50 protein-coding genes and 3 pseudogenes are annotated in these 57671 nt (G+C 64.6%); 29 read left to right on the forward strand and 24 right to left on the reverse strand.

All coding sequences use genetic code 11. From position 1 onward, the window contains the following. Positions 1 to 100 precede the first annotated feature (100 nt). Positions 101 to 1012: a ParA family protein gene (locus tag NKJ07_RS20145; protein WP_318570711.1), complete on the forward strand. Its 912-nt coding sequence runs from the start codon at positions 101 to 103 to the stop codon at positions 1010 to 1012. A gap of 14 nt (positions 1013 to 1026) precedes the next feature. Next, on the forward strand, positions 1027 to 1467 hold the full coding sequence (locus NKJ07_RS20150; protein WP_318570901.1) for a DUF8160 family protein: 441 nt from the start codon (positions 1027 to 1029) through the stop codon (positions 1465 to 1467). 278 nt (positions 1468 to 1745) lie between these two features. On the opposite strand, the gene NKJ07_RS20155 is transcribed toward NKJ07_RS20150, so the two are convergent. Beyond that, positions 1746 to 2900: a tyrosine-type recombinase/integrase gene (locus NKJ07_RS20155; RefSeq protein WP_318570712.1), complete on the reverse strand. Its 1155-nt coding sequence runs from the start codon at positions 2898 to 2900 to the stop codon at positions 1746 to 1748. A 674-nt stretch (positions 2901 to 3574) separates the two neighbouring features. Here NKJ07_RS20155 and NKJ07_RS20160 point away from each other — a divergent pair. After that, positions 3575 to 4471, forward strand: a complete 897-nt coding sequence (locus NKJ07_RS20160; protein WP_318570713.1) for an HpcH/HpaI aldolase/citrate lyase family protein — start codon at positions 3575 to 3577, stop codon at positions 4469 to 4471. Positions 4472 to 4726: 255 nt separating this feature from the next. Then, positions 4727 to 5485 (forward strand): helix-turn-helix domain-containing protein, encoded by a 759-nt coding sequence (locus tag NKJ07_RS20165; protein ID WP_318570714.1) that lies wholly within the window; start codon positions 4727 to 4729, stop codon positions 5483 to 5485. Positions 5486 to 5683: 198 nt separating this feature from the next. Here NKJ07_RS20165 and NKJ07_RS20170 read toward each other — a convergent pair whose 3' ends face one another. Continuing rightward, positions 5684 to 6955 (reverse strand): OFA family MFS transporter, encoded by a 1272-nt coding sequence (locus NKJ07_RS20170; protein ID WP_318570715.1) that lies wholly within the window; start codon positions 6953 to 6955, stop codon positions 5684 to 5686. Positions 6956 to 7407: 452 nt separating this feature from the next. Between NKJ07_RS20170 and ggt the strand changes: the two genes are divergently transcribed. Then, the gene (gene ggt, locus NKJ07_RS20175; protein ID WP_318570716.1) at positions 7408 to 8988 is read left to right on the forward strand and encodes a gamma-glutamyltransferase; all 1581 of its coding nucleotides are present in this window, start codon (positions 7408 to 7410) and stop codon (positions 8986 to 8988) included. Positions 8989 to 9214: 226 nt separating this feature from the next. Here the strand turns inward: ggt and NKJ07_RS20180 are convergent, their stop codons facing one another. Both NKJ07_RS20180 and NKJ07_RS20185 read right to left on the reverse strand, forming a co-directional pair. After that, on the reverse strand, positions 9215 to 10750 hold the full coding sequence (locus NKJ07_RS20180; protein ID WP_318570717.1) for an amidase: 1536 nt from the start codon (positions 10748 to 10750) through the stop codon (positions 9215 to 9217). Between the two features lie 139 nt (positions 10751 to 10889). Then, on the reverse strand, positions 10890 to 12047 hold the full coding sequence (locus tag NKJ07_RS20185) for a M24 family metallopeptidase (protein ID WP_318570718.1): 1158 nt from the start codon (positions 12045 to 12047) through the stop codon (positions 10890 to 10892). Between the two features lie 433 nt (positions 12048 to 12480). Here NKJ07_RS20185 and NKJ07_RS20190 point away from each other — a divergent pair, with 433 nt between their 5' ends. From NKJ07_RS20190 to NKJ07_RS20225, 8 genes and pseudogenes are all read left to right on the forward strand, one after another. After that, on the forward strand, positions 12481 to 14130 hold the full coding sequence (locus tag NKJ07_RS20190; protein ID WP_318570719.1) for an ABC transporter substrate-binding protein: 1650 nt from the start codon (positions 12481 to 12483) through the stop codon (positions 14128 to 14130). Positions 14131 to 14141: 11 nt separating this feature from the next. After that, positions 14142 to 15104, forward strand: coding sequence for an ABC transporter permease (locus tag NKJ07_RS20195; RefSeq protein WP_318570720.1), 963 nt, complete (start codon positions 14142 to 14144; stop codon positions 15102 to 15104). Between the two features lie 2 nt (positions 15105 to 15106). After that, positions 15107 to 16024 (forward strand): ABC transporter permease, encoded by a 918-nt coding sequence (locus NKJ07_RS20200; protein WP_318570721.1) that lies wholly within the window; start codon positions 15107 to 15109, stop codon positions 16022 to 16024. Between the two features lie 10 nt (positions 16025 to 16034). Next, on the forward strand, positions 16035 to 18113 hold the full coding sequence (locus NKJ07_RS20205; RefSeq protein ID WP_318570888.1) for an ABC transporter ATP-binding protein: 2079 nt from the start codon (positions 16035 to 16037) through the stop codon (positions 18111 to 18113). 130 nt (positions 18114 to 18243) lie between these two features. Then, complete coding sequence (locus tag NKJ07_RS20210) at positions 18244 to 18399, forward strand: hypothetical protein (RefSeq protein WP_318570722.1); 156 nt, start codon at positions 18244 to 18246, stop codon at positions 18397 to 18399. Positions 18400 to 18565: 166 nt separating this feature from the next. After that, positions 18566 to 19356: pseudogene (locus tag NKJ07_RS20215) on the forward strand (ISH3 family transposase); the annotation flags it as partial. A 398-nt stretch (positions 19357 to 19754) separates the two neighbouring features. After that, a complete protein-coding gene (locus NKJ07_RS20220) occupies positions 19755 to 20576 on the forward strand; it encodes an IS5 family transposase (protein WP_318570723.1) in 822 nt (273 codons plus the stop codon). Then, positions 20567 to 21380: pseudogene (locus NKJ07_RS20225) on the forward strand (IS5 family transposase). The gene NKJ07_RS20220 and the pseudogene NKJ07_RS20225 overlap by 10 nt, the downstream one beginning before the upstream one ends. 185 nt (positions 21381 to 21565) lie before the next feature. Here the strand turns inward: NKJ07_RS20225 and thrC are convergent. After that, positions 21566 to 22810, reverse strand: coding sequence for a threonine synthase (thrC, locus tag NKJ07_RS20230; protein WP_318570724.1), 1245 nt, complete (start codon positions 22808 to 22810; stop codon positions 21566 to 21568). Between the two features lie 160 nt (positions 22811 to 22970). Next, entirely contained in the window at positions 22971 to 23261 is a 291-nt protein-coding gene (locus tag NKJ07_RS20235) for a zinc-binding dehydrogenase (RefSeq protein WP_318570725.1), read from the reverse strand. A 159-nt stretch (positions 23262 to 23420) separates the two neighbouring features. On the opposite strand from NKJ07_RS20235, the pseudogene NKJ07_RS20240 reads away from it, so the two are divergent. From NKJ07_RS20240 to NKJ07_RS20255, 4 genes and pseudogenes are all read left to right on the forward strand, one after another. Beyond that, positions 23421 to 23567, forward strand: a pseudogene (locus NKJ07_RS20240) (ATP-binding cassette domain-containing protein); the annotation flags it as partial. After that, positions 23559 to 24050, forward strand: coding sequence for an oligopeptide/dipeptide ABC transporter ATP-binding protein (locus NKJ07_RS20245; RefSeq protein ID WP_343230490.1), 492 nt, complete (start codon positions 23559 to 23561; stop codon positions 24048 to 24050). The pseudogene NKJ07_RS20240 and the gene NKJ07_RS20245, both read left to right, overlap by 9 nt. Continuing rightward, a complete protein-coding gene (locus tag NKJ07_RS20250; protein WP_318570726.1) occupies positions 24047 to 25174 on the forward strand; it encodes an ABC transporter ATP-binding protein in 1128 nt (375 codons plus the stop codon). The genes NKJ07_RS20245 and NKJ07_RS20250 overlap by 4 nt, the downstream gene beginning before the upstream one ends. 183 nt (positions 25175 to 25357) lie before the next feature. Beyond that, on the forward strand, positions 25358 to 26284 hold the full coding sequence (locus NKJ07_RS20255) for an acetamidase/formamidase family protein (RefSeq protein ID WP_318570727.1): 927 nt from the start codon (positions 25358 to 25360) through the stop codon (positions 26282 to 26284). A gap of 734 nt (positions 26285 to 27018) precedes the next feature. Here NKJ07_RS20255 and NKJ07_RS20260 read toward each other — a convergent pair. From NKJ07_RS20260 to NKJ07_RS20305, 10 genes are all read right to left on the reverse strand, one after another. Further along, positions 27019 to 27219, reverse strand: a complete 201-nt coding sequence (locus tag NKJ07_RS20260; RefSeq protein WP_318570728.1) for a hypothetical protein — start codon at positions 27217 to 27219, stop codon at positions 27019 to 27021. Between the two features lie 100 nt (positions 27220 to 27319). Further along, entirely contained in the window at positions 27320 to 27748 is a 429-nt protein-coding gene (gene nikR / locus NKJ07_RS20265) for a nickel-responsive transcriptional regulator NikR (RefSeq protein WP_318570729.1), read from the reverse strand. A gap of 80 nt (positions 27749 to 27828) precedes the next feature. Beyond that, entirely contained in the window at positions 27829 to 28173 is a 345-nt protein-coding gene (locus NKJ07_RS20270) for a cupin domain-containing protein (RefSeq protein ID WP_318570730.1), read from the reverse strand. After that, positions 28170 to 28955: an SDR family oxidoreductase gene (locus NKJ07_RS20275; protein WP_318570731.1), complete on the reverse strand. Its 786-nt coding sequence runs from the start codon at positions 28953 to 28955 to the stop codon at positions 28170 to 28172. Before NKJ07_RS20275 ends, NKJ07_RS20270 begins: the two co-directional genes overlap by 4 nt. Before the next feature lie 162 nt (positions 28956 to 29117). Further along, on the reverse strand, positions 29118 to 30431 hold the full coding sequence (locus tag NKJ07_RS20280; protein WP_318570732.1) for a nickel pincer cofactor-dependent isomerase, group 22: 1314 nt from the start codon (positions 30429 to 30431) through the stop codon (positions 29118 to 29120). Between the two features lie 54 nt (positions 30432 to 30485). Continuing rightward, the gene (locus NKJ07_RS20285) at positions 30486 to 30986 is read right to left on the reverse strand and encodes a hypothetical protein (protein WP_318570733.1); all 501 of its coding nucleotides are present in this window, start codon (positions 30984 to 30986) and stop codon (positions 30486 to 30488) included. A gap of 219 nt (positions 30987 to 31205) precedes the next feature. Continuing rightward, entirely contained in the window at positions 31206 to 31778 is a 573-nt protein-coding gene (locus NKJ07_RS20290; protein ID WP_318570734.1) for a TetR/AcrR family transcriptional regulator, read from the reverse strand. Positions 31779 to 32080: 302 nt separating this feature from the next. Then, on the reverse strand, positions 32081 to 34588 hold the full coding sequence (locus NKJ07_RS20295; RefSeq protein WP_318570735.1) for an efflux RND transporter permease subunit: 2508 nt from the start codon (positions 34586 to 34588) through the stop codon (positions 32081 to 32083). 9 nt (positions 34589 to 34597) lie between these two features. Continuing rightward, complete coding sequence (locus NKJ07_RS20300; protein WP_318570736.1) at positions 34598 to 36217, reverse strand: COG1361 S-layer family protein; 1620 nt, start codon at positions 36215 to 36217, stop codon at positions 34598 to 34600. Between the two features lie 146 nt (positions 36218 to 36363). Beyond that, entirely contained in the window at positions 36364 to 36894 is a 531-nt protein-coding gene (locus NKJ07_RS20305; RefSeq protein WP_318570737.1) for a phosphopantetheine adenylyltransferase, read from the reverse strand. A gap of 187 nt (positions 36895 to 37081) precedes the next feature. Between NKJ07_RS20305 and NKJ07_RS20310 the strand changes: the two genes are divergently transcribed. From NKJ07_RS20310 to NKJ07_RS20320, 3 genes are all read left to right on the forward strand, one after another. Continuing rightward, entirely contained in the window at positions 37082 to 37657 is a 576-nt protein-coding gene (locus NKJ07_RS20310) for a DUF2238 domain-containing protein (RefSeq protein WP_318570738.1), read from the forward strand. A gap of 187 nt (positions 37658 to 37844) precedes the next feature. Continuing rightward, on the forward strand, positions 37845 to 40568 hold the full coding sequence (locus NKJ07_RS20315) for a cation-translocating P-type ATPase (protein ID WP_318570739.1): 2724 nt from the start codon (positions 37845 to 37847) through the stop codon (positions 40566 to 40568). A 193-nt stretch (positions 40569 to 40761) separates the two neighbouring features. After that, complete coding sequence (locus tag NKJ07_RS20320) at positions 40762 to 41532, forward strand: hypothetical protein (RefSeq protein WP_318570740.1); 771 nt, start codon at positions 40762 to 40764, stop codon at positions 41530 to 41532. Positions 41533 to 41550: 18 nt separating this feature from the next. Here the strand turns inward: NKJ07_RS20320 and NKJ07_RS20325 are convergent, their stop codons facing one another. Further along, complete coding sequence (locus NKJ07_RS20325) at positions 41551 to 44343, reverse strand: vWA domain-containing protein (protein ID WP_318570741.1); 2793 nt, start codon at positions 44341 to 44343, stop codon at positions 41551 to 41553. A gap of 118 nt (positions 44344 to 44461) precedes the next feature. Here NKJ07_RS20325 and NKJ07_RS20330 point away from each other — a divergent pair, with 118 nt between their 5' ends. Both NKJ07_RS20330 and NKJ07_RS20335 read left to right on the forward strand, forming a co-directional pair. Continuing rightward, positions 44462 to 45100, forward strand: a complete 639-nt coding sequence (locus NKJ07_RS20330; RefSeq protein ID WP_318570742.1) for a hypothetical protein — start codon at positions 44462 to 44464, stop codon at positions 45098 to 45100. Next, positions 45097 to 46419, forward strand: a complete 1323-nt coding sequence (locus NKJ07_RS20335) for a PGF-pre-PGF domain-containing protein (protein WP_318570743.1) — start codon at positions 45097 to 45099, stop codon at positions 46417 to 46419. The genes NKJ07_RS20330 and NKJ07_RS20335 overlap by 4 nt, the downstream gene beginning before the upstream one ends. 65 nt (positions 46420 to 46484) lie before the next feature. Here NKJ07_RS20335 and NKJ07_RS20340 read toward each other — a convergent pair whose 3' ends face one another. From NKJ07_RS20340 to NKJ07_RS20350, 3 genes are all read right to left on the reverse strand, one after another. Then, positions 46485 to 47327, reverse strand: coding sequence for a CDP-alcohol phosphatidyltransferase family protein (locus NKJ07_RS20340; protein ID WP_318570744.1), 843 nt, complete (start codon positions 47325 to 47327; stop codon positions 46485 to 46487). Beyond that, on the reverse strand, positions 47324 to 49285 hold the full coding sequence (locus NKJ07_RS20345; RefSeq protein ID WP_318570745.1) for an aldo/keto reductase: 1962 nt from the start codon (positions 49283 to 49285) through the stop codon (positions 47324 to 47326). The genes NKJ07_RS20340 and NKJ07_RS20345 overlap by 4 nt, the downstream gene beginning before the upstream one ends. Positions 49286 to 49352: 67 nt before the next feature. Beyond that, on the reverse strand, positions 49353 to 49496 hold the full coding sequence (locus tag NKJ07_RS20350) for a hypothetical protein (protein ID WP_318570746.1): 144 nt from the start codon (positions 49494 to 49496) through the stop codon (positions 49353 to 49355). A gap of 96 nt (positions 49497 to 49592) precedes the next feature. On the opposite strand from NKJ07_RS20350, the gene NKJ07_RS20355 reads away from it, so the two are divergent. From NKJ07_RS20355 to NKJ07_RS20370, 4 genes are all read left to right on the forward strand, one after another. Then, the gene (locus tag NKJ07_RS20355; RefSeq protein ID WP_318570747.1) at positions 49593 to 50315 is read left to right on the forward strand and encodes a helix-turn-helix domain-containing protein; all 723 of its coding nucleotides are present in this window, start codon (positions 49593 to 49595) and stop codon (positions 50313 to 50315) included. A 102-nt stretch (positions 50316 to 50417) separates the two neighbouring features. Beyond that, positions 50418 to 50810: a DUF7475 family protein gene (locus NKJ07_RS20360; RefSeq protein WP_318570748.1), complete on the forward strand. Its 393-nt coding sequence runs from the start codon at positions 50418 to 50420 to the stop codon at positions 50808 to 50810. Positions 50811 to 50888: 78 nt separating this feature from the next. Continuing rightward, positions 50889 to 51701, forward strand: coding sequence for an alpha/beta hydrolase (locus tag NKJ07_RS20365; protein ID WP_318570749.1), 813 nt, complete (start codon positions 50889 to 50891; stop codon positions 51699 to 51701). A 481-nt stretch (positions 51702 to 52182) separates the two neighbouring features. Further along, positions 52183 to 52755 (forward strand): SprT-like domain-containing protein, encoded by a 573-nt coding sequence (locus tag NKJ07_RS20370; protein WP_318570750.1) that lies wholly within the window; start codon positions 52183 to 52185, stop codon positions 52753 to 52755. A gap of 36 nt (positions 52756 to 52791) precedes the next feature. Here the strand turns inward: NKJ07_RS20370 and NKJ07_RS20375 are convergent, their stop codons facing one another. Then, a complete protein-coding gene (locus tag NKJ07_RS20375) occupies positions 52792 to 52998 on the reverse strand; it encodes a DUF8149 family protein (RefSeq protein ID WP_318570751.1) in 207 nt (68 codons plus the stop codon). A 241-nt stretch (positions 52999 to 53239) separates the two neighbouring features. Between NKJ07_RS20375 and NKJ07_RS20380 the strand changes: the two genes are divergently transcribed. Continuing rightward, entirely contained in the window at positions 53240 to 53518 is a 279-nt protein-coding gene (locus NKJ07_RS20380; RefSeq protein WP_318570752.1) for a PadR family transcriptional regulator, read from the forward strand. 209 nt (positions 53519 to 53727) lie between these two features. Further along, positions 53728 to 54558, forward strand: a complete 831-nt coding sequence (gene ppk2 / locus NKJ07_RS20385) for a polyphosphate kinase 2 (protein WP_318570753.1) — start codon at positions 53728 to 53730, stop codon at positions 54556 to 54558. A gap of 25 nt (positions 54559 to 54583) precedes the next feature. Here the strand turns inward: ppk2 and NKJ07_RS20390 are convergent, their stop codons facing one another. Further along, positions 54584 to 55603, reverse strand: a complete 1020-nt coding sequence (locus NKJ07_RS20390; protein ID WP_318570754.1) for a sensor histidine kinase — start codon at positions 55601 to 55603, stop codon at positions 54584 to 54586. 135 nt (positions 55604 to 55738) lie between these two features. Beyond that, complete coding sequence (locus NKJ07_RS20395) at positions 55739 to 56710, reverse strand: hypothetical protein (protein ID WP_318570755.1); 972 nt, start codon at positions 56708 to 56710, stop codon at positions 55739 to 55741. A 296-nt stretch (positions 56711 to 57006) separates the two neighbouring features. Here NKJ07_RS20395 and NKJ07_RS20400 point away from each other — a divergent pair, with 296 nt between their 5' ends. Next, on the forward strand, positions 57007 to 57243 hold the full coding sequence (locus tag NKJ07_RS20400; RefSeq protein ID WP_318570756.1) for a TrmB family transcriptional regulator: 237 nt from the start codon (positions 57007 to 57009) through the stop codon (positions 57241 to 57243). A gap of 110 nt (positions 57244 to 57353) precedes the next feature. Here NKJ07_RS20400 and NKJ07_RS20405 read toward each other — a convergent pair whose 3' ends face one another. Then, positions 57354 to 57578, reverse strand: a complete 225-nt coding sequence (locus NKJ07_RS20405) for a hypothetical protein (protein WP_318570757.1) — start codon at positions 57576 to 57578, stop codon at positions 57354 to 57356. Between the last annotated feature and the right edge of the window lie 93 nt (positions 57579 to 57671).

The raw sequence follows: 57671 nt of genomic DNA on the forward strand, positions 1-57671 counted from the left end.
TCAGCCCGTCAAATGCCCAAATTCAGTATTTTCAGGGTTGAGCGAACCGCAACTGAGTGTCTGACGTAGATTTATGACTCAGTGATTCAATGATCGATTCATGGCAAGGTCACCTCATGGATGGGGCGTCACATCATCGACTGGCATCCCCACGGTCGCCTTCGGGAATCAGAAAGGCGGGACTGGAAAGACAACGGCGACGATCAACAGTGCCGCGGCGCTGGCCACTCGGGGCCACGATGTGCTTGCGATCGACATCGACCCACAAGCCGACATGACGAAGGGGCTCGGATTGGGCCCGGGCGACGACAACGACCCGTCAAGCCCGAAGAACGACCTCCCAAACACACTTGTCACCGATGACGCGAACCTCCTCGACGTTCTCGTCGACAACCCGCGCACGCACGACACCAGACTTTCAGAGATCGTGATTGAAGCCGACGAGTACGATCACCTGCGTTTCGACCTGATTCCCAGTCACAAGGACATGGGCCTCGCGCGGGATTGGATGGACGATGCGAAAGCACGTCTCTCGCTGAAACTCGCGCTCGAGGAGATGGTCGACGATGGATACGACTACGATTTCGTCTTGATCGACTGCCCTCCGGACCTCTCTGTCCTGACGGACGCGGCGTTCATCGCAGCTCAGAACGTCTTCCTGGCTGCGCAGACCCAGGCAACTTCACGAGATGCGCTTGACGATCTGTGGGATCAGCTGGAGTCCATCGAGGACAACCAGCAGATCGAGATCGCGATCGTCGGGCTGCTGGCAAACATGTACCGGGACGACGGTCAGTCTCAAAAGTTCCTCAACGTCTTCAACGAGTCCTTCGCGTCGATGGCTCCGATTTTCAAGCTCCCGATGCGGGTGGCAATTCAGCGCGCGTGGGATAACGGAAGGGACGTTTTCGAGTGGGGGGATCCGAACGACCAACAGGTAGAGCGCGACCTCTTCCTGGAAGTTGCAGAGACGATGGAACGGGCGTTTGACGAAGCGCAGGTGGAGGTGTAAGGATGCCCCGAGGAATGGATGAGCGGTTCGATGATCCTTCAGACGAAGGGGAAGGCGAGGACGGTAGCACCGAGGGGGAGACCACGGAGATGGCGGCAGAATCTAAAGTGGAAGGTCGCGATGCTGGGGCGACCATTGATGAACAGTCGAGTCAGCAGCGGACCAAATCTACGAAGTCCACCAGATCGTCTACGAGTGAAGCCGAAGAGTCAGACGACGAACCGCTGAACATCCGTGAGGACTGGGATTCAGCCACGATATACGTGGAACCGGAACAGAGCGAGGACATCGAGATCACGTTTACTCGTCTGAAAAAGCAGTTGAAACGGGAGGACGTCACACTGGAGAAGAACAAACACTTCTACCGCGGTATCTTCGAGGTGGCGTTCAGCGAGTACCGCGAGGAGACAAAGGAGAAAATCCGGGAACTCGCAGAACAAGACGCAGATCAGTGAATCACTGAGTCATAGAATCTCGAATCAGGCGTTCCTCGAAACGGACGGTTTTCGCCAGGACGGGTATTTACACCTCGTATACACTACGTAGTTTTCACAATTTGTGAAAGTTGTGCACACTGTGAACGTTGTTCGAGGCGTGGATGATCGGACAACCACACTGGGTAACGTGTTTGCACAGCTTACAACGTTGGGACACTCTACAGTTTGTAAAATTTCTCGGATTTGCAAGCACTGTCGCAGGCGTGAACACTCCAGAAAGCGCAGCCCGTGACCGTTCACTCGGTGTCGGTTCCCTCCCGCGTGCCGTAGAGGAGTTCATCGACGGTTTCGGAGAGCTGACCCGCCCGCGCGTCCTGATACGACTCGTGCGTCGTCTCGATCGAGGCGTGGCGGAGCACAGACTGGGCTGCCTCGGCGGAGACCTCCCAGTAGAGCTTGTGGCCTAGGGCTCGCCGTCCGCCGTGCGGCTTCAGATACTCGCCGTCGACGTCGACGCCGGCGGCGTCGGAGAGCGCTTTCATCCGCCGTCGAGCCCCCTCGGTGGTCAGCGCCGGCGGGGCGATCCCGTGTTCGCGGAGCACCGCATCGACGAAATCGGCGGCGTCGAGGGTCCGTTCGACCCGTTCGGCATCCCACCCTCGCCGTCCGAGAACCGTCCGGACGCGGCGGTACTTCGTCGACGCGTCCATCGTAGGCACGACCGGCCAGTCGGCCGGTGCGTCGAGGAGTCGACGGTACCGCGAGAGCTTCTCGGCGGTCGTCTTCGGGAGCTGGACGGGCTGTCGGCTCCGATTCTTCCCGAGAACGGTCATCGTGCCGCGTTCGAGGTCGACGTCGCGCCAGGTGATCCCACTCCGGCGGTCGTCTCCGCTGACGGCGAACAGTTCGGCCCCACGGGCGGCGGTGTCGGCGAGCAGATAGGCGACGACGCGATCGCGAAACGCCCGTTCGACGCCCTCGTCGTTGGCCAGCGCCCGCTTTGCGTCCCGGTCGACGTGGTCTAGAAGCCGTCGCCGGGCCGCGTCCGGCCAGAACTGCCGGTCGGGCTCCACCGTGTCCTCCGGGAGCTCTTCGGCGACGCGCGCGGAGTCCATCGGGTTCGACGCGAGCCGGTCGTCGCGAACGCACCACGTGAAAAACGCACGGACGACGTCGTGGTACGTCCGTGCGCTGGCCGCCGAGAACCGGTCGTCGGGGTCGCGAACGCGGACACGCAAGCACTGCTGCACCCACCGGCGGCAGTCGGTCGTCGTGACGCTCGTCACGTCCGACACGCCCCGGTGTTCGGTGAGCCACTCCTCAAAGCCCTCCAAGACGTGTGCAGCGTTCTGTCGGTAGCGGTCCGAGTCGAGGCTCTCGAGTCTGGCGTCGATTGCGACCCGGAGCGCGTCCGCGTGCGGCTCGGAACCCGGGTCTGGCGGCTGGGACATCGGTCGCTTCGGTCGACGGCGGTGACCCACTTAAATTTGGTTTGTCTTACGCGACTAAGACAAACCAACGTCGAGAGACCGGATTTGCCGGTGTGAGATCGCCTACCGGTCGACATGTGAGGAATAACGATTTTATATACTGTATAGCGCTATACGTATTCCGGGGACGATCCTCCCACCCCACGGTTCCGGCGTTCGACCGTAGTGCGTGCCTTCTTCGACGCCGAGTCCGACAGAGTATCCTCCTCATACGGACCTCCGAACCGCCGTTGGAAACACGACGCAAAAGAACTCTCCGGTGACTGGAACGCGACCCCGCCAGACGTCGTCTACATCACAGCGATCTCGCGAGAACGGGAGCCCGCATCAGCTCGGTCTCGCTTCCGAGGTCGTGACGAGACCGTGCCCGTTCCATCTTCTCACCTCGATCGGTGGCGAGTCGGCACGAGAGAGGGTTAAATTAGCGCCTCGACGATCACGGATCTTGATCGTTCGAACTCGAAGACGACAACGAGACCATTACAAACATACGCTCGTAATTTCTTCGGGAGAGAGGCGTCGGGGCAGGGGGCGCGTTCGGCGGTCTCGCTCCCTTGTTCCTCGTACGCACGAGGAGAACGCTGACCGACAGCAGCAGTGACACCATTTATTAAAACGCCCACACGATACCGAGTATGACAAACGAAATCGTGTTACGTCGGTCGTTGCTCGGTATCCCGGGGAACGAACACCAACTCGTCGCCGACGCCATCGGCAGCGATCCTGATCACGTGTTCTTCGACCTCGAAGACTCGTTGGCACCGAGTGAGAAAATACCGGCACGAGCGCGGCTCGTCGAAACCGTCACCGGCCACGACTGGAGGGAAGTGAACCTCAGTTACCGCATCAATGGCACTGCGACCAAATGGTGGTATGGAGATATCCTCGAGGTGATCTCCGAGGTCGGACACGAGATCGAGTCGATCATCGTCCCGAAAGTGAGGGATCCGGGCGACGTACGAACGGTCGACACTCTCGTGAGGAGCGTCGAGATGAACGCCGATCTCGAACCCGGTTCGATCGGTATCAGCGCTCAGATCGAGACCGCACGCGCGATGAACAGCGTGGCCGAGATCGCACACGCCACCGACCGACTCGACGCCGTCATCTTCGGGCCGGCGGATTACGCCGCGTCCATCGGTGCCGCACGGGGGGCTGTGGATTACCCGGGGCACTATTGGCACTACCCTCTCTCACGGATCTCTCACGCCGCCGCGAGCGCGGGCCTTCACGCGATCAGTGGTCCATACACCCCTCCAGACGATTCACAGGGGTTCTACCGAGCCTGTCGGTTCGAGCGTGCACTCGGATACGACGGGAAAGTCGTCATCCACCCGGAACAAGTCGAAACCGCGAACGAGACGTTCGCGCCGGGTGCGGACGAAATCAGTCGTGCTCGGCGAATCGTCGACGAGTACGACGACGCAACATCCAATGCGGTCGCCGCGATCGACGGGAAGGTCATCGACCGGGAGATGTACTTGATGGCCAAGCGGATCCTCTCGAAGGCCGAAAAGGCGGGCCTGAACTAGCCGGTCGTCTCGGCGCGTCCGTTCCACTCTCGCAAACGATTTGGATCCTGATCACGGACACACACTGTACTCCCACACTGTTGTTGAACAACACACACACAAATCCGGAGGAAAATCGTCGTCCAGAACATCTATGGCCGCATCGGGGACCAACGCTCCGGAATCGTCCACAGAACTGCGTTCTATTCTCTAGAACGTGTTCAATACTGCCGATTCAGCCACGTACTTGTTTCCGCAGCCTTGTGGAATGATAACGTGGAATACAAAGCGAACCGGCGGGTCGAAGCGAGCGCACGGACGTTTGCGATAGTAGAACACTTGAGTACGGTCGATTCTGTGGGAGTGTCGACACTCGCGAGCGAACTCGAGATGAGCAAAGGGATCATGCACAACCACCTGAGCACACTCCGAGAACTCGGCTACGTGACCAAGGTCGGCGACGAGTATCAGCTGTCGCCGAAGTTTCTTGCCGTTGGATTACGGGCCCGTTCGCGGTCGAAGCTGTACCATCTCGCGGACGGACTCCTCAACGAGTTTGCGGAACGACACGAGGTCGGCACGGTGTTACTCCAAGCAGCGGGAAACGAGTGCTGTGTCGTGGCTGCCAATGGGGTGAGTTCGACGGTTGGCGTCACGGTCGGAACGTCCCTCTCGCTCACGGACTCACTCTTGGGTCTGGTAATCCTGGTAGAACGCGCTGCGGACGAGACGACGCCCATCGAAACGGCGTACGACCTCGACGAGATCAGGATGTCGCTGGACGAATCTCGGTACGCTGTCGGGTCGGTTTCCACGGACACGGCCCTCGAGTGTATCGCTCTCCCCATCACGGACGACACCGACGAGTGTCGAGGAAGTGTCGGCATCCTGCTCCCGAGCGGCCACCACCAACAGCGACTCGAACAGCTCCTCGAAGGGGCGACCTCACTACAGGAACGAATCGAAACGCGGTTCAGCTCCGGGTGGACGACCGAACGATCGTTTGCGACCGAGAAACACTCGTGGGCGGAGTGATCCGCCCTCGGCTCATCGTCGACACATCGCTGACTCGACGAACGGCTGTCGACACGCCGTGTTCGGCACCCGAGCAGGCCCGTGCCGACCGCTGTCTCCTGCGGACGAGAATCCCTGCGCTCGTGCGCTGATCCGGTGTCCTCGTTCGATCACAAGCGTATCCGACTTCGCCGTCGATCCGGTCTCTCACCGGGCGCCTCAGTCACCCGGCTCGGGATCGACGACCGACCCCTCAGCGGTCGGCCGAGCAGGTGCGTGGAGCGCGAGCGCACCGACGCCGGCGGCGATCGCCAGCCCTCCTCCGGTCAGGAAGGCAACCGACCAGCTCGTCTGGCTCACCACCCACCCGGCGACCGCACCCCCGAAGACGCCGCCCCACATCTTGCCGGAGTACAACAGCGCGTAGTTCGCGGACGAGTGGGTGCTGCCATAGTACTCACCCACGACGCTCGGGAACAGCGTGTACTGAGGGCTCCAGAAGAACGTCGTCACCACGACGGACCCGAGAAAGCCGAGCGCCGACCCGCGCTGGGCGAAGTACACGACCGCCACGAGACCGAGCCCACAGAGCGTGAACGACGCGGCCATCGCCTGCTCACGGTCGACACGATCCGAGAGGTCGCCGAGAAGTAGTCGCCCGATGCCGCCGGCCACGGGGAGAACCGTCGCAGAAGCCGTCGCCGTCACGGCCGTGAGCCCGAGTGCGTCGGCGAAGGAGACGACCTTCGCCGTGAGCATCAGCCCGGCCCCGCTGACAGCGACAAACATCCCGTACATCAACCAGAACTGCCACGTCCGGAGCACCTCACGCCACGTGTACTGGCGACCGGTCACCGTGACCTCACTCTCGTCGTCGGTCTCCCAGCCGTCCGGTGGGTCTCGGAGGAGGAGCGCGCCCAGAAAGATCCCGAGACCGATGACTACGCCGAGGGTACGGAGAACCGTCGGGTACGACGTCGCGGTCGCGTTGGCCCGGACGAAGGGGACGACGAGAGCGCTCCCGGCGGCGAACGCCATCGTCCCGATGCCGGTCGTCATCCCTCGCCGATCCGGGAACCACTTGAGGGCGGTGTTGACAGCGACCGTGTAGACGATCCCGACACCGACAGCGCCAAGCGAGTAGAGGAGGTATATCTGCCAGACCGTCGTGGCGTACGACAACCCGATGTAGCCGCCACCGGCGAGAACGGCGGCGAGGAGTGACAGCGTCCGCGGACCGTGCCGGTCACGCCACCAGCCAACGGGAAACTGTGACCCGGCCTGGAAGACGACGAAGAGCGTGAACACCGCTCCGAGTGTGGGCAATGGGATACCGAACCGGGCCGCGAGTGGCCCCTCGATCGACGACCAGACGTACTGGTAGGGACTAACCAGCGCCATACTCGCCGCGGCGGCGACGAGGAGCCACCACCGGGAGAAGCCGAGATGGTCACGAGCGCGAGCGGCGTAGTCGATCTCTCCCTCACTCATCGGTGTGTGGTGGGGCCGAACTAGTGCGATCGTGACCGATCGGGAGTCGGCTGTCTCGTCGGTGTTCCGGGGAGGAGCGGCCCGGGAGGTTCGAGTCGTCTGTGAGAGCCGCGACGTCTAACGTGTCGCTCATCGCTTCGGTCCGACAGGGTGAATCGAGTAAATACCCCCGTATTAACACCTCAAATGAACATAAATCATCCTCAGACATGGGTATCCCTTTCACTCGAGGAGTTAATACGACTCGTCGACGAGTGACGGGTGACAGTACCCATGATCGCCTCATCGTCACGGTGGAGAGCGGATCAGTCGGCCGGTCGTCCCGATACAGCTCCCGACGAACGGACGGAGCAGCAGCGAGTCGAAACAGTGCACCGTCAGTCGGGTTGGGCGGACCGATGAATCCGGACGGACCAGTGACTGGCCGTCCGCCGACTCGGGCGCCTCACGGGATGGTGTCGTCCCCGCACACACTCGCGAGTGCGGCAGGGCTCGACGTACTGCAGCGGGGTGGCAGCGCGGTCGACGCCGCGATCGCCACGAACGCGGTGTTGTGTGTCGCCTACCCGCACATGGCGGGGCTCGGTGGGGATGGGTTCTGGCTGGTACACGACGGTCGGGGCGCACGGGCAGTCAACGCGAGTGGCCCTGCCGCAGCAGAGGCGACGCCCGAGTACTACGCCGACCGAGGATACGACGCGATTCCGGAGCGGGGGGCAGAGGCCGCGCTGACGGTTCCGGGTGCCGTCGATGGCTGGCGGGCCGTCCACGAGGCGTACGGGCGACTAGAGTGGGGCGACCTGTTCCAGGCGGCGATCCGCTACGCCCGGGACGGTGTGCCCGTCGCTCGCTCACTCGCAGACTGGCTCGTCACCGATCGCGACCTCCTGCGTGGCACGTCGGGGGGCGAGACGTTCCTTCGTGACGGTGCCGCTCCCGAACAGGGGAGCCACCTCGTCCAGCGTGAACTCGCCGCGACGTTCGAGCGGTTGGCGAACGACGGTCCGCGGGACGGGTTCTACGAGGGAACGGTCGCCGAGGAGTTCTGTGCAAGCCTCGATGGATCGCCGCTGCGGGCGTCGGACTTCGCGGCTTATCGTGCCGAGTGGGTCGATCCAGTGACGACGACGTACCGGGGGAAGACCGTCCACGAACTGCCACCGAACACACAGGGGTTCAGTGCGCTCTCCGTTCTGAACCTGCTCGAGGGATTCGACCCGACAGCCTGGGGAGACGGGAGCGCCGACTACTACCACCACCTCACCGAGTGTGTGAAACTCGCGTTCGCCGACCGAGACGCGTGGCTGACCGACCCCGACTTCTTCGATATCCCCGTCGGAAGACTCATCGACAAAGAGTACGCCGCGGAACGGCGTGCGCGGATCGACGCGGAGCGTGTGCTTCCTTCCTCCGTCGATCCGGGCATCGAACCTCCGACCGGCGCGGCCAGTCGTTCCCCGGGTGGCGACACGGTTTATTTCACCGCCGTCGACGACGACGGACTGGTGGTTTCGGCTATCCAGTCGATCTACTTCGACTTCGGGAGCGGCGTCGTCGCCGGGGATACTGGCATCGTCCCGCAGAACAGAGGGGCGTTCTTCTCGCTCGACGACACCCATCCGAACGTCTTGGAGCCGGGCAAACGGAGCTTCCACACCCTCATTCCGGCACTCGTGACCGTCGACGGAACGCCGCGTCTCGCGTTCGGTACGATGGGTGGAGAGGGACAGCCTCAGACCCAGGCGGCCCTTCTCACCCGCCTGATCGACTTCGAGTACGACGTCCAACAGGCACTCGAGGCACCGCGATGGCTGTACGGCCGAACATGGGGCGCTGACACCCGCGCGTTGTCACTCGAGGGACGTGTCTCGGATCGCGTGGCGAGCGAGCTCGAACGGCGAGGGCATCCCGTTCGGATTCACTCCGACTGGGACGATACGATGGGCCACGCCGCAGCGATTCGTGTACACGAGAACGGACTGCTCGAAGGCGGGGCGGACCCGCGAGGCGACGGGGCGGCACTCGGTTACTGACCACTCCACGACTCGATCTCTCACCCGCGTGTAAGCAGTCGGCTCCTGGCCACGGGGTGGGTTGTCCTTGGAGAACCGGGACTGGAGTCACGCTCGCTAGCGATCCGTTTCCGACCGCAATCTCTGTCCATACGCCCCTGATACTACCATCGTTTCCGCTCCCGAGAGATTCCGCCATTCCTGCTCGGCTGTGGCACCCACACCGGTTGTGATCCTTCTACTCGGATTATGACCTCGGAACCGGACGTGTGGCTTCGACTGCGCTCCCGAGCTGGAACAGCGTCCGCTCATCGAAACGGGAGCCGACGAGCATAAGACCGACTGGAAGCCGGTCTACCGTCCCACAGGGGACAGTGAGTGCTGGATGCCCGGTATGGTTGAACGGGGCCGTGTTTGCACCGGGTGTCAGGGACCGTTTCACCCGAGTGACTCGATCGCTGTTTTCGTCGTACTCGAACGGGAGCATTGGCGTCGTCGGCATCGCGAGCGCATCACACTCGTCTAACAGTTGTGTGTACTGGCGCTCCGCCTCCAGAATGAGATTTTTTGCCTTCGCGTACAACTCCAGTCCATACTCGTCGGCGATGTAGTCGGCACACAGCGCTCTGGATTTCATCGTCGGGGGGAGACGATCGGGGTCAGAGCGCGTAACTCTCCGGAAGTGCCTGATAAAATCGGTCCAGTACCACCCAGTCTGATTCGTTCCGAAGCCGTCCTCGTCGACCGTCCCGCTCCCACCCTGAACGACGATCAGAGGACATATCGAGAGGCTCAGTCGATGTGGATCGACGGAGACGGTCCGCACCTCGACTCCACGTTGTTTGAGATTGTCTATCGCCTTTCGGACTTCGGCGTCGATTCGGGGGTCGGACACCTCTCGGTCGAATCCCTCGTCGAGGACACCGACAGTCAGGCCATCGACCGTGGTCGAGACAGCGTCGGTGTACTCGTCCGGTTCGACATGCACGGACTGACGGCCGTCCAGTGAGTGACTCTCCCCGTCTGGCCCCGCGACGGCTTCCAGCGTCCGGGCGGCCTCCTTGACCGACCGTGTGAGCGGGCCAACGGTATCGGTCGTCCGTTCTACTGGCACCACCCCAGTGTACGGAACGAGGCCTCGTGTCGGTTTCAGTCCCACTACGCCACACCACGAGGCGGGCGTCCGAATCGACCCCCCCTGGTCACCGCCGATGGCGATATCGCAGTCCCCCACAGCGACCGACGCAGCGCCTCCACTCGAAGACCCACCGGCGAGGTATTCCTCCCCGTGGGGGTTCAGCACCGGCCCGAAGTCGCTGGTGTCGCCGGACGAAGAATCCGAGAAGTTGTCCATGTTGTTCTTGCCGACGATGGTAGCCCCCGAATCGAGGAGACGACCGACCACCGTCGCATCGATCCGCGGGACGTAGCCGCGCATGAGGTCCGACCCCAGAGTCATCTCGTAGCCCGCGACGGCGATGCTGTCTTTTATTCCGATTGTTTTTCCGGATAACGGGCCGCTCGCCGCTCCCTCGAGTTCGAACCGGAGAATCCACGCGTTGTGCGGGTCTTCGGTAGCGTCGGGCCGGTATCCAGGTTTGCGGTCCGTGTGTTCGGTCTCGTGGACCGCAAATCTCGGTTCGTCGGCATCGACCAGTTCGTCTAGTCCGTCAACGAAAGACGTAACAAGCTCGGAGAAGTCGTCCGCCTCCGCGTCATCGAGTCTGAATCCGCGCCGAGACGCGTAGTCCCTCAGTTGCTTCCGCGAAGGTAGTCGAACCATCGGTGGGTCTCTTATTTCACCCCGTATCCCAGTTCGACGATCCGTTCCCTGTGCTTTCCAACGGACGCATCGTCACTTCGATGTGAATGGCCGTTTAGACCGTGCTTAACGGGCCCGCGGAGCCGCCGTTTCCTCTGGCTCATTGTCCCATGACGAACAGCTCACTCGTGTCGAATTCGTCGGAGAGCAGTTCGGCCCCGTCCTCGGTGACGAGTACTTGATCCTGAACGTGCCAGAACCCATCGACAATGGGTTCGAGACAGACGACCATCCCCGGCCGCAGCTCCGTCTCCTCGCCGGGGTGGAAGATCGGCTCCTCTTGATGCCACCAGATGCCAGTACTGTGGCCGGCAAGCGATGCTGCACCGGCATAGCCGCGCTTTCTCAACTGCTCTTTCAGAAATTCGTACACCTCTTGTGCCTCGACACCAGGCCTGATTTTCTCGTCAAGTATCGTTCGGTGGATGTCGCGCACGTCCTCGTAATACTCGACCTGTTCGTCCGTGGGCGATCCCATCACGGCCATCCGGGACAGGTTCGCCGCGTATCCTCGGTAATACGATACGTAGTCCGTTCGGACGACATTACCGTTCTCTACTGGTACAGGTCCTTCACCACCGTACGTGATGTCCGCGTTGTCGGACTGCATCATACCGTGGCCCCACTCGGCACCCCGTTCAATCATGAATTCGAGCATTTGGGCGTGCAGTTCTTCCTCGGTGACGCCCGGTTCCGCGTCGCCGAAGACTTCGATGTGTGCCTTGTCCTGTATCTCGACGGACTTTCGCAGCAGTTCTATTTCGCGGTCCGTTTTGATGTTCCGAACCCGATTAAGTGTGGCCGTGCAGTCGACTAGCTCCCCGGACGAAAGCCCCTCGGACAACTCCGCCCACTGATCTACGTTCAGTTCCTGTCGCTCGATCCCGATTCGTCCGTCACCGAGCCCGAGTTCTTCGAGCCGATCGATACAGATAGCCCAAGGTGACTCGGTGTATTCAGTATATGTCCGAATGTCGTCGATCCAACTCGACTGCGCCGCGAGTTTGTGGCTAAAGCCGTTGACCACGAGCGTCGGCGCCCCCTCTAGCGGCCAGACAACCAATGCGGGCCGGGGACTCCACACGAAGTCCTGATGCCGACCGAGCGTCCCGGGGAATCGCATCCCGGACAAATACATGGCATTCCGACCGGAGCGTGCGATCACCGCGTCGACACCAGCTGCGCTGAGCCGCTGAGAGAGCTCCTCTTCATTATACCACGGCTTCTGCCTTACCAACCATTCAACATCAGTGGTCATACCACAAGGATATAATCCAGGTATTTGAATCTTATGAATGGCTCATATTTCCTGAGAGAAAGATCGGATTCACAAAACCATTTACTTTCAAAATTTATCTATTCCACCTTTATTGCGAAACACCGAAGAAATGAGATCCGGAGGCGTAGCCTGAGACGGCTGCTCAGCGGAGGATCCATCGCCGAGCTAGGAGATTCCGGCCTCTTTCTCCTGCCGGGACGACGCAACGGCCCGAGTCATCGGTCAGGTCGCCGGTTCGTGCTGACGCCGGTAGCTACGGAAGCGAGTTCATGACTAAAATTCCGCCCAGCTACTCATCTATCTGCGAAAAGAATGGAATATTTTGTGGCGGATATGTATGAGTACATGGACTATAATGCGATATTAATATACGATCGCAGGCTTTATACATCAGCATACGAATTTCCTTTCCATGCCACCCGGTGACAATAGCACAGATGGGATCACTCGTCGACTATATCTGGCCTCTTTGGGGATCGGTGGGGCCACAGCCATTGCGGGGTGTTCCGGAATATCGGGCGAGGAACAAGCAAGCGGCAACGAGACGGAGGGTGACGAAACTGAGACGAGCCAACAGTTGAGCGGTCATCTCAGATTCGGCCTTTACGCTCCACCGCTGGGAATCAATCCGATCACCGGGAGCATTATTGAGGGCTATGTCGTCCAAAAGTGGATGTACTCCACTCTGACAATGCGTGATAGCAACCTGAATGTTCACTCCGACCTGGCTACCGATTGGGAAGCTTCGGACGATTCGACCCAGTGGACGTTCATGCTCCGCGATGACGCACGGTTCAATTACAATGGGAATCGGGTCCTCGCTGAGGACGTCAAGGCCACTTTCGATACCGTCTACGACGAAGACGTAGGGAGTCCCGGCAATGGAGCACTGGGACCCATAGAGAGCGTCGAGGTGGTAAACGACCACGCAGTCCAGATCAACCTCGAATCGTCGTACGGAAACATGCCAATCAAGATGGCCAAGCCCTGGGCGATGATCGCGCCGAAAGAGATTCTGGATTCGGATGGTCCACAGGCTCTCGACAATACAGATTACGGGAGCGGCCCGTTCAACCTCAAAAACTACATACCCGAAGACGAGATTGTCGTGACGGCGAACGAGGACTACTATCTGACCGACGAGAACGGCGATGCGTTGCCCGGTGTCCAGCAAGTCACGGGACAGGTGATCGAGGATCCGACCACCCGGATTAACAACATGCGAAACGGGAGTTCGGACATCATCACAGGAGTCCCACCTGAAAACTGGTCCCAGCTAGAAAACATGAGCGAGGTGCGTACGAATACGGTCCCGGGCGGCACGTTCTACTCCATCGCGATGCGGGTGACCGACGAACCGTTCACAGACAATAGAGTCAGGCAGGCGTTCAAATACGCGGTCGACAAAGAGGAAATACTGGCAACGGCACAGCAGGGACTTGGCGTTCTCGGACAGGACCACCAGCTAGCACCGTTTTATAATGTGGCTCCTGATCTACCACAAAAATACGGTCCCGGAGCGCAACCCGAGCGGGCGAGGGAGTTGCTCGCCGAAGCCGGGTACGGCGATGGGCTGACGTTGGATTTCCCACTCATCGTCTCGCCCACCTCTCCTCAGATGGAGAAGACGGCCGTTCTGGCTCAGGAACATCTCAGTGAGGTCGGTGTAGAGTTCGAAATCCGACGAGTGAGTTGGGATCAGATGTGGTCGGGAATCTTCGGAAACAATCCGTTTTCGATCATGTCGTGGTTCTGCCGACCCGAACCCGACTTCCTGATGAACCAACACAATACTCCCGGTGCTCCTTGGGCCGGCGAAACCATGTTCCATCCGGACGAGTTCGTCGAGACGCTTCGTGCGGCACAGTCCGCTCTCGACCCCGAAACAAAAAAAGCGCGATACAGGGAGTGCGCCGAGATAATGCAGGATCGCGGCGGATATATTGTTCCCTTCTTCGCCTCTCGGCTGCACGCCGCACAGAACTACGTCAAGAACTTCCAACCTGACCCCTTGGCACTCCGGGAGCGAGTAGAACCCGTTCGTCTCAGCAACGATGTGTAGAATTCTTTCTCATGACCCGGTTCTATACGTACCTACTGAAACGAGTGGTGTATTCCGCTATCACGCTGGTTGCGATCTCGATGACGGTCTTTTTGATCACCCAGGTGCTTCCAGGTAACGCCGCTACGTCGCTCCTCGGACGGTATGCGACGGAGGGATCGGTCACAGCGATCGAACAACAGTTGGGCCTCAACCAGCCGATATACGTGCAGTATCTGGACTGGTTCACCGGCATATTAACCGGTGATTGGGGACGGAGCTTCCGTTACTCGGAGCCAGTCTCCGAACTCGTCCTTCCACGGTTCGTCCGATCGATGCAGCTGGCACTGCTGACGCTGGTGCTCGTAGTGATCTTTGGCATCGGTCTCGGAGTCATCGCGGCGATCAAACGGGAGAGTCTCGCCGGGATGCTCGTGAGCACCGGCACGTACGCCGCGATCAGTTTGCCCGAATACGTGGTTGCAACGTTCCTGGTTCTGCTGTTTGCCGGTCCAGTGTTCAATGTTCTTCCGAACACCGGCTACGTCCCGCTTCACGAAGGCGTCGTTCCGTGGCTCCAGCATCTCATCCTTCCAGCATTATCGATGACGTTCCTTCTGATGGGATACGCGATGCGGCAGACGCGCTCGGAAATGATCGAGGTGCTTCAGTCCGAGTATATCAGAACTGCTCGACTGAAGGGATTGAGCGAATACCGGGTCATCATCTCGCACGCGCTTCGCAACGGTCTATTACCGACGATAACTGTCATCGCGTTCAATTTCGGCTACATGCTGGGCGGCATCGTCGTCGTCGAACAGGTATTCGTCTTCCCCGGGCTAGGGAGGATAATCATCGCATCGATCCAGAATCGGGACCTCCCGATGATACAAATAACGATACTTCTGGTCGCTGCAGTGTACCTGTTCGCGAATCTGATCGCAGACCTGCTGTACACGAAACTCGATCCCCGTATCGAATACGGCGGTGACTAACCATGTCGACTACTGACACTACAGACACGACACGGAGCAGTGGGAGGAACGCCAACGAAGAACTCGAACCCCCGACGCGAGCGGCCACGTTCGCTCGGGGGGCACGGAAGGTTGCACACAACAAAAGCGCCCTCGTCGGCCTCGGTATACTCGTCCCGATCATCATGCTCTCCCTGTTTGGCCCGTTTCTCCCCCTCGCCTCGGCGTACGAGACGAATGCGCAGGAGGCGTTCGCACCTCCCAGCGCTGAGCATCCGTTCGGAACCGACACGTACGGGCGTGACCTCCTCTCCAGAGTCATAAACGGCGGACGAACTAGCCTTCTCATCGGCGTTACTCCGGTCCTTCTCGGACTGCTGTTCGCCGTTCCAATTGGACTCGTCGCCGGATATTACGGCGGAAACGTCGACGAATCCCTCATGCGGTTCATGGACCTGTTGTTGAGTTTCCCGTCGCTCCTGCTGGCACTGTTGATTATCGTTGCGCTCGGGAGCAGCATGTGGAACGCGATTATCGCCATTACACTGGTATTCATTCCACGCATCGCTCGGGTAGTTCGAGGAAGTGTCCTCTCGGTCAAAACGGAGGAGTTCATCGAAGCGGCGGAGGCCCGTGGGGAGTCGGATATCTATATCATGAAAAACGAGATCCTGCCGAATATCACCACGCCAATCCTGGTGGAAGCGACAATTCGCGTCGGGTTTGCAATCCTGATCGGGACGGCGATTTCGTTCCTCGGACTCGGAACGCAGCCCCCGAACCCCGACTGGGGATTCATGATTGAGGAGGGCCGGACGGTGATGTACCAGTCTCCCTGGTATCTCCTGTGGCCGAGCGTCTTCCTAGGGCTCACCGTCGTCGGTCTAAACATCCTCGGCGATGGTATCAGGGACGCACTCGATCCAAAGGAGGGTACGTAGCGTGAACTCAATGACCCCGCCGAACCATGTCGAGACGATGGACCCTGTCCTGAGCGTGGACTCTCTCGACGTCTCCTACGAGACTGCCGAGGGATCGGTACAGGCCCTCCGGAATATCAGCTTCGATATGCGTCCGGGGGAGATCTTGGGCGTAGCTGGTGAGAGCGGCAGCGGAAAGAGCACGCTCGGCCTCGCCATTCTTCAGTATCTCGGTGAGAACGGGAGCGTAACTGGGGGAGACATCACGTTCAACGGCGATTCGTTACTCGATCTATCAATGGACGAACTGCGGTCGTTACGCGGGAACCGGATCGCTCATATCCCGCAGGACCCGAAAAAATCGCTCAACCCGAGTATTCGGGTTGGGAAGCAGATCGCCGAGGCTATCGACTTACATCAAGACGTCGACGATGCAGCGGCACGTGCCGTCGATATACTTGAAACAGTCAACATTACCGAACCGGCGTATAACGCGAAACGCTATCCCCACGAGCTATCCGGAGGGATGCAGCAGCGCGTACTGATCGCTATGGCGTTGTCGTGCAATCCGGATCTCCTCGTCCTCGATGAACCCACAACAGGTCTTGACGTGACGACGCAGGCGAAGATTCTCGACCTCATCAACGACCTCAGAGACGAACTGAGTACGAGTATGCTGCTCATTACGCACGACTTGGGGGTGATTGCGGAAACGGCGGATCGTGTGAGCATCATCTACGCGGGCGAACTCATGGAACTGGGAAGCGTCGAAGCGGTGTTTTCGAATCCGACCCACCCTTACACCCAGGGTCTCCTTGCAAGCCTCCCCGAGATCGAGAACACCAAATCGCTGGAGTCGATCCCCGGCCAGATTCCGAGTCTAACGGAGATTCCCACTGGATGCATCTTTGCGGACCGGTGTGAGTTTGCGGAAGACGAGTGCCGTACTGCCGAGGTAGCAGCGGAGTCGGTTCCCCACAGCCCTGGACATATCACCCGGTGCCGCCGCTGGGAGGCCGCCGCTGAGGAACCGATCAGGGCGGAAGTCGACGAGCGATCTTGGAATGAACCCGGGGACGAGATCATCGAGACCGAGGATTTGAAACGCTACTACGGCGAGGAGTCCGTCCTCGATCGACTACTGAGTATGAATGCGGAACCGCCCGTTCAGGCAGTCAATGGAGTGAATCTGGCCATTCGAGAGTCGGAAGCCGTCGGCTTGGTAGGGGAGAGTGGCTGCGGAAAGAGCACGTTCGGACGTACGCTTTTGGGTCTCCTTGATCCGACGGACGGAACAGTGTCGTACAAGGGAGACGATCTGACGGAGATGACCGACGCGGAACTGAAGGAATTCCGGTCGGAATGTCAAATCGTCTTCCAGAACCCAGAATCGACTTTGAATCCGAAAAAAACGGTCTACCGTGCTATCGAACGTCCACTCGAGTTGTTGACCGATTTGAGTGAAAGACGGAGACGACGGCGTGTCGAGGAACTACTCAATGAGGTCGGACTCGGCCCCGAATACGCGTCTCGGTATCCGCACGAACTGTCGGGTGGAGAGATTCAACGCGTGGCCATCGCCCGGGCATTCGCGCCCGAGCCGTCGTTCGTCGTCCTTGATGAACCGGTCTCGGCTCTCGACGTCAGCATCCAAGCGAGCATCATGAGTATGCTCAAGCGGTTACGTCGAGAGTATGATACCTCGTATCTGTTCATCAGCCACGACCTGAGTGTCGTGAAGCACGTTTGTGACCGAATCGCTGTGATGTACTTAGGTAAGATTGCCGAGGTCGGGCCGAGCGAGGAGGTCTTTAAGCCGCCGTATCATCCATACACCCGTGCGCTTCTCTCGAGCGTCCCGTCCCCGAACCCGGGTCAGCAGTTCGAACGGGTGCGACTCGAAGGTGAAGTCCCTAGCGCTCGGGACCAACCGAGTGGCTGTCCGTTCCACTCTCGCTGCCCCCAGAAAATCGGCGACGTGTGCGAACGCGACGTTCCCGAACCCGACCCCGTCGCGGCGGACGACGGAACGTCACACTACATTTCGTGTCATCTCGACGAAAACGGCATGAACCGGCCGCTTGATCGAACGGCCGTAGAAGACGAATGACGGCGCGAGAGCTATCTCCGGACAACCGCGCTTGCCTGTCCAGTGGTCGATTCCCCTCGTTCCCTGCCACTTGGAGGCGTCTTCGAACACCTTCTCCAAGAGAAGTCTCGCTACCGTGAACCATTTACACATGTCGAACCACGCGACAGGGGAGACCGGCGACACACCGATCACCGGGACGGTCGTCGAGCAGATGGCTAAGAAGGTCGACCCAGAACTGTCAGCCATCACGAACGTCCTGCTCGCGCTCGACGTGGAGTTGTTGGGGTGCCACGCGACATTCTAGCGGACCGCGACGAGTGAGCAGCTCTGGTCGACGAATTCGGCTTCGACGAGGCGATAGCTTCCTTCACCCAGTCGAGGTTCAGTCGATCACATTGCATTAGAGCAAGCGTCTGCTTGGACAGGATATACAGACCAGCCAAGCAGACAACGAACTCAAGCAAGGGCACCTGCTTAATTTTGTGGTCAACGCTCTCGATGATGAACTACCGCTCAACTTCGACGAGGACCTCGATCAATCACATCTGCAAGACGACGAACGACTCACCACACGCCAATACCGTCCAAGGCCACCTTACCGACCAGTTCGATCTTGACACCGTCGAACAAATCGGCAACACGCTTCTCCAACGAGACACTCTCGACACGCTTCCGGATCGACCGGTGGGGGTCGTCGCCGACCTCCACCTCGATCCCTACTACGGCGACGAAGACGAAGCAGAGGGCCTGTACTTCTCCGAAGCAAAGGCCAGGACGACTGCGTTTCATGCATACGCGACGCTACACGCATGCGGAACACACGCTACACACTGGCGGTCCGCCGGCTGGAAGCCGGCGAGAGCACCAGCGACGTCCTCGCGGAGTTCCTGAACCTGCTCAACGGCCTCGACCTGCGCGTCAAGGCCGTCTACCTCGATCGTGGCTTCTACAACAGCGATTGCCTCGGACTGCTGTACGACCACAACTACGCGTACGCCATGCCGATAGTCAGTGGGGTGAGACGATTCAAGACGAACTCAGCAGCGGCTGGAGTCGAATGATCGAGCACGAACTCGCCGGGGTGGTGACGTTCCCTGTCTTCATCGACTGCACCTACGAACGAGGCCGGTACGACGAGCACGGGGTGGCGCGTCACGGCTACGCCGTCGACGCGCCATTCATCACCACACCACGGGAGGCGCGATACCACTACGCCAAACGATTCGGTATCGATGCCATCTACCGATTAGCCAATCAGAGTTGGAGAATCCCTGGGAGCATCTGAGCGGAGAGCGCGAGACCGAAACTGTCGGAGACAGTTCGGTCTCGTGCGTGCGCGATGATGAGTGGTACTTTCTATCGAAACTCCCTGAATTGAACGCCGTCGAAGGGTGTTGGGACCAGCCTCAAGAGCGGTTCAAGTACCGCCTTATTCCAGATCTCTCAACGTTGAAAGACTAGGCTCTGTAGTTTCGCTAGACGGAGATGCCGCGACTGCGTAATTGCCGTAGAAGGCGAAGAAACAGAATGTTTTGATATTAGAATTCCGTTTCCTCACCCGTGTTACAGTCGCTGATATAAATTAGTGGCTCTGTAGTTTCGCTAGACGGAGACGCCACGACTGCGTTATTGCCGTAGAAAGCGAAGAGACAGATCGGTGTGACATCCGAAATCCGTCTCTTCACTCGTGTTACAGTCGCTAAGTCTAAATCTGTTGTTACAAGCCCTGACGAACCCGCCGACCCCGAAGGGGGTCGCGGGTTCGCTGAGTGGGCGATGCTCACGCTGCATGCACTCCGGATTGAGCTGGGCAAATCCTACCGCGTCGCGGTGGATTTGCTCAGCGAAATGCCCGGCGTATTAGGCGAAATCGGTCTCACGCGGCTTCCTCACTACACTGTCCTCCGCACGTGGTTTGCGCGGATCCCAACGAAGACATGGCGTGCGTTCCTCGACGCGTCGGTCGAGGAACGCACTGGTCACGCCGCCATCGATTCGACTGGCTTCGACCGCGACCAACCGAGCCGCCACTACGCCAACCGCACTAACTACCGCGTCCGGGCACTGAAAGTCACTGCTCTCGTGGATGTTGAAACGCTGTACATCACCGACATCCACTCGACTACCTCGAAGAAACACGATGCGAAGATCGGCCCGCAGGTCGCCCGGCGGAACGCCGGCGACCTGCGAAGTCTTGCCGCCGACCGAGGGTACGACGCGAAAGCCTTCCGCGACGAACTCCGCGAAAACGGCATCAGACCGCTGATCAAACACAGAATCATGAATCCACTCGATCACGCTCATAACGCCCGCATGGACGGTGATCGGTATCACCAGCGCTCCATGTCAGAAACCGTCTTCTCGTCAATCAAGCGCACGCTCGGCGCTGCCGTGCGTGCGCGTAGCTGGTGGCTGGAGTTCCGTGAGATGCTGCTGAAAGCGACCGTCTACAACCTCCGGCGGAGCGTGAGATATCCGTGAAATCAACCGCAGTGTGCCGAAACTACAGAGCCAAATTAGTTATCACTAACCCAGACGAACCGGCCGACCCCGAAGGGGTGGCGGATTCGCCGAGTGGGCGATGCTCACGCTGCACGCCCTCCGTATCGAGCTGGGCAAATCCTACCGCGTCGCGGTGGATTTGCTCAGCGAAATGCCCGGTATCCTCGAAGAAACCGCCCTCACGCGGTTGCCACACTACACCGTCCTCCGCACGTGGCTTGCCCGGATTCCCATCAAGACGTGGCGTGCGTTTCTCGGCGCGTCCGCCGAGAAACGCACCGGCAACGCTGCAATTGATTCGACGGGCTTCGACCGCAATCAGCCCAGCCGCCACTACGACAACCGCACCCACTACCGCGTCCGGGCGCTGAAACTCACTGCTCTGGTGGATGTCGAGACGCGGTACATCACCGACATCTACTCGACCACTTCGAAGAAACACGATGCGAAAATCGGCCCGCAGGTCGCCCGACGGAACGCCGGCGACCTGCGAAGCCTCGCCGACGACCGAGTCTACGACGCGAAAGCCTCCCGCGACCAACTCCGCGAACACGGTATCAGACCGCTGATCAAACACAGGATCATGAATCCGCTCGATCACGCTCATAACGCCCACACAGACGTGATCGGTACCGCCAGCGCTCCATGTCAGAAACCGTCTTCTCGTCAATCAAGCGCACGCTCGGCGCTGCCGTGCGTGCGCGGAGTTGGTGGCTGGAGTTCCGTGGGATGCTGCTGAAAGCCACCGTCTACAATCTCCGGCGGAGCGTGAGATATCCGTGAAATCAACCGCAGTGTACTAAAACTACAGAGCCAAAGACTACATTCCACGAGGGCTGAGCGCGATCACCGAACCAGACATCTGGCCGTATCTTACCGGTAATGGTTCGTACTAATCATTATCAATCGTTTTTCGGTAGCTCGCTTCTCACGAGGGGTCACAGCGACGGGCGGTTCGCGCCGTGGAACTACTCCGCCGACGTACCGAACAGTTCCTGCACCGCTTCGAGGTGGGGAGGTATTCGGTGGGCGTCGGCAGTCGCCTGCTTCGCGCTCGCGGTGTCTTTGAGCCCGAACCCGGTCGAGGTGACGACGACGGTCTCGTCGGAGTCGATGACACCCTCGGCGAGCGCCGTCTCGACGCCCGCGACCGGCGTCGCGCCCGCTGGTTCGGAATAGATTCCTTCGGTGCTGCCGAGGAGTTTCTCGGCTTCGAGGATCTCGTCGTCGCTGACGAGGAGGCTCGCCCCGCCGCTTTCCTCCAGCGCGCGGCAGGCCTTGAGCGTGTTCCGCGGCCGGCCGACCGCAATGCTATCGGCGATCGTGTCCGCGAGGTCGTCCGTGTCGTCGTGCTTGTGGAACGCGTCGTGGATCGCCGACGCTCCTTCGGCCTGCACGCCGAGCATCTTGGGCGTGTCCTCGACGTGCCCGAGTTCGTAGAACTCGCGGAATCCCTTCCACGCGCCGGCGATGGTGCAGCCGTCACCCATTGAGAAGACCACCCAGTCGGGAACCTCCCCGCGGACGACGGATTGCTCGGCGAGTTCGTGACCCACGGTCCGTTTCCCCTCGACCTGGAAGGGGTTGATGGCCGCGTTACGGTTGTACCAGCCATACTCCTCGGTCACCTCCACACTCAGATCGTAGGCTTCGTCGTAGGTGCCGTCAACGGCGAGGACGTCGGCCCCGTACACCAGCGGTTGGGCGAGCTTCCCTTCGGGAGCGTCACCCGGGACGAAAATCCGGCAGTCTAGGCCGCCGCGGGCGGCGTAGCCCGAGAGCGACGCGGCGGCGTTCCCCGTCGAGGCGCAGGTGATGATGTCTCGCCCGGCGTGCTTGGCCTTCGTGACCGCGATGGAACTGGCCCGGTCTTTGAAACAGCCGGTCGGATTCCGCCCGTCGTCCTTGACGAGCGTCTCGACGCCGAGCGCCTCCGAGAGGTTCGGCGCGTCGAACAGGTCCGTCCCACCCTCGTTGAGTGTCACCGGTTCGGCGTCGTCGTCGACCGGGAGGAACGCCGCGTACTTCCACTGGCTTCGAATGTCGCCGTCGAGGTCGGCGTCGAAGTTCTCAGCGATGACGTCGTAGTCGTACTTCACTTCGAGGATACCCGCGACGCCTTCGTGCTCGGGACAGGTGTAGATCACCTGCTCGGGGTCGTACTCGGCACCACAGATGGTACACTCCAGGGTCGTGACGTGGTCCATGACCATAGTCTCAGTTACAACCGATCGTGTTTAAAACCAGTCGCACCCCGGCAGTGTCCCCGAGGTCGCCGTCGTGAACCGCTTCGGTCGGTGGGGACACAGAACGTCGGATCGCCACTCCGAGTCGCTTGCCGCCGTCAACCGTGTCGGCGACGAGTCGCCCACTTCACTCCCGCTGCGTCGGGAGCAGTTCCCCGTATAGGTCCCGGTCAGCCATCTTCTCGAACGCCTCCGCGTACTCCTCGAGCGGGTACATCGCCTGAACGATCGGCTCGACTCTCCCGTCCCAGACGTACTGCATGATCTCTTCGATGTCCCGCTGGCTGTTCTGCGTACTACCGATAACTTCGAGTTGCCGGACGAACACGTGCCGAATCTCCGTATCCGGGTTCGGTCCGGCCGTCGCCCCTGAGATGATGATTCGGCCGCCGTTCCGGAGCGATCGCATCCTATTCATCGACGACTCGGCGACTCTCTTCCACGAGGCAGATGTTGAAATCGAACGTCCGCGCTCATTCCGCAACGGGAATCTCCTCGAACTCGAGTCAGAGCTCATGGAGCGGTTCTTTGACACCGTCGGGACACCGGAACCGACAGGGAGTCTCCATCCTGGCAACGAGCCGTCGAACTGTTGGAGACCGTCGGGATCCCCGACCCCGACGAACGGGCCACCGAGTATCCACACCAGCTCAGCGGAGGCCAGCGCCAACGGGTAATGATCGCCCAGGCGCTGGCTGGCGATCCGTCGCTCATCATCGCGGACGAGCCGACGACGGCGCTCGACGTCACGGTCGAGGCCGGTATCCTCGACGAACTGCGGAGCCTCTGTGACGACCTCGGCGTCGCAATCCTGCTCATCACGCACGACCTCGGCGTCGTCTCCGAGACCTGCGACCGTGTAACCGTGATGTACTCGGGATCGGTTATGGAACGCGGGCCGACGGACCGGATCTTCGAAGCTGCCACGCACCCGTACACGAAGGCACTCCTCCGGAGCATCCCCGAATACGCACAGCCCGGATCGGAACTGGAGACCGTTCCGGGATCGGCACCCGATCCGCGGAACCGCCCCGAGGGGTGCCCCTTCCGTGACAGGTGTCCGGAGGCGTTCGATGCATGCACCGATCCACTCCCAGAGTACACGGTAGACGAAACTCACACGACGTACTGCCACGCGTACGCGCCCGACGACGACCAGCCCTCGGCGACGGACGGTTCGACTCCCGGACTGGGGGTGTCCGAATGACGGACGTTCGGCCGACGGTGAACGGCCACCACGAACGGACGGACTCCGACGACGACCGGCCGAGCGAACTGCTGAAGACGGTCGACGTGAAGAAACACTTCCCGGTCGAAGACGGGTTGTTCGGCCGACTCTTCGGCGACCAGCAGTACGCGAAGGCCGTCGACGGGGTCGACCTGACCGTCCACAAGGGAGAGACCGTCGGTATCGTCGGTGAGTCCGGCTGTGGGAAGAGTACGCTCGGCCGCACGCTGACGCGGCTCTACGAGCCCACCGACGGGAGTATCCTGTTCGACTACACCAACATCGAGACGTACTCCGGTCGACGATTGAAACCGATCCGTCGGCGGATGCAGTACGTCTTTCAGGACCCACTCTCGGCGCTCAACCCGCGCAAGACGGTCGGCGAGAGCGTCGCCAAGCCGCTCGCGGTGCACGACATCGCCACCGGCGAAGAGAAGTGGGAGCGCGTCGCCGACCTGTTCGAGGAAGTCGGTCTGATGGAGTCGCATCTGGACGCGTATCCACACGAACTGTCCGGCGGGCAGCGTCAACGCGTCGGCCTCTGTCGGGCACTCGTGACGGAACCGGACCTCATCGTCTTCGACGAACCCGTCTCGGCACTCGACGTGACGCTGCAAGCGCAGATACTCAACCTGATCAACCGGTTACAGACGCGGTACGATCTCTCCTACGTCTTCATCTCGCACGACCTCAACGTCGTGCGACACGTCTGTGACCGGATCGCGGTCATGTACGCCGGCGAGATCGTCGAACGGGGACGGACCGAAGACATCTTCGAGAACCCGAAGCACCCGTACACGAGGGTCCTCTTGCGGGCGATCCCCAGTGTCGATGAAGGCGAACACCGCGGCCGCGAGTCACTCGAAGGCTCCCCACCGAGCGTCACGGATCCACCGAGCGGCTGTCGCTTCCACCCTCGGTGTCCGGAGTTCATAAACGGCCAGTGCGTCTCACAGCAACCGTTCCTCCAGTCGGTCGATGGCGACGACGGTCACGAGACTGCCTGCCACTGGGCGGAGCGCACCACCGCCGAGCGGGAGACGCACACGACACCACGCCCGTCGGAACGGCGTGTCATCGAACGGGAAGCAGACCCCGGTTGACGACGTAGTCGCCCGACGCCGGTGTTCGAAGGCGAATCGACGACCGGATCCGCCGGATCCGCCTGGACCCGAAGACCCGCCCGACGACCGTGCAACCCGGTTCGTCGACCGTATCAACTGACGACCGACGACGACCCGTCGAACCGGGGACTTTCGCGGTTCGATGTACACCCGACCATCCCAATGAAACACGTTAGCAAAACCGAAGCAGAGCACGCACACCTCACGATCAGTCCCGATCGTCCGCCGATCGAAACGGTCGAGCCGGGAGAGACGTTCGCGGTCGAGACGTACGACTACGTCGGGGACGTTCTCGACGAGGAGACCCCGATGGAAGCGGTCTGGGGCACTGACGAACTGGCCGACAACATCAACCCGGTCACCGGTCCGATCGAGGTAGAAGATGCTTCACCGGGCGACACGTTGGCGATCGAGATCGTCGACATCGAACTGCCGGACCGGGGAGTGATCAACGTCTTCCCGGGGTTCGGTGGCCTCGAAGGTGCGGTGTTCAACCTCTCCGAGCCCAGCGACCCCCACACGACCTTCTGTGACATCGACGACGGAACCGTAACGTATCCGCTCGAGGACGGCACGGAGATCGAGTTCCCCACCCATCCGCAGGTCGGAACGATCGGCACCGCCGAGAAACACGAATCGATCTATTCGGTGAAACCACACGCTCACGGGGGGAACATGGACTGCAAGGACGTCACAGTCGGGAACACGCTCTACCTCCCCGTCGACGTCGACGGTGGCTACCTGTACCTCGGCGACTGCCACGCGGCGCAAGGCGATGGAGAGATCTGTGGCATCAGTGTGGAGGTCCCGGCTGTCGTCACGCTCCGCGTGGAGGTGATCGAGGACTACGAGATCTCGTGGCCGCGCATCGAGTCGGAAGACGAGCTCATGACCGTCGCTGCGGCCCGACCCGCCGAGGACGCGGCGAAACTCGCGTACAAGGAGCTCATCGGCTGGCTGGTCACGGAGTACGACTTCACCGAGACAGACGCGTATCAACTGTGCAGTGCCGTCGGTCGTGCACGGCTCGCCCAACTGGTCAATCCTCAGTACACCGTCGCCGCGAAGTTCCCGAAAGAACTGCTCTAGCGCCTCGACTTCGAATCGTCGAACGGCGCCAGCCTCTCTCGACAAAAAGCACGGCCGAACGACGTCATCGAAGGACTCCGAGGAAGCACCCCGTACGACGAGTATGGGCGAGCTACACCCGTACTCTTCGATCGAACTGCCGAGCTGACGGTTCAGTCGGTCGATTTCGCCACCGAACTCTCACTCGGTGACGGTGAGAACGCTGCACTCGCCCCGACAACCAAGAGCGGCCGCCTCAGCGGATACACCGAGTGGATCGCGTCGGTGTTCGCGGCGCGAAACCGGACACCCGAGTCCAAGACTCACAGGACTGTCCAGTTTCACTCTGCTTATCTATCGATCTTGAATACAAAACAACGTTCCGAAAGGTTGGTGGCAAATGCGGCCGAACAGAGATTCGCGGCCGGGGACGGAACGCTGATATACAGCACGACAGCGGCCCCGACTCGAAACAGATCTCGATCAACGAGATCGTAATTCGTGCCAGTTGAAAATCACTATGTCCGCCCACGACAATCGACCTGTGACGAATCGATTGCCTCGTTCTCTGCCGTTTCAGGCACATTGGCGCACTTCACGCTGTTGTCTCTTCGCGGGACTCACGAGAAACAGCAGCTGCCGGACGTCACGTTTCTCGTCGTTGCTGCTCACCATCTCGGGAGCGAACTCGACGGACTCGGCTTCCGATTTCGTGTGTGCCGCCATAGATATCGGACTCGAACCGAACCTATATTTTAGTAGGTAAAAAACCGAACGTATTTGTTTACAGATACGTTCTCGAACGCACGATCGCTGACTGCGGTGCCGTGGTGGTTGAACCTCTTCGCCGTCTGGTAGAACCGGTGCCGAATCGATACGACCGGGGATATCGCCCGCGACTCCACCACCAGACCGATGGTGGACCGGATGACAAAAGCCGAACGCTCGTTGGTCACGAACAGTCCGTGAGTCGGCTCTGCGACCCCGAACCCATCGTCGACTCGGCGTCGCAGCCTCCACGTCGCAGCCGACTGTCGGTCCGGTCGACGAGGTCGATCAGCCCATCCCGGCCAGCGGGCCGAAGTCGTCGACCGGCAGCACGGAGTAGTCGACGGTGAGGGTGTCCTTGGTGGCTCGCACTTTCCCAACGAAGGTCGAGATCTCCTCGAGCGAGCCCTCGAGGACGAACAGTTCCATACAGTGGTGCCCCCCGACGTGGCTGTGGAAGTTCGAGGCGACGATGTCCTCGTGTTCGTGGCGGAGATGCATCATCCGCTCTTCGACGCTCGTCGTCTCGTAGTCGAACACGACGGTGACGACGCCCATCAGATCGCGGCCTTCGAGTTTCTTGTCCTCGAACTCGCCCAGCAGGTTGCGACTCGCCTCCCGCATGACCTCGCTCCGGCCCGTGTAGCCGTGGTCATCCGCGAACTGATCGATCCGGTCGAGCAACTCCTCCGGCAGCGAGACGCTGACGACGGTCATATATTAACCCAACCGGCATAAAATGTTAAATATTGTTACTCGCCACTGCTCACGACCCGGGCCGGCCGCCGCGGTGGCGTTCACTCCCGGTCGGTCCAGAAATCGAACGACCGGCCGGGGGCGAACACGTCGAGACCGACGGCCCGTTCGACGCCGGTGTTCTCCACACGGTGTGGTTCGTCCGCTTCGAGCAACACGGAGTCGTACCGTTCGAGCGTCACCCGGTCGTCCTCGGTCTCGACGGTGAGTTCGCCGCCGAGACAGAGACACACCTGCTCGTTCTCGTGGGCGTGCATCGGCGAACTGTGTCCCGGCGGTTTCTCGAACCACTCGAACGAGAACCGATCGCTCCCCGCCAGCGAGACGCGCCGCCACCCCTCGTCGGGTTCGTACGACGCCGCTTCTTCGAACTCGACCGGTCTCACAGGTTCGACCCCGTGCTCCCACCGTCGATGGGGATCGCGGTACCGTTGATGTAGCCCGAGCGGGGTGACGAGAGGAACGCGACGGTGTCGCCGAGTTCCATCGGATCGCCGACGCGGCCGAGCGGGTTCGTCCCCCAGTCGTCGAGGCCCGCCTCGTAGGAGTCGTACTCGCCGCGCTCGACCGCTTGATCGACGAGTTCCCGGATGCGAGCCGTCTCGTGGGCCCCCGGCAGGACGGCGTTGGCGCGCACGTCAGGGGCGAACTCCGTCGAGAGCGTCTTCTCGAGGCCGATGACGCCCATGCGCACCGCGTTCGAGAGCACGAGACTGTCGAGCGCCTCCTTGACGCTCCGGGAGGTGATCGTGACGATCGTCCCCCCGCCGTCTCGCAGGTGGGGTTCGGCCGCACGGGCGAGCCGTACCACGCTCATGACGAGGAGGTCGTACGCGTCGTACCAGTCGTCGTCCGTGGTGTCGAGGAACGCGCCGGACGGCGGCCCTCCAGCGCTCGTCACGAGGTGGTCGATCCCGCCGAACGCCTCCACGGCCCTGTCGACGAGCGCCGTGACGTCGTCGGGCTCCGTGATGTCTCCGGGCTGGGCGACGACCTCGCCGGTCGCGACCGCTGCGATCTCTTCTCGTGTCTCCTCCAGCGCCGTCTCATCCCGCCCGTTGATCACGACGTTCACTCCCTCGCGGGCGAGCGCCGTCGCCGACGCCTTGCCGAGACCGCTCGACGAGGCCGTCACGAGCGCGGCGTTGCCCCCGATCTGTAGGTCCATGTGGGTAGCATCCGGCGACGGCCGTGAAAAAGTATCCGTCGCGGTAACCCGACGCTCGGCCGTCGGGTCGCGATCGAAGCGACCCGGCCACCGGTCGAAGCGAGCCGTCACGGCCGCAGAGCGAACGGCGTCGCCGCCCGCCGTTACCCGTCATCACGCCCGTTAGTCGTCGCCGTCCGACCGTGGCGCGAACGAGGCGGTGCCGTCCTCGAAGGTGAGGCTAGCCTTCCCCTGGACGGTTGCCCCCGCGGGGAGGTCGTCGACGACCGCCGTCGAGACGTACAGGTCGCCGAGATCCTGGGTGTTCTCGATCCAGACGGCCCGGACGGCGTCGGGGTCGGGGCCGCCGAGGGCGGCCAGGGCGATCCGGAGCGCACACTCGTCGTCCGGGGCGACCACCGGGAGCTTCGCCTTCGCGAGCGAGCCGCTTGTCAGCGCGTTTGCGTACGTTTTCCGGACGTCGAGCTGGTCGACGGCGGCCCGACGGGTCACATCGGCGAGTCCGATCCCGTTGCCGTTGCCCTTCGTCCGCTCCGAGAGGCCGCGTGCGTAGATCAGTTTGATCCGTGGGGTCTCGGGGTCGTCGGCGTTGAGCACGCGGTACCGGCCGATCACGTTGGTGTCCATCCCCGCTCCGGAGATCTCCTTGCCGAGTTCGTCGACGACGAGCAGGTCGACGTCCTCGACGGGGAGCGTCGCCATCTCCTCGCGCGCCCGGACGAGCAAATCGGGCTCCCGGTCGAGGATCGCTCCCGCGGGGACGCCTTCGACGTGGGCCGTCTCCTCGTGGAAGTTCTCGACGACCGCGATCCCGCCGAGGAGCGGAGCGGTGTCGTGGATAACGCCGAACGCGGCTTCGAGTGTCGGGACGTACCCCTCCGTGATCGCCGCCGCGTGGAAGGCCTTGGCCCCGCGCTGTTTGCCGAGCCCCGCGACCAGCATCTTGCAGAGGCCGCTCTCGATCCGCCCGCTGAAGTTCGTGTGCGGTTTGACCCGGTTCACCACCAAAACGGCGTCCGCGTCGAGCGCCGCGGTCGAGACGTGGACGGGAAGCGTCGCGTCGCCGACGGCGACGTCCCCCACGCGTTTGGTCTGCATCCGGGCGTCGATCGGCGCGCCGACGCGACGTTCGGTGATCCCGAGTGCCGCGAGCACCTCCCGCTGGCCCTCCGCTGTCGCGCCCCCGTAGCTTCCCATCGCGGGGACGACGACCGGCTCGACGCCACGGTCGGCCAGCCCCGACACGATGGCCGCCACGAGGTCGTCGAGGGCGTCGATCCCGCGGGAACCGACCCCGACGGCGACCGTCGCGCCGGGGGCGAGCGCGTCGAGCGCCAGTCGATCGAGCTCCGCGCGCGCCGTCGAAGCGGGGTCTGTAACGCGCTCCGTCTGCGGGTCGTACCGGACGCGAACGAACCGGGGCAGCGGCTGTGGGCCGAGGAGACGTTCGGTCTCGGCGTGACTCGGGAACTCCATTCTTCCCGTGGGCGATGGGGATACGACGGCAAATAGCCGTCCCCGCCGCTACAGTTAGTCGTCGTCGTCGGGGCTTTCGCCCCACACCGTCTCGTACACGATCGCACGCCCGGAGGAGCCGTCGTCCGTGTCTTCGATCGGCCAGTCGTCGTCCATGCCGGTGTCGACCGAGCCCGAGTTACCCGTCCACATCCCTGGGTTCGCCCAGGTCATCAGGGTTATCGCGGCGAAAAACAGCATCAGGAGGAAATGCTGCATGGTCTCGGTACGCGGGTAGACGGCGAGGCTCACGACTGACTCGACGAGCACGAACGACCCGACAAGCGCCCCGAACGTGCCGATGTCGAGTCGCCCCCTCCGGTACAGCACCGGGATCGCGGCGAGAAACAGCGCCCATACGACGTACCCCGTGACCAGGAGATCCGTGAGTAGCATCCAGACGATCCCCACGACGGCCAAAAGGAGCCACAGTCCCGCGGCGGCGACGATGAGCTTCTTCACGACGGCAACGAGCCGTTTGATTGTGTCGACGGTGAGATACTCCGTCCACGACATGTGGCCACACAGAACACGTTCCGGCACTAAAATTTTAGGAACGACGACATATCTTCTCGGTGGTGACGGGACGAACAGTCGCTCGTCGGCGCGACCCAGCGGGCGGCATGGGGGCCAGCGGGAGCCACGGCGTCGAACCCACGCAGGGGCCCGGTCGGGTCGGCGCGTGCCCCACTGTTCGAGTGGCTCCGGATACCGACGCTCCGGTGTGGGGTCGGCTCACTCGCGCCACGACTCGACCTCGGCTTCGATGGTCGCCAGCCCGCAGTCGATCCCGTCCCAGTCGCGCATCGGGACGTGCCGACAGACGACGCCGTACAGCAACAGGTGGAGCCGTTCGGCGCTCGCGGCGGCATCGATGCCGGCGAAGGTGCCGTCGTCGATACCGCGCTGGATCGTCCGTTCGAGTTCGGACTGGAGCCGGTCGTCGAGCTCCGCGAACGAGTCGTGGTAGCGGTCGTGGTACGGGGTCTGGGTCCGGATCTCCTCGAGCGCCTGCTGGAAGGGGAGGCTGTCCGGGTCGTCCCGCTGTGGGACGATCAGCGCCACGAGTTCGGTGAGCCGTTCGGCCGGGTCGTCGGTCTCGATCGCGGCCAGTTCCTGCTCGAACCCGTCGAGGAGGAAGTCGAGAAAGCCCGCGAGCAGGTCCTCCTTGTCGTCGTAGTGGTAGTAGATGAGCGACTGGCTCCCCTCGAACTCGGCGGCGATGCGCCTGATCGACAGCTCCGAGTAGCCGCCGTCGATCAGGACGCGGTACGCCGCCTCCATGATCTCCTGGTCAGTCGACGACACTGTCGGGCCTCCGTCCGGTCGGTGGATTGGTTGTGGGTTTCGGCATGAGTCGGTGCGTGGTATCCGGCCGTGTCGGCGTGGACGCTCGGTGCGGTCGGTCGTCGAACCGGGACTCGATCCGGTTGCGCTGTCTCGTACCCCTTCGAGAGCCGACCGCGCGAGTCGAGCGGGGCGAGTCGGGTGCGTGGGGCGTCCGCGTGCGGGGGAGGGCCGGGTCAGCGGGGACCGTCGATGGGAGGGCCGACGGCGTCGGTGGGGTGGGGGCGGCCGATGGGGTGGGCGCGGAGTGCGTCATGGGGGACTCAGGCGTTGGAGGGGGTCGCGTCAGCGGGACGGTTCGGCTCGGCGGTCGACGCGCCGCCGCGGCCGGTGAGCTGCGCCCACACGACGAGCGTCGAGGGCAGCACGACGATCGATGCCAGGAACGAGTAGAGGATGCTCAGCCCGGTGAGCAGGCCGAACTGTCCGAGGACCGGCGTGATCGCGAGGACGAGGACGCCGATGCCCGTGACGGTCGTGAGCATGCTCCCGGTGAGCGCGCCGCCGGTACCGCGGACCGTGGCGTCGAGCGCCTCGTACACGTCGCCGTCGTCGTCGAACTCCTCGGCGAAGCGGTGGACGACGTGTGCGGAGTAGTCGATCCCCAGCCCGATCGCGATCGAGAGGATCGTCCCCGTCAGCGCGTTGAGCGGGACGTCGGCGTACCGCATCGTCGCCGCGATGGCCGCGACGGTGACGGCGATGGGGACGACGTTGGCGACGCCGAGCAGCGGCCGACCCTCGATCAGCCAGTAGATACCGACGAGAAAGGCCGCGCTGCCGGCGAGTGCGAGCGCGAGGCTGACGAGCGCGGACTCGGTGATCACGTCCGAGACGGCCTTGAAGACGATGATGCCGCCCGTGGCCGTCGCCTCGAACCGCGATCGGTCGGCGACGTCGCGGGTGTCGGCGGTGATCTCCGCCTGTTCGGCGTCGGCTTTCACGGCGTACTGGACCCGCGCGCTCCGGTAGTCGTCGGTGATGTAGTTGAGCGCCCGATCGCGGGCGGGCGACGCGAGCAACGCGTCGTACACGTCCTCGAGGTTGTCGTCGGGGATGCCGTTCCGGTTCGCGTCGTTTCTCCGAACCAGGGCGGCGAACGACTCGTCGCGCGCCGCGCGCTCGCGGATGACGGTGACGATGCTCGTCGAGTCCGCGCGACCGTCACGGGTGACGAAGCTCTCCGGGGGCTCCTCGCCCATGCGTGCCAACTGCTCCAGCGAGTCGTCCTGGCGCAACGGCCCCTCGACGTACACCGTCACCTGGTCGTCCTCGCCGCTCTCGAACGTCTCTTCGAGGTAGTTGATCGTCGCGGGCGTGTCGTACTGGCTCGGCGCGAACGGCTCGGGGAGCGACTGGAGCCACTCGGGGTTGTCCTCCGGGGGGAGGAAGTCCTCCTGGGTGAACCGGGAGTCGACGCCCGTCCCGTAGTACGCCAATCCGGTCGTGCTCACGAGGATCACGACGAGGAACAGCCGCGGGGCGACGCGGCTGATCTTCACGCCGACCGGGAGCACCCTCCCGAGCACCGACTCCTCGCTCCCGAGGGGTTGGCTCCCGAACTGCGGGAACCGCGTCCGCGACCGCCACTGGTCGGCGTACACCTTCGCCGCGGGCAGGAAGATCCCGAAGATGAAGAAGGTGAAGATGATGCCGACGCCGGCGACGAGGCCGAAGTCCTGGATCGGCGGGAGGGCGCTCGTCAGGTTCGCGCTGAAGCCGATGACCGTCGTCCCGGTGACGATGAAGAAGGCCACCAGGAGCTGGTCCGTCGCGGTCCGCATCGAGGGGACGATCTCTCTCCCCTGGACGCGCTCCTCGCGGTAGCGGTTGACGGCGTGGATGCCGAAGTCGATCCCGACCGCGAGCAGGAGCGGCGGCACCGCGATGAGCATCTGGGTGAACGCGATCCCCGCCAGCCCCATGAAGCCGAACGTCCAGAGGATCGCCATCGCGAGCGACACCACGCCCACGATGAGGTCGAGCGGGTCACGGTAGGCGTAGACGAGGAAGACGAAGATGAGCGTCACGGCCGCGGGCACGACGATCAACAGCGAGTCGCCGATGACGTTGCCGAACTCCGCGGAGACGAGCCCGCTCCCGAAGACGCGGATGTCGCCGCCGACGGTCGCGACGATCTCCTCGGCCTGCAGTTGGATCTCCTGCGCCGGGCTGTCACCGCCCGTGCCCGCGCCGCCGTCGCCGGCGCTCGGGAGCGAGTGCGTGACGGTGCCGATCGTCGCGGACGCCGTCACCGACTCGCGGTTGTAGTCCTCGCTGAGCAGCCCCGCGAGTCCGGGGCGCTCGGCCAGTACGGCCCGGGTGTGTTCGCGGACCGTCGAGGGGGGCGTCCGTTCGAGCGCGTCGATCTGTGCGTCCAGCGTGGTCGCCGTCGGGTCGATGTCGCGGGCGACCGCCCGCGCGACGCTCGCCGTCTCGAGGACGCGCTGGTCGGGGTTCTCCTCGAGGCGGTGTTGGGCCTCCAGCATCCGCAGCATGCTCGGCTTCGCGAGCACGTTGCTGTTCGACTGAATGAGCTGTGTCGAGGCCGTCCCGTCGGCGAAGCTCTCGGTCTCGAACCGCTCGTTGATGTCGTCGGCCGCCTCCTGGGCGGGGATGTCCTCGGTGAACTGATCGGTGCCGGAGTCGGTCGCCGTCATCGCCAGCCCCGACGACATGACGACCGTCACGACGAGGAACGCCAGGATGACCGTCCTCGAACGGGTGACGATCCAGTCGTCGACGCGGTCGATGAGGTGTTGGTACTCCATGCCAGTGACTCAGTCCTGCTGGCGTCGCCAGACGACGGCCCCTAAGCCGACGACGACGACGACGCCGACGATCGCCGGAATCGGGAGCCCACCGCCACCGCCTTCGGGTTCGACGACGTCGACGGCGACCTTGTACGTCTTCGAGAGCTCCGTGTCGCCGTCGGGCGTGGTGTACTGGACGTCGACCGAGACCGGGTACTGTTTGGTGAGCGCGTCGCCGCCCGCACTCGCCGCGACCTGGATCTCGGTCGATTCGCCGGGGGCGAGCGCGGGGACGAACGCCTCGTCGTCACTGCTGCCGAGGGGGTCGTTGAAGTACGTCTTCACGCTGACCTCGCTCAGCGGCTCGGCCCCGTTGTTGGTGAGTCGGAGCGTGACCGTGTCCGAGCCTCCGCGTTCGAGCGTCGACTCGACCGGTTCGACGGTGAAGCGGTCCCGTCTGGTCTCCACCGCGACCGCCCGACGGAGCGTGGTGCTGGTGCGGTCGTCACCCGCCTCGTTCTGGTAGTTGACGTCGAAGCTGAACTGCTGGCGACCCGCCGACGCCGCGTCGCTGACGTCGACCTCGAATGAGAACGACTGACTGTCGCCGGCCGCCAGGCTCGACAGGGCGTACTCGGTCTCGGTGAAGTCGAGGTTCTGCGACCCGCCGGAGACGACGAGGACCGGCTCGTACACCGTCGCGGGACCGTCGTTCGTGACCGTCCCGGAGATCGTCCCCTCCTGGCCGACCCTGAGCGTCGAATCGAGGTCCGACAGCGAGAAGGACTGCTCGTCGCGCGGCGTGACGCCGGTGACCATCTCCGGGGCGGTCTGCCGCACGCCGTCGGTGTCGGTGTAGTCGACCGTGGCGGTCAGGGAGTACTCGCGCTGGATGGCGTCCTCCGTCGCCGACAGCGCGTACGTCACCTGCTTCGTCTCCCCGGGCTGCCAGCTCCCGACGAACGAGTCCGCGCTGTTGGACTCGGTGCCGAACGAGAGTTCGTCGCTCGACGAGGCGACCGAGACGCGGGCGTCTCGCGCTGGTTCTGTCCCGACGTTCCGGACGGTCATCGTGGCCTCACCGCGGTCACCGATCTGCGTCGTCGACTGGGTGTCGACTACCTCGAACCGCGGCGCGTCGACGACGCGGATCGTGATGGTCTGGTCCCCGCTGAACGTCGACTCGGAGAACTCCGGCTCGCCGCTTCCGAGCGTGACGATGCGCGTGTAACTGTAGCTGACCTCGACGGGGACCTCGTAGGCACCCGGCGGCGTCCCCTCGGGGACCGTCAGCGAGATCTGGACCGGGCCGGCCGTCCCCGTCGGGACGTTCCCGACGGGGATCGCCTCGGTCTGGACGTCGATGGGGCTGTCGCGGGCGTTGAGTTCGACTACCGTCCCGCGTGCCGTGGTCACTCGGTCGACCCAGACGGTGCTTCCGTCCTGGATCAGTTCGCCGTCGTTCGAGAGGTAGACGTCGAGCGTCGTCTCCTCGCCCGGCGTGACCTGGTTGTTCGGGACGTAGACGTCGACGTTCGGCTTGCCGATCACCTGCTCCTGTGACTGTGCGACGACGAGCGGCGCACCGACCGACGCGAGCACGACTGCGAGACAGAGCCCGATCAGCGGAGTCGGTTTCGATTTCATATATGAATCCCAATCATTTGAACGACCGTTCGATTAGTCAGTCGAATCGGGGATGGTTAAACGGAGTGAAACCGCAGTAAACGGTCACTCAGTTCATTCGGGAAGCGCCGGCGCCTGGGGATCTCGGCGGCGACCGCCCGCGCCGATCACTCGGGCGTGTCGGAGACGACGCGCCCGTGAACGTCGATCTCGCCGTTTCGGATGCGCGTGCTACTGATCCGGGTGCCGTCCTCGGCGATGACGAACGGTGGGGTGTGTACTTCCAGCGGCCGGCGTCCCTGTTCGATGCGGTGCCGGTTGAGTTCGTGCGCGCGACGCTGGGCCTTCGCCTCGGGCGAGACGACGAGCGCGTCGACGTCCTCCCGGGTCGCCGCGGGTCCCTGCGTGTCGGTCAGTTCGATGATCTCGTAGCTGGCGGTGTACGCCCCACCGATCCGGTCGAGTTCGTCGTCGAGGGCCGCCCGCCGTTCGTCGAACGAACCGAGCAATTCGGCGTGGGCCGGGTCGCTCCGCGTCCGCTTCGCGAGCGTCGTCGAGGTGAGGCCGACGACGACGTGTCCCGCAGCCGGGCCGTCGTGACTGGCGGTCTGGAACGCCTCGTGCAGGAGGGCACGGTGGCCGTTGTGGAGGGGGGTGAACGTCCCGCCGAGGATCGCCGTTCGTTCGGTGTCCGTCACACCCGCGCTTCGGCCCCGGCCCCCGTATAACTACAGGCTCCCGGCGTCCGACCGGCGGCTCGACGCCCGCTGTCCGACGCAGGGTCGCCGCCCCGGTACGACCGTCTCCGGCCGGGGTCGAACGCGGTCCAACGCACGACACGAACGTTTTTCGCCGCCCGTGCCGACTGTCAGAGGTGGATCACTCGTGACCGAAGAGAGTCAGACTCCGCTCACGGACGCGGCCGAACGGGGGATCCGTGTCGCGCTCGTCGCCGTAGCGGTCGTGGGGGTTCGACGGCGGGATCCGAGTGCCGTGGCCAACGCCGCCGTCGCGCTCGCGGGCACCTTCCTCCCGGACGCCGTCGAACGACGGTACGCCGTCACGTTCCGGCCCTGGCAACGGCTCTACACCGAGTCGGCCATGCTCACCCACGCCGTCGGGATGCTCGGTCCGTACGACGACGTCTGGTGGTGGGACCACCTCACCCACACCCACTCGGCGACGCTCCTCGGCGGGGTCGTCCACGCGGTCGCCCGCCGCCGCGACCGCGACCCGCTACCGCACGTCCTCGCCGGGGTGGCCGGCGGCGGCGCGCTCTGGGAACTCGCCGAGTACGCGACACACGGGCTCTCGCGTCGGATCGGGTTCGACCCCGTCCTCGTCTCGTACGGACGGACCGACACCCTCCTCGACCTCCTGTTCAACCTCGTCGGTGCGTTGCTCGTGGTCGCGTTCGCCGACCGCCTGGTCGGGAACCTCGTCCGCCGCGACGGCGACTGACGCCGGACCGTGTCGGAAATCTCCCGGGCCGCGCGCTCGTTCCCCGTCTGCCACTCGTCGTAGCGCATAAACCGCCTGCCCGTGACCGAGGTGACAACCGGCACCATGTTCCGTCCGACGCCAGCGGCCGTCGACCGCACGAGCCACCACCGCGCGGAGAGCCGCACCGCAACTCGAGGGGCTAGGGATGAGTGAGTCCGCCCGACGACACGAGGAGGCGTCGACCGAGTGGCACGGCCTCTCACGGACGGACCTGTACGACGAACTGGCGATGGGCGAGTCGGGCCTCACGGCGGAGGAGGCGGCTCGGCGGCTCGAGGAGTACGGTCCGAACGAGATCCGCGACGAGAGCTCCGTCTCCCCGCTTTCGATCTTCGTCGCGCAGTTCCAGGACGTCCTCATCTACCTGCTGATCTTCGCCGCCGCGCTCTCGCTCGCCGTGGGGTTGCTCCCGGGCCAGGAGCCGAACTACGTCGACGCGGGCCTGATCCTCCTCATCCTCTTCGGCAACGGCGTCTTCGGCTTCGTCCAGGACTACCGGGCGGAGAAGTCGATGCAGCGACTGCGCGAACTCTCGACCCCCGACGCGACCGTCGTGCGCGACGGCGAGAAGATGACTGTCGCCGCCCGCGAGGTCGTCCCGGGAGATCTCGTCGTCATCGAACAGGGCGACGCGATGCCGGCCGACGCCCGCCTCGTCGAGGCGACCAACTTGGAGACGATGGAGGCACCGCTGACGGGCGAGAGCGCCTCGGTCCCCAAGACGACCGAGCCGCTCGCCCCCGAGACCCCGCTCGCGGAGCGGTCGAACATGGTGTACATGAACACGAACGCCGTGCGGGGGCGCGGACGGGCGGTCGTCGTCGAGACGGGGATGGACACGGAGGTTGGGGGGATCGCGACGCAGATACAGGCGGCCGAGCGGGACGAGACCCCGTTCCAGCACGAGGTCGACGAACTCGGGCGTCGCATCGGCTACGGGATCGTCGGGCTGATCGGACTGATCGTCGCCGTCCAGTTCGCGTTCACCCAGGCTGGGGCGATCTCGGTCCTCCTGACGGCGATCACGCTCGCGGTCGCCGCGGTCCCCGAGGGGCTCCCGGCCGTCGTGACGCTGACGCTCGCGCTCGGCTCACAGCGGATGGTCGACCGCAACGCCCTCGTTCGGCGGCTCCCGGTCGTCGAGAGCCTCGGCTCCGTCGACGTCATCCTCACGGACAAGACGGGGACGCTCACCGAGAGCCAGATGACCGTCACCCGACTCTGGGTCGGCGACGAGACGTACGACGTGACCGGCTCCGGTCTCGATCCCGACGGGGAGTTCCGGCGCGACGGCGAGACAGTCGCGCCCGAGCAACTCGACCCCGTCCTCCGCTGTGGCGCGCTGTGTAACAACGCCGAGCCGGCACCCGACGCCGAGGACCGCGAGTACTTCGGCGACCCGACGGAGGTCGCACTCGTCGTCTCGGCCGCGAAAGCCGGGATCGACGGCTCCGGGGAGCGGGTCACCGAGATCCCCTTCTCGTCGGACCGCCAGCGGATGACGGTCGTCGTGCGCGAGGACGACGGACACACCGCCTACACCAAAGGCGCGCCCGAAGTGATCCTCGACCGGTGTGAATCGGTTCTCGTCGACGGCGAGGTCAGGGAGTTGACCGACGACCGTCGGGCGGCGATCCGCGAGACGATCGAGTCGTTCGCGGGCGACGCCCTCCGCGTGCTGGGGTTCGCCCGCAAGCAGGGGGTCGACCCCGACGCCGACGAGGAGCGCCTAGAGACGGGGCTCACCTTCCTCGGACTCCAGGGGATGATCGACCCGCCGCGGTCCGAAGTCGGGGGGGCGGTCGCCGACTGTCGGCGCGCCGGCATCCGGGTCGTGATGGTGACGGGCGACAACCTCGAAACCGCGAAGGCGATCGGGGCGGAGATCGGCTTCGACCCCGCGGGCGCGATGACCGGGAGCGAGATCGCCGCCTGCTCCGACGCCGAACTCCGCGAGGCCGTCGAGGACGTCGAGGTGTTCGCCCGGGCGACGCCGGAGCACAAGGTCCGCGTGCTGGAGGCGCTCCAGGCGAACGGTCACACTGTCGCGATGACCGGTGACGGCGTCAACGACGCTCCGGGGGTTCGGAACGCCGACGTCGGCATCGCGATGGGGATGCGCGGCACCGACGTCACGAAGGAGGCCTCCGACATGGTGCTCCGCGACGACAACTTCGCCACCATCCGTGACGCCGTCGCCGAGGGGCGGGGCATCTTCGACAACATCCGGAAGTTCGTCAACCTGCTCCTGTCGGCGAACGCCGGCGAGGTGCTCACGGTGTTCGTCGGGGTGTTGATCGGGAGCGCGCTGTTCCCGCGGCTCTTCGCGGCGCAGTCGGAGGCGCTGATCCTCACGCCCGTCATGCTGCTGTGGATCAACCTCGTCACCGACGGACTGCCCGCGCTGGCGCTCGGCGTCGACCCGAAGGCCGACGACGTCCTCGACCGCGAGCCGCGCGACAACGGCGAGAGCGTCATCGACCGGCGGGTCGCGCTCTCTGTCGTCACCATCGGGGTCACCGTCACCGTCGCCGGGTTGGCGCTCTTTTTCGAGTCGCTCCGTACGTTCGAGTCGCTCGTCCGGGCGCAGACGCTCCTGTTTACGTTCTTCGTCGTCGCGGAGATGGGCATCATCCAGGTCATCCGGCGGCGGTTCGGCGCGTCGCTCCTCTCGAACCCCTGGCTGATCGCCGCCGTCGCCGCCTCGTTGCTCCTGCAGTTGGTCGTCCTCTACACGCCGCTGGCTGGCCTCTTCGGCGTCTTCCCCCTCGAAGTCGCAGACTGGGAGCGCATCGGCCTCGCCGTCGCGGTCGTCCTCGCGGTCAACGCGCTCCTCTCGCGAGTGTACGACCGCCTGCACGCCGACTAACTGCCCACGTCGTTGACCGGCGTCGATACCGGTGGTCAAGAACCCGGGCGACGAGACGCCGACGCGACTGCGCCCGGCCGATCGGTGTTGCGGAGAGGTCCGTCTGACGGCGAGCCGAAGCACCGGGATGGAGAGTATCAGATATGATCGCAGCGAGGAAAGCGATTTACCGGCGGTTCGATACGGTGGCCATATGACGCGACCTGGCGGCGATCGGACCGATCCGGGGGTCGCCGTCGCTCTCGGTGTCGGCCTCGTCGTTCTCGCAGCGAGCGGAGCGTTCTTTCTTCTCGGTCCCAGCCTTGCCCACCCAGCCGCCGAAATCGGTGTCGGCGGCGTCACCGCTGACGCGTTCGACGGCATGGCCGAGACGACGGACACCCATGCAACCCGAATCAGCCTCGAAACCAGAGACGATCGAACGTTCCACTACCTGGCGTCGACCCATGGGAACGGGACGACGGTTCGGCGGTACCGGCCGCCGTCCGGTGCCGAGACCGACGACTTGGTCGTGGCGGAGTCGGTGACCCTTGACGGAACGACCTACCGGAGACTGACATACCGGACCGCGAGCGAGGTCCCGGCGGCGGCCAGCCGACCGAACGCCACCGTCGATGGGAACACCGTTTACGCCGTCGGGACCACGGCCGATCGGGGAGCGTTCGTTCCGCTGGTCGCCGACCGGGTCACCGGGGGCTTGGTGTACGCTGAGGTGGGAACGGTCACGCGCGACGGCGAGCGACTCGTCCGGTACGACGTGATCGGCGAGCGGGGTGGACTCCCGCCGCTGTTCGAGTCGACGGCGACCGGGTTTCTACTCGTGAATCCGGACACGAACGTGGTCCGGTACGCTCGCGTGACCGCTCCCGATCAGGACGACCGCGTCACGGTCACGGTTCGAGCGAGCGGCGAACCTGCTCCGGTACCGGGCTGGGTCGATCGGGTCCGTTTCGAGGGGGTCTGACCCGCCCGCGCCGGCCAGTCAGTTCTCCCTGATCACTCCCGAACCGCGGAACTGGCCGTACACCCTACTCCCGTCCGATACCCCCCCGAGGAAGCTGTCTTCGCTGACCTTGTCGAACACCAGCGTGTTCCCCCGTGCCTTCCTGATCTCCGTGTCGCCGTCGAATTTGGCGTTCTCGATACGAGTCCGGATCTGTCCCGCCGCCTCGTCCAGCGCCTCGTAAATCAGTTCCTTCGTGGTACTCCTGAAGTTCACGTTCAGCGTGAGGCCGTAGTACTGACTGTAGACGAACTGCGCTGCCAACACTCCGTTCTTGAGGTTCTGCACCGCGGTGTTTACGACCTGGTTGACCTGGTTGACCCCGAAGTTGCGGACGCCGTAGGGGGTCGACTCGACTACGAACCGCTCCTGTCCGCCGCTCGTCCCCCGGGCGAACGGGCTATCGCCGTCTATCGTGGTGACGAACTGCAACTGTCCGAGCCGCGTGACGGAGTACTCGGCGAGGTCGCCGTCGAGTTCGATCACGAGATCGGCTTTCGCCGTGTCGTTCCCGGGGTCGAACTCGACCGTCGAGCCCCCACGGATGGTGGCTCCGTTCTGTGGGTTCGTGAGCTCGATCGAGCCGCCGTCGATGGGATCGGCGGCCGGTCCGGCGATCCGCTTCTGTACGACCGCCTTCACCAGCACATACGACTTCCCGTCGCGCAGTTGGTTGTCGTCGAGTTCGCCACTAAGCCAACTCGGTGGGACGTTGCTGCTACCGAACCCCAACACCGGAATCCCTCGACTAATGTCGCCGTCCTTCGTGTACGCGCCCGCGAGAACGGCGGTCTGAGTATCGGAGCCGAACTGCTGGTTACCGTTCTCGTCCGTCCTGGTCATTACCTCCAGCGAGACGAACAGCCGCTCGGCGACGAAGGGGTTCGACCCGTTCGCCAGTTCCTGCTTGTCCCCGAGCCCCGCGTCGTCGGTGTTCGCCTTCGTCGGGTCGGACGTCGCCACGGCGATCCACGCGCCCTGCTTGGCGTCTTCGGGCACGAACCGTTCGGCCGCCGCGGTGACCGCGTCGTTCCGGTCAAGCAGGGTGACCTCTTGGCTGTCGTTCAGCCCGTCGTCGTCGGTGTCGGTCGCGTTCGGGTCACTGTAGACGACATCGCCCATGTCCGGACCGGCGGGGATGTAGATCCCGTTGCGCTCGGCCACGTCGTACAGCCCGTCACCGACGCCTTCATCATTGTCCTGGTACTTGACCTGGTCCCCGATGTCGCCGAAGGCGTCGCCGAGATCCGTCGAGTCGGTGACCGTGATGAACTCACCACCGGTCTCCAGTGCGATCCTCCGGAGCAGATCCTCGTCCGCGCTATCCCCGACGGCGACGGTGTTGATCGTGACACCCTCGTCGGCGGCCTGCCGGGCCTGACCCATCGCGCCGCCGGAGCCCCGCCCGTCGGAGAGCAGGACCATCACCTGGTCGTGCGAGGAAACGCCGTTCGTGTTGTGTTGTCTGCGGGCCTCCCTGAGTCCGGAGCCGATTTCTGTCCCGCCGCTCGCCCTGAGGCCGGCGATGCTCGACCGGACCGCGTCAAAGTCGTTCGTGAGCGGCTGTTTCGTGTCGGCCGCGAAGTCAAACCCGATCACCGACGCCTGATCGCCCGGCCCGAGCGCGTCGACGAACTCCCGTGAGGCGCGCCTGGCGTCGGCGATCTTGTCTCCGGACATGCTCCCGCTCGTGTCGATTACCAGCGTCGCGTCGACCGGGTTTACGTCCCCTCCACCGCGCGGCCGGGTGGGTTTCGTCACGCTGATGCGGTCAATGAACTCGTTCCCGTTCGCCAGCGTCAGGTACGAGAAGTCGTCCACCTCGGCGGTTGCGGTGCCGTTCGCCACGGTCGTGTTGATCACGTGCCAGCGCCCGTCGTCGTCCGGCGACCACTTCAACAGCGTGAGGTTCCCCGGGTCGTCGCCGTCGAGATCGTCCGGGACGTCGAAGCGCACAGTCCCGCCGTCGATCGGCGTCCGGTTCTTGACGTGGATGACCGGTGACTTGCGGAACTCGTCGTCGTCGGTCTGCGAGACACGGTCGACCTCGACGCCGCTGGCGATGGTGTACGGACCGGTGATGTCAACCGTCGCGGTGGTGTTCGGCACTGGCATTGTCACGTCGTACGTCGCTTGATCGTCCGAGACCCCGTCACCGTCGGTGTCCCGCGACAGCGGGTCGCTCCCGAGGGCGACCTCGTCGCCGTCAGGCACCCCGTCACTATCAGTGTCCTCGTCGGTCGGGTCCGTCCCGTGGGTGTTCACCTCGGGGCCGTCGCGGAGACCGTCGTCGTCGGTGTCGGTCGTGCCGATTTCGGTCCCCCTCGCGCGCTCGTCACCCGTCGAGAGCCCGTCGCCGTCGAGGTCGTCGGCCGCGTCGGCTGTCCCGTCACCGTCCGTATCGGCGACCGTCGGATCGATCCCCGGGTACCTGCTCTCGAACGCGTCCGGGAGTCCGTCACCGTCCGTATCGTTCGCGAACGGGTCGGTGTCCAGCAGTCGCTCCCGGTAGTTGATCAGCCCGTCGCCGTCGGGGTCCTCGCGCCCGTCGATGAGCCCGTCGTCGCCGGTGATCGCGGTGTTCACCGTCGAGTTGCTGTCCACGTCGGCCGGGTCGGTCCCGGTGACGTTTCGCTCGTAGGCGTCGGGCAAGCCGTCGCCGTCGCGGTCCTCGCTCGGGATCTGCAGCACCGCCCGGAAGAGCCGCTGGACGTCGCCCACGTCGACCCGGGAGTCGTCGGTGTAATCATACGCCGCCGTGTTGTTCTGCACTGCCGTTCGGTTCAGGTTGGCGAGAAGTGCCTGCGTGTCCGCGACGCTCAATTGCCCGTCGCCGTTGACGTCCTGGTACCGCCCGTCACCGTCGAGATCCGTCGGGGGGGACCCCGGGATGACCGGCGGGAGCCCCGTCGCGTTCGTGTCGTTCGTCGTGACGTTCGTCGGCGTGGGCGTCGGTGTGGTCGTGTCGGTGGTGGTTGCCTCTCCGGTCGCGTTCGCGTCGTTCGTCGGCGTGGGCGTCGGTGTGGTCGTGCCGGTGGTAGTTGCCTCCTCTGTCGCGTTCGAATCAGTCTCCGGCGTGACTGTCGGGGTGGACGACGGCGTGACTGTCGGCGTGGGCGTCGGGGTGGACGACGGCGTCGCTGTCGGCGTGGGCGTCGGGGTGGACGACGGCGTCGCTGTCGGCGTGGGCGTCGGGGTGGACGACGGCGTCGCTGTCGGCGTGGGCATCGTGGTTTGCGTCGGTGTCGGTGCTGGCGTCGATGTCGGAGTCGAAGCCGCCGACTCCGTCTGTGCGGCGAGCCCCGACGGTGCCGACCCCGTCTCGGCTCCGATCACGCCGCCAGAGACGACTGCTCCCGCAGGGATAGAGAGGGTCAGAAGCAATGCGACGAGGGCCGCGGTGAACTGCGTTGTTCGTGGCATATGTGGCCGAGTCAGAGCGCCACCGTGTCGGCGGTCGGTCGTGTCCGAGTCCAACATTCGGCAGAACAAAAATTTAACCATCTCTGTACAAAGTTGGCCTCAATGAAACGGATCGGTTCAGTACATCTCGGATTACGACACGCCGTCGTCGGAATCGTCCTCGCGATTGCGCTCACCACGGGGTTGATCGGTATCGCCACCGCGGCGGGGTCGATAGACGTGTCGCTCGTCCCCGAGACGCGCTCGCTCGACGTCGGCGACGCGACGACGGTCGATGTCATGGTCGAATCCGCGAGCGGCGGAGTTGGCTCGTACGACCTCCAGGTAGTCGTCGGCGATTCAGCCGTGGCGACCGTCACCGCCGCGACTGCGGCCGGCGGCCCGTCGTACGAGAACACGGCGGTCTTCGATGGAGGAAAGCGGGCGGACATCGTCGCCACCGGGGCGGACACGGCCGACACGGGCACGGTGACGGTCGCGTCGGTCACCGTCGAGGCGACCGGTTCCGGGTCAACGCCGCTCTCGCTCCGCGTCACCGACGTGAGCGACGAGGACGGCGTGTCGTACACCGTCTCCGACACGCCCGGCGCGACGGTCTCCGTGAGCGGGACGCCGACGCCGACAACAACGGCAACAGCGGAGCCGACCGACGACTCCAGCGACGGCGACGCCGCTGACGACGGCGGCGACGGTCCCGCAGAGTCGTTCGACTACTCCGTGATCGTCGACGACGGCGTGACGAGGCTCGAACTGTCGGACGCGGCGGCGAACAGGCGGTACGACATCGACCTCGGGAACTCGATCAGCGCTGGCGAGTCGACCGTCACTGCCGCCGAGTTCTTCTTCGACCGGAGCGTGACAGCGGCCACCGTCCGGTTCGACGCAAGCGAGACGCCACCCGAAAGCGTGACCGGGCTCGACACCGCGATCGTGTACGTCGCCGTCGAGGCCGACGGGGTCGCCGCCGAGGACATCAACGAGGTTGAAGTCGGCTTCACGGTCTCGCAGTCGACGCTCGACAATCGGGGGCTTGCCCCCGACGAGATCCGGTTGTACCGGTACGACGGTGGCGCCTGGATTCCACACGAGACGACACACGACGGCGAGACCGAGTTCACCGCGGAGGACGTCCCCACCTTCGGCGTGTACGCCATTGGACCGAGCGGGTCGACGGCGGTGACGGCTACATCATCGGCGACGGCGACACCGCCGACCGACTCCTCCACCGCGAGCCCAATAGCTTCCACGACGCCGACGGAGACAGAGACGACTCCCGCGACGGCCGCCGAGACGCCGTTGTCGACACGAACACCGGCCGCCGGGACGCGGACCACGAGCACGACCTTCCCTGGATTCACGCCGATCGCCGGTCTGGTCGCGCTGGCCACGGCAGCGGTCGTCGCCGCCCGCACTTCCCGTCGCTGACGGATTCCCCGGCGACCCCACGACAACCACCATTACTATCTGCTCGTACCGCTCTCCGGCGTGGCTCACCGCTCGGGGAACGCCTCGGAGCCTTCGGCTGCGGTCGATGCGGGCTGTGAATCCGAGCCGCCCCCGAGCCGCCCCGACACGACCAGGTAGTCGCGGGCGAAGACGACGAGCGACGGCGTGACGACGACGGCCGCGGCGGGAGAGATCACGCTTGCGGGGATCACGGGAACGAGCGCCGCCGTGATGAACGCCATCTGTACGCCCGCGAGCGGGCGGCGCACGCGGCTCGGCGGCAGGTCGTAGACGGCGAGCCCGCGGGTCCGACGCCAGCCCCGCCCGGCTTTGAACAGGTAGCGGGCCGCGGAGATGGAGAGGTACCACACCGGGAGCCGCCCCCAGGCGACGCCGACGAGGGGGGCGACGAGAAAGCCCACCGTGTCGAACGCCATGTCGAGCTTCTCGCCGAGCTCCGACCGCCGACCGACCGACCGCGCGAGCGCGCCGTCGGCCCAGTCGAGGACCACGCCGCTCCCGTACCACACGACGGGAAGCCACCGCCAGGCGCTGCCGACCGGTGGGACGACGAGGAGAAAGCCCGCGACGCCGGCGTACAGCCAGCCGCGGCCGAGCGTCACGCCGTTTGCGACCCCGAGCGTCGGCGCGGGCGCGGGCGAGCCGTCGGCGTCCGGCGAGCGGTTGCGTTCGAGCACGCGCGCGAGGAACCACAGCTGGTATCCGAGGACGGGCGCGGCCGCCGCGAGCCACAGCCCGCCCGTCCGCGCGTCGAACGCCCGGGTCACGGCGAGCGCCACGACGCCAGCCGCGCCCGCGAAGACGCAGGCGGTGAGCCACCAGCGTCGCCAGAGCGGGGCCGGGAGCGTCCCTCGTGTCGCGTTCATCGCTCGAAGTCGGGGTCAGCGAGGGCGTCCAGTCGCCCGAGGTGAGCCTCCGAAAGCCGCAGTCGCGCGGCCGCGAGGTTCGACACGACGTGCTCCGGGTCCGTACTCGACGGGATGGGGACGACCCCGCGCTGGACGTTCCACGCGAGGACCGCCTCGGCGGGTGTCGCCCCGGTCGCCTCGGCGACCCATTCCACGGCCGGCTCTTCGAGCAAGCCGGGGGCGGACAGCGGCGAGTGCGCGACGACGCGGATCCCCCGCGCGTGACACCACGAGACGAGCGCCCGTCGGGGACGGAACGGGTGCCGCTCGACCTGGACGAGCGCCGGGGGGACCCGCGCGGCGTCGACCAGCCGCGCGAGCTGGGGGAGCGTCACGTTGCAGATCCCGAGCGTCCGGGTCAACCCACGGTCGTGGAGCCGTTCGAGCCGTCGCCAGGTGTCGACCAGGTCGTGGTTCGCGCGCTCGGGGGCGCCGTCGGCGTCGGTCGGAAACGTCAGCCGCTCCTGTTCGGCGACGGGGCGCGACGCGAGCGCACGCAGGGGTCCCTGGTGGGCCCACGCCTCCGGCCAGTGGAGCGCGTAGCAGTCGAACGCGTCGATCCCGAGTTCGGAAAGCGAGCCCTCGCAGGCGGTCGCGAGGTGGTCGGGGCCGTGGTTCGTGTTCCACGGCTTGCCGACGACGAACAGCGACTCCCGGTCCGGCGACCTCGGTGCGGCGAGGAGGTCGCCGATCCGGGACTCGTTGCCGTACAGTTCCGCGGAGTCCAACAGGCGGTAGCCGGCGTCGAGCGCCGTCGCGATCGAATCGATCCGGTCGACGTAGTCGCCGTCGCGGTAGCGCGAGCAGCCGAAGCCGACGGGCGGGAGCCGCAGCGCCGAACGGATCGGTGAGTCGGCGGGCGGGCGGACGGTCGGGTCTCTTCGTTTCGGTTCGGGCACACCGTCGCCCTCGACCGGAACCGACTCGCCGCGTTCGGCCGCGGCCTCGATCGCCGCACAGACGGCGACGACGTGGGCGGACCGGCGGGCACCGCCGCGAGGAGCCTCGCCCCGCTCGACGGCCCGTGCGAGCCGTTCCGGGCCAGCGAGATGTCGGGTCGTCGCCCGCGGCTGCGGATGCGGTGCGACGGTCGGTTGACGGTCGCCCCCGCGGACCGTGACGGCGTCGCGGTCTGCGGCCAGTGCGCCCGCGTCGTCGAGATAGAGGGTGCCGTCGTCGCCGTGCAGTTCGAGGCCGTAGAACTCCCGGCTCCGGTGGTCGACGTAGAAGCTCGCTCGGAGCGAGACGACCGGGCCGGCGGCGAACTCGATCGTGGCCTCGACGTGCGGCGGTCGTCCCGGTCGTTTTTCACCGGAGGGCCAGGCGTCGACGGCGTCAGCACGACGCACCCGGTCGACGGGGCCGAACCACGCGACGAGGAGCGACAGCGGGTAGACCGCGCCGTCGTACAGCGGCCCCACAGCGAGGAACGAGTCGGGGCGGTCGTGCCACTCGGTCACGCGGCCGACGTGGGCGGTCGCGTACGCGAGGCGGACGCGGCCGAGCCGGCCATCGGCCACGAGGCGTCGGGCGTGTCGCTGGGCGTCGCACCGGTGAGTGATGGGCGCACAACCGAGCGCGAGCGCACGCTCCCGGGCGGCGGCGACCAGTTCGGCGGCGGCCGCCGGATCGAGCGCCAGCGGTTTCTCCGAGAAGACGTGCCGCCCGGCGTCGAGACATCGTTCGGTCACCGGCGCGTGCGCCGCGTGGCTGGTGAGGTTGACGACGAGCGGGGCGGGTTCGGCCGCGAGAAGCGCCGAGAGATCGGTGTACGCCGCGGCGTCGTGGTCGCGAGCGAGGGTCCGCGCCCGGTCGCCGTCGCGGTCACAGACGGCCGTCAGCCGGAGCGACGACTCAGCCAGCCCGGCCGCGTACTTCTCGGCGACGGCGCCCGCTCCGACGAATGCACAGTCCACGGTGATGGGTCGGTTGTGGGCGTCAAATAGCCCGGTGGTCGTCGTCGAGCGTGTTCACCGACCGCGGTCAGCACGAGACGGTCAGGACGCCGCCGCACTGCTCACACTCGAACATCGCCGTCAGGCCCATCTGGCCGAGGTACGAGCGACGGTCGTGGACGCACTCACCGTCGCCGCCGATGCGGTACTGCGGGTCGTTGTCGAGGCGCATCACAGTACTCCGTACGCCGATCGGGAGGGTAACCACACCCCCTACTATGGCAGGGCCCCCGGCGAACGGTAATGTACCGACGGGCGTAGCGGTCGCATGAGTGACACGGACTCCGAGCGGGAGTCGGCGCTCCTGCTCACGCTGTCTCTCTGGCACCCGGGTTGCTGGGTGCTGAACGTGAGCGAGCGGATCGACGTCGGTCTCTTGGGCTACGGTATCTACCCCCGCGCGGACGGCCGGGCGACGACCCGCTACACGCACTACGGCGACGATCGGGCGACGGTCGAGGAGGCGCTCACGACGATCCGTGGCCACCCCGCCGTCGAGGCAGTCATGCCGATGGTCGACGGCTACTGTCGGACAGACACGGCCAGACCCGGGAACGCGACACGCGAGCTCCTGGTCGAACACGACGCGACGACGCAGATCAGCGACGCGTTCACCTCGCGCGGCTTCACCTACGCAGCCCCCTGTGACACCTCGGGGGGTCGCGAACGGTGGCGGCTGTACGTCACCGCCGACCGCGACGCGGTGAGGTCGCGACTCGACGAGATCCGAACCGCGGAGGACGCCGAGATCGTCGTCGAGTCGATCTCGCCCGTGAGCCGGGCGCGTCGGACGGATCCGCTCCCGATCGATCGGTTGTCACACCGACAGCGCGAAGTGTTTCAGCTGAGCCGGAGGCGTGGCTACTACCGGCACCCGGCGACGGCCACGGCGGCGGAGCTTGCGGCCGAACTCGGGATCACCACGTCGACGTTTCACGAACACCTCCACAAGGCCGAAGAGAAGCTGTTGGACCGGTCCCGGGAGGCGTAGCCTCGACCCGACGGGGAACTACGCCCGCGTGCAGTCTGCGGTGGCCGTTGGAGCGCGACAGACTGCCACAGAGTAAAGTCCGTGCGGCCCTACTGTAGAGGTATGGCACAAGCGAGCGCGACGCGCGACGAGGGGCCCTCGTTGGCACTCGGATCGCTGGGGACGCTCCACTGGGTCGGCATCGTCTTGGCGGCGATCACGGGCGTGATACACCTCGTTCTCGGTGTCAGCTTCCTGCCGTCGCCGTTCGGCGTCGCGTTCGTCGTCGCCGGTGTCGGGTTCGGGCTGGGCATCGCCGCGATCCTCCTCGACTACCGCCGCCGGCTCTTCTACGTCCTCGGTGCTCTGTTCACGCTCGGGCAGGTGGTCCTGTGGTACCAGGTGAACGCCGCGGACATCGCCGCCGGCGACGTCGGCACCATCGACATCGTCGACAAGGTCGCCCAGGTGCTGTTGGTCGCCGTGCTCGTCGTCCTCTACCGACGAGAGAGCTGAGGCGACCGGCCACGCTCCCGCCCCCGACGGGCGATCCGAGTAGCGTCGTTCATAATCCCCCGGTCCCGACATCCGCCCGTGTCTGGTACGTCCTCCCCTCTCCCCGGGCTGGAACTCGTGACCGAATCGCCGGCCGACGCCGCGTCGACCCCACCCGTTCTGTTCGTCCACGGCGCGTACGTCGGGGCCTGGTGCTGGGCTGAACACTTCCTGCCGGCCCTCGCCGACCGCGGCTACGCTGCCCACGCGGTGAGCCTCCGGGGGCACGGGGGCAGCGACGGGAGCCTCGCGAGCGCCGGGATCGACGACTTCGTCGCGGACGTCCGCACGGCCGTCGAGCGACTCGACCGCCCGCCCGTGCTGGTCGGACACTCGATGGGCGGTGTCGTGGTTCAGCGGTACCTCCAGCGGTACGACGCGCCGGCCGCGGCGCTCCTGGCCGCGATCCCGCCGCAGGGAATGGCCGGCTTGACGGTCGAGTTCGCCCTCCGCGACCCGACGACGTGGATACAGTTCGGCCTCCTCCAGACGGTCGGGCCCGGGCCGACGTCGCCGCGCGTGATGCGTCGTGCGCTGTTCTCGGCGGATCTCCCCGACGCCCGCGTCGAGGCCTACGCGCGACGGGTCCAGCAGGAGTCCCCACGCGCGCTCGCCGAACTGACGGGGCCGGCGGTCACCGGTCGCGTTCCGAGCGACCTCCCGACGCTGGTTCTCGGGGCCGACGCGGACGCGATCGTTCCGTCGTGGGCGGTCGAGGCGACCGCACGGGCGTTCGACACGGACGCGACGTTCGTCCCGGACGTCGCACACGCGATGATGCTCGACACGGGCTGGGAGCGGGTGGCGTCGACGCTCGCCGAGTGGCTCGACGGGATCGACCCCGCGTCGTAGCCCGGTCGACCGTGGCCCCCCGATCCCCTCAACCGGTGCTTGTGGCCGGCACTAACAGGCCATTTACCTGTCAGCGAACCACTTTAACACCCGATTAGATAAGTCCGTCCGGGCGGTGTGTCAGGGTGGGAGGGCAGACGATTTCCCCCTTCTGACTCTCCCGAGTTCGGGACTGGTCGATGCGGTCGAACGGAAGCCGTCACCCGGTCGGTGGCTGCCGCTTGGTGACGCGTCCGTCGCGGCCTGCGGTCCCGCCAGGTCGCGGATCGGCTGCCCCATCGCCCGGCGGAGCGTCCCGGCATTCCCTTTCCCCTTTCGGCTTTCCCCTCTCCCTTCGTGGCGGTCTCTTCACGGATTCGCTCCCGTTCTCGGCGGTGGACGAGCCTTCGTCCGACGGCAGGGCCGCCGTGCTGCCGGGGGTTCGATCCGGTCGCCGTCACGTGGGGTTCATATCGGTGGCCCTCGCAGTGGCGCTCGATCGATGACCGAGCCGGCCTCCACGACGGCTCCCCCAGCGACCCGGGGAGAGTTGCTCGACCGCGCCGCGTCGTACGCCGAGCGTGTCCCGCTCGACGTCGACCACGCCGCCATCGAGTGGGAGCTCTCGGAGCGGGCGAAGCGACGCGCGGGCGCCTGTCTCTTCGACCCGGAGACGGGGCGGTGTACGGTCCGGCTGACGTGGGCGGCCTACCGCGCGTACGGCTGGCCGACGTTCACGGGCGTCGTCCGCCACGAACTGATCCACGCGTGGGAGTACCAGCGGTTCGGCGCGTCGGACCACGGCGACCGGTTCCGGCGGGTCGCACGCGAGGTCGACGCGCCCATCCGGTGTCCGACCTTCGCGGCCCCACGGCTCCGACTCGGATGCACTCGCGAGGGGTGTTCGTGGACGCCCACCCGGCACCGCGCGTCGGCGACCGTCACGTACCCCGAGCGTCGGCGGTGTGGGTCGTGTGGCTCCCGGTACGTCGTCGAACACGTCGACACGGGCGAGACGTGGACGACCCACCAAGGGTACGAGCGGGCACGGGCACGGATCGGCGGCGAGTGGTGAGCGGAGAACGGTTCGCGTCCGGGTCGGTCGGGACGTCTAGTCGGTCAGTCCCAGGTCCTCGGCAGCGAGGTCGGCGATCCGGTCGACGATGTCGGCGTCGACGTGGGCGACGTCCGCGCCGTCGTGGCGGTTCTGGTTGTGCGTGGCGACCGCCTCGGCCAGGTCCGACAGGGCGACACGGCTCGTCGTCTCGCACTCGGGACAGATGACCGGGACCGTCGGCGCGTCGGCGTCGTCGCTCATGGCTATCGACTCTCCGACGGCGACCGTGAAAACGCGATTGGTTCCGCTCTGTCACTGGTCGGTCACACCGTGGCGAGCGTGGTCGCCGTCGAACGAAGTACTGACCGTGTATTCTGTGGTCGCCCAATCACCAGTTGATCTTCATATCGAACGAGGCTCACCTCTTGCGTCGCACCTCCTCGACTGCGAGTCCCTGAAACCCCTACACTTAACACGGGTGGGGTGTAACTAATTTTGACATATGTTTAATCTAACCGGATTTCAGCGGGACCTCCTGTACGCGATCTCCTCGCAGTCGAAGCCGTCGGGTCAGGAGATCAAGGAGGTCCTGGAGCGGGACGTCGAAGAAGTCAGACACGGCCGCCTCTACCCGAACCTCGACACGCTCGTCGACCAGGAGTACGTCGAGAAGGGGCAACTCGACCGACGCACGAACTACTACGAGATCACCGAGAAGGGCGAAAAGCTGCTCCGCGAGCGTCGCGAGTGGGAGAACGACCGCGTCGAGTTCTTCTCGTAACCGACAGGCAGGGTGAGTCGCCTCCGACGACCACCGCTCGCGCGGCCAGCCACCCGAGCGGTTCACTCGTCTGAGTCCCCCCGATCAGGCCCCCGTAGCCTCTCCGCTCTTCTTTCGTCGCTCCTGCCGTCGGTAGCTGCCAGTCTCCTCCCCGGTCGGCCGAGGAGCAGTTAATAATCTCCCTCACGTACTATGTTGAACATAGACACATGGATCCATCCGACGTTCGGTACAAAAAGAGTGGGAAAATCAAGAAGAAAGACTACAAGCGCGAACTCGACCGCCTCCAAGAAGAACTGGTGAAGCTCCAGCGCTGGATCCAGGAGAAGGACCTGAAAGTCTGTGTCATCTTCGAGGGGCGCGACGCCGCAGGGAAAGGTGGCGTCATCAAACGGATCATGCGCCGGCTCAACCCACGGGTCGTCCGGGTCGAGGCGCTGGGCAAGCCCACCGAACGCGAGCAGGGACAGTGGTACTTCCAGCGGTACGCCGAGCGGCTTCCCACGGAGGGGGAGATGGTGCTGTTCGACCGCAGTTGGTACAACCGCGCGGGCGTCGAGCAGGTGATGGGGTTTTGTACCGACGAGGAGTACGAGGAGTTCCTCCGCACCTGCCCGGAGTTCGAGCGGATGCTCGTTCGTTCGGGGATGATCCTCATCAAGTACTGGTTCTCGATCAGCGACGAGGAACAGGAGCGGCGCTTCCGCAAGCGGAACCAGGACAAGAAAAAGCGGTGGAAGCTCAGCCCGATGGACCTCGAAGCCCGCGCCCGGTGGGCGGAGTACTCGCGGGCGAAAGACGAGATGTTCGCACACACGGACATCGAGGAGGCGCCGTGGTACGTCGTCCAAGCCGACGTGAAGAAACACGCCCGGCTCAACTGCATCACGCACCTGCTCGACCAGATCCCGTACGAGGATCTGACGCCCGACCCCATCGAGCTCCCCCCGCGCGAGGAGCGCGGGGAGTACGAGCGCCCGCCGATCGAAGACCAGACGTGGATCCCGGCCGTCTACGGCTCGAACCCCGTCGACGACTGAGCGTCGATGGGGCCGATCGCGACGCTCACCACGCGCGCGTGAACTCCAGTTTGAACACCGCCCCGTGGGGCTCGTTCGACTCGACCCACACGTCACCGCCGTACGTCTTCATCACCTGATCGACGAAGAAGAGGCTGAACCCGTTGCCGTGGTGGACCTGATCGATCTCCTCGCGGCCGAAGATCATCTCGTGGCGGCTCTCGAAGACGCCGGGACCGTTGTCGGCGACGCTGACGACGACCCGTTCCTCCTGGACGTCGAACGACACCTCGACGACGGGCTCCGACGAGGTGTTGTGCTCGACCGCGTTCTCGAGCACCTCCCAGAGAACCCGGCGGACGGTGTCGTTGGCGACGACGTGTGCCGGCTCGCACGCGTCGGCGTACTCGAAGCGGGCGTCGAACTCCCGCTCCGCGCGCTCGATGACCGGCCGGAGGGTCTCGCCGAGGGGGAGGGTGCTGACGACCGCCCGCTCCTGGGCGTTGAGCAGGTGTTCGAGGTCGCGAGCGGTGTCGGCGCTGTCGATGACGCCACCCAGGCGCTTTCGGATCTTCGAGACGGACTCTTGGGCGGTCTCGTCGTCCACCTGCGCGGCGAGCTGTTCGACGTGTCCCACGACGACGTTGATGTCGTTGCGGATGTTGTGGCGGAGGACCCGGTTGAGGATGCGGAGCGCGCGCGTGTGCCGACGCCGTTCGGTCAGATCGGTGAAGACGCCCGCGAGCATCTCCGTCTCCCCGCCGACCTCGATGGGGACTGCCGACCCCATGCCGTAGAAGACTCGGTTGTCGGCCGTCAGCAGTTCGCACTCGCCGGCCCACTGCTCGTCGCACATGATCTGTTCGGCGACGTCCTCGAGGATCGTGTCGTCGACGAGGATCTCCGTCACCGGGGTCCCGATGAGGGTCTCGCGGCTCTCGTAACGGAGGAAGTCGGCGGCTGCGGCGTTGGCGTCGCGGATTCGAAATTCGAAGTCAATCACCAGTGCCGGGTTCTCGATGGAGTAAAACACCGCCTCGTAGATTTCGGGTGCGAGATCAGACATAGGGACGGATCTGCCGGCTGATTCGCCCGTCGCACCGTTAATGTTGCGGGAGTAAAATCAAAACCGATACTCGACGGCGAGCCGGCGGCGGTCGACTGGCGTGGTCCGCCGCCGGTCAGCCGTCCACCGGAGCCCTCACTTGAGCCCGCGCGCTTTCACGTCGACTTCGAGGAGGTGGCGCATCCCGTCGACGAACGCGTGGAGGTCGACGGTGTCGACGTCGTACTCCGTGGAGACGAGCTTGCTGTAGGTCTCGTTCCACGTCAGCAGGTGCTCGCGTTCGATCCCCGCGTCCTTGATCCGGCTGGCGAGACGCTCGTTCGGGACATCGACGTCGCGGATCTCCGCCTCGGAGACGACCCCGCGCTCGATGGCCTCGATGACGACGCGCGAGGTGTAGTCGCACTCGTCGAGTTCGCGCTCCCAGGTGGTGATCCAGTTCCCGATGCGGGCCAGACGCTGGGCGTCCCACGTCACGTCGCGGAGCGTCGCCAGGTCCGCGCGGTCGAAGCCGGGCGAGAACGCGAGGTCGATGTCGACGTAGATGAACAACAGCATGTTGTGGGTGTCGTACAGCTCCGCCCCACGGGGACTCGCTAGCTGTGGCCCGTCGTTCACTAGCCGGTTGTAGTCCATCGTGTTGAGCGACTGTCGGAGGTCGAACTCGAACAGTTCGCGGAAATCCGCCCGACGGGGAGCCTGGTCGAGGTACGCCTCGGTGAGCGCCCACGACTCTTCGAGGAGTCCCAGGGCGTCGGCGTCGACCCCGGGCGCGTCCGCGTCACACTGGGTCGACACGAACGGGATCTTCCGTCCCTGCTCGAACGTCTCCTTGTCGCGGTGTCGCTCCGAGAGGTCGTCGAGGACGGTCATGAACAGCGAGAAGCAGAACTTCGTCTTCCGCGCCGTCTCGGCGTGCTCGTCGGCGACCGAGGAGAGCCGAAATCCCGGGAACACGTAGTAGAGCCACTGCCAGAGCAGTTCGTCGCGGTCCTCGGTCACCGCGGCGTAGTGGTCGATCAGCGGATCGAGCTCCGCCGGGAGTTCGGTTCGTGTCATGTCGCGGACGATGCGGGGAAGCTGTCGGGTCGTGGTTGTCGTCGCCATACGTCGAAATTCAACACATTCTGGGAGAGCATAAAATTATTCATTCGATAACTGTTTAATTTAATATAAAATATATAAGTAAAAAAGTTATACAAGAAAAGATGTAAGATAGCGAAACCGGTAGAACGGACGCCTCTCCGGGGACGTTCACGCGCTGGACGTCCCCGAAGGCCCGGTTCACGGGGGGTTGCTGCGGATCGCGCGCGGTTCGCCTCTCCCTGACCGATGAACGATAATGATAATAATTTACTACGGAACGAGTTAATTATATATGGCTGGCAGTCGACGTGTCTCCCATGACGCAACTCGCCGCCCCCACGACGCAGTCGACGACCGTCGACCCGCTCCCGTCCGCCATCGACTCCGCCAGCGCGAAGCTGGTCTACCTCTATCTCGACACCGTCGGTCCGACGACGATCACGGAGCTATCGGCAGCGCTCGACATGCGGATGCTCGGCCTCTACAGCGTCCTCGACACTCTCGCGAGCGACGGACTCGTCGACTCCGAGGGCGAGACGTACTTCCTGGCCTGAGTCGGTCTCCTCGTCCCGTTCGTCCCCCGGTCTCCGTCCGTGTTTTTCCCCGTGCGTCCGGCGACGGATGTCCCAGCGTCGACGCTGCGACGGAGAGGCGCCAAGACCGGTCAGCGCAACAGCAGCGCGATTCCGACGAGGTAGCCGACCCCCACCGCCAGGAACGTGTACTCCGCCGCCTCGAACAGGGCGACGGACGTCGCCGACGCGACGACGACGGGGGTCACGACGGCGACGACGAGCAACAGCGGGAAGAACACGCCCCAGCCGAGACTCCGGAGGCGAGGGTGCTGGTTCGGGACGCTGGGGGGCTCGGAGCCGGCGTCGTCGTCCATCTCACGCCTCCCGGACGGGGGAGACAACGCTGTTCGCGGTGCTGTACCGACCCACGCGACGGCAGCACGTGGGACTCTCGGGGGGAGTGGCGG

The sequence above is a fragment of the Salinigranum marinum genome (assembly GCF_024228675.1).
GTDB classification, from domain to species: domain Archaea; phylum Halobacteriota; class Halobacteria; order Halobacteriales; family Haloferacaceae; genus Salinigranum; species Salinigranum marinum.

Bases quoted from the DNA above. Each gene is read 5' to 3' on its own strand.
- NKJ07_RS20255 (WP_318570727.1), top strand. From the start codon at position 25,358: ATGAAACACGTTAGCAAAACCGAAGCAGAGCACGCACACCTCACGATC.
- NKJ07_RS20195 (WP_318570720.1), top strand. From the start codon at position 14,142: ATGACCCGGTTCTATACGTACCTACTGAAACGAGTGGTGTATTCCGCT.
- NKJ07_RS20370 (WP_318570750.1), top strand. From the start codon at position 52,183: ATGACCGAGCCGGCCTCCACGACGGCTCCCCCAGCGACCCGGGGAGAG.
- NKJ07_RS20150 (WP_318570901.1), top strand. From the start codon at position 1,027: ATGGATGAGCGGTTCGATGATCCTTCAGACGAAGGGGAAGGCGAGGAC.
- NKJ07_RS20300 (WP_318570736.1), bottom strand. From the start codon at position 36,217: ATGAAATCGAAACCGACTCCGCTGATCGGGCTCTGTCTCGCAGTCGTG.
- ggt (WP_318570716.1), top strand. From the start codon at position 7,408: ATGGTGTCGTCCCCGCACACACTCGCGAGTGCGGCAGGGCTCGACGTA.
- NKJ07_RS20395 (WP_318570755.1), bottom strand. From the start codon at position 56,710: ATGGCGACGACAACCACGACCCGACAGCTTCCCCGCATCGTCCGCGAC.
- NKJ07_RS20380 (WP_318570752.1), top strand. From the start codon at position 53,240: ATGTTTAATCTAACCGGATTTCAGCGGGACCTCCTGTACGCGATCTCC.
- NKJ07_RS20405 (WP_318570757.1), bottom strand. From the start codon at position 57,578: ATGGACGACGACGCCGGCTCCGAGCCCCCCAGCGTCCCGAACCAGCAC.
- NKJ07_RS20200 (WP_318570721.1), top strand. From the start codon at position 15,107: ATGTCGACTACTGACACTACAGACACGACACGGAGCAGTGGGAGGAAC.
- NKJ07_RS20185 (WP_318570718.1), bottom strand. From the start codon at position 12,047: ATGACCACTGATGTTGAATGGTTGGTAAGGCAGAAGCCGTGGTATAAT.
- NKJ07_RS20160 (WP_318570713.1), top strand. From the start codon at position 3,575: ATGACAAACGAAATCGTGTTACGTCGGTCGTTGCTCGGTATCCCGGGG.
- NKJ07_RS20180 (WP_318570717.1), bottom strand. From the start codon at position 10,750: ATGGTTCGACTACCTTCGCGGAAGCAACTGAGGGACTACGCGTCTCGG.
- NKJ07_RS20285 (WP_318570733.1), bottom strand. From the start codon at position 30,986: ATGTCGTGGACGGAGTATCTCACCGTCGACACAATCAAACGGCTCGTT.
- NKJ07_RS20275 (WP_318570731.1), bottom strand. From the start codon at position 28,955: ATGGACCTACAGATCGGGGGCAACGCCGCGCTCGTGACGGCCTCGTCG.
- NKJ07_RS20235 (WP_318570725.1), bottom strand. From the start codon at position 23,261: ATGAATAGGATGCGATCGCTCCGGAACGGCGGCCGAATCATCATCTCA.
- NKJ07_RS20145 (WP_318570711.1), top strand. From the start codon at position 101: ATGGCAAGGTCACCTCATGGATGGGGCGTCACATCATCGACTGGCATC.
- thrC (WP_318570724.1), bottom strand. From the start codon at position 22,810: ATGGTCATGGACCACGTCACGACCCTGGAGTGTACCATCTGTGGTGCC.
- NKJ07_RS20315 (WP_318570739.1), top strand. From the start codon at position 37,845: ATGAGTGAGTCCGCCCGACGACACGAGGAGGCGTCGACCGAGTGGCAC.
- NKJ07_RS20330 (WP_318570742.1), top strand. From the start codon at position 44,462: ATGACCGGCGGGAGCCCCGTCGCGTTCGTGTCGTTCGTCGTGACGTTC.
- ppk2 (WP_318570753.1), top strand. From the start codon at position 53,728: ATGGATCCATCCGACGTTCGGTACAAAAAGAGTGGGAAAATCAAGAAG.
- NKJ07_RS20210 (WP_318570722.1), top strand. From the start codon at position 18,244: ATGTCGAACCACGCGACAGGGGAGACCGGCGACACACCGATCACCGGG.
- NKJ07_RS20390 (WP_318570754.1), bottom strand. From the start codon at position 55,603: ATGTCTGATCTCGCACCCGAAATCTACGAGGCGGTGTTTTACTCCATC.
- NKJ07_RS20375 (WP_318570751.1), bottom strand. From the start codon at position 52,998: ATGAGCGACGACGCCGACGCGCCGACGGTCCCGGTCATCTGTCCCGAG.
- NKJ07_RS20170 (WP_318570715.1), bottom strand. From the start codon at position 6,955: ATGAGTGAGGGAGAGATCGACTACGCCGCTCGCGCTCGTGACCATCTC.
- NKJ07_RS20250 (WP_318570726.1), top strand. From the start codon at position 24,047: ATGACGGACGTTCGGCCGACGGTGAACGGCCACCACGAACGGACGGAC.
- NKJ07_RS20350 (WP_318570746.1), bottom strand. From the start codon at position 49,496: ATGCGCCTCGACAACGACCCGCAGTACCGCATCGGCGGCGACGGTGAG.
- NKJ07_RS20355 (WP_318570747.1), top strand. From the start codon at position 49,593: ATGAGTGACACGGACTCCGAGCGGGAGTCGGCGCTCCTGCTCACGCTG.
- NKJ07_RS20320 (WP_318570740.1), top strand. From the start codon at position 40,762: ATGACGCGACCTGGCGGCGATCGGACCGATCCGGGGGTCGCCGTCGCT.
- NKJ07_RS20190 (WP_318570719.1), top strand. From the start codon at position 12,481: ATGCCACCCGGTGACAATAGCACAGATGGGATCACTCGTCGACTATAT.
- nikR (WP_318570729.1), bottom strand. From the start codon at position 27,748: ATGACCGTCGTCAGCGTCTCGCTGCCGGAGGAGTTGCTCGACCGGATC.
- NKJ07_RS20360 (WP_318570748.1), top strand. From the start codon at position 50,418: ATGGCACAAGCGAGCGCGACGCGCGACGAGGGGCCCTCGTTGGCACTC.
- NKJ07_RS20335 (WP_318570743.1), top strand. From the start codon at position 45,097: ATGAAACGGATCGGTTCAGTACATCTCGGATTACGACACGCCGTCGTC.
- NKJ07_RS20340 (WP_318570744.1), bottom strand. From the start codon at position 47,327: ATGAACGCGACACGAGGGACGCTCCCGGCCCCGCTCTGGCGACGCTGG.
- NKJ07_RS20295 (WP_318570735.1), bottom strand. From the start codon at position 34,588: ATGGAGTACCAACACCTCATCGACCGCGTCGACGACTGGATCGTCACC.
- NKJ07_RS20205 (WP_318570888.1), top strand. From the start codon at position 16,035: ATGACCCCGCCGAACCATGTCGAGACGATGGACCCTGTCCTGAGCGTG.
- NKJ07_RS20400 (WP_318570756.1), top strand. From the start codon at position 57,007: ATGACGCAACTCGCCGCCCCCACGACGCAGTCGACGACCGTCGACCCG.
- NKJ07_RS20155 (WP_318570712.1), bottom strand. From the start codon at position 2,900: ATGTCCCAGCCGCCAGACCCGGGTTCCGAGCCGCACGCGGACGCGCTC.
- NKJ07_RS20280 (WP_318570732.1), bottom strand. From the start codon at position 30,431: ATGGAGTTCCCGAGTCACGCCGAGACCGAACGTCTCCTCGGCCCACAG.